This window comes from Companilactobacillus miaonis, assembly GCF_036913615.1.
GTDB lineage: Bacteria > Bacillota > Bacilli > Lactobacillales > Lactobacillaceae > Companilactobacillus.
In genome coordinates this window covers 54810-112480 of the sequence record NZ_JAYKTX010000002.1, presented here as the reverse complement: position 1 = coordinate 112480, position 57671 = coordinate 54810, and the positions used below count along the sequence as shown (strand labels likewise).

Here is a 57671-nt window from a genome sequence, read left to right as displayed (position 1 = left end):
ATCGCAGGTCCTTCTTGTGTAGGACGCTTAACCGTACCACCGGCACCGATGTAGCGGTAAACTCCAGAAAGTTCTGCATCAGGATCTACTTCAACATCAGTTTCATGATATTGACCAGGTGCTTGTTTTAATTCATCAATAACTCTTCTTAAATCATATGGTTGTTCAGACATTGTTTGCCCTCCTCTTTCCTATCAGTGATCATTATAGGGGCGGCAACGTTGTTGAAACAATTCAAGTTAACCAAAAAAGCATTCCATAATGGAATGCTTTTTATTTAGCACAAATTTTATCGATCCAACTAAACAGATCACGTAAATCATAATCTCCACTGTGCGGTGTATTCCAAGGCATTGCAAAATCAACTTGGTAACCAGCATTTTTCAGCGTCGTCGCCAAAATGACCGGAATAGCGAACGAAGTATCACGATCACTAGCACCATGACGAATCCGCCAATATTTGGCCGTTTTGGCTTTTCCAATGTAAGTCAATGGATTAATTGCCGTAACCGTTTTTTCATCAGCCAGTTGTGAAGCAACCTTCGAGTGTTTTTGTGAGAAAGTAGTGAAGTGCTTGCTGGCAATTGTCCCATCACCGAACAAGTTAGGCTCAGGATTCTTCATTTCCAAATCATCAAAAGCCGGAACACTCTTCATTCTAGTAATAAAGCGCAAATACTTTGACCAATCTAAATCAGTCACAATGCCATTTTCTACCTTAACACCAGAATCTTTTGAAACATCCTTTCCTTCATCAAGCGCTTTTTGAGCGGATTGTTTAAGAAAGTTTTTAACGTAATTTAGAAATGAACCCTTACCATCACTGTCCAAAGTGAGTTTTGTTTGATCTGCTGTTAAATGTAAAGAGTTCAAATAAGTAATAAACTCCTGTTTCAATTCATCAGACATCTTCACTTCTTCAGCAGTAAAGGTTCCCGTTGCATCTTCAAAAACTGGTGGTTGTCCTGGTCCGCCATCTTTAATAAAAATCTTGCGTTGCCAAGTATTGACGCCACTGAATTCCCATTCATATGCCGCATCCGCGTGTTCCAAATTGTGGATTGGACAATAAACACTCGCCGCAAAAATTTTATCTGATTCGTCTGCCGCACCAAGATCTTTTAAGAATGGTTCAAAATACTCGGCATCACCAGAAGTTCCAATAGCAGCTGAAGTAGCACCACCGGCACTCGTACCATTAGTAATAATTTTTTCAACATCACCTGGAATTACATCTCGATTATGTCTGACATAACGAATCGCTGCCTTCATATCGACCAAAAATGCTGGAGCCTTGCCAATATTCTTTCCATCAGCCGTCAAAGTCCGTCCACGTAAACCAGCTGAAACTACCACATAACCGTGATTCAAAGCTGCAATGATGGTCTTTTGACTACTTGGATAAGTTTTATTTCCCGGATAATCCCGTGGACCTGGCATATAGCCGCCAACCGTATTGGGCATAAAAATTGGTGCACTATTTTTATCGTAACCATTAACTATTCCATCATGGAAATAAGCCAATGGAACAAAAATATTTAACTTTTGAATAGCTGAAACTGGCTTTTCAACATAAGTTACATCTCTGAATTCTCGATATAACAAACCTGTTGCCAATTTTTTATCTTGAAAATTATTCTGATCTAGTTTTAACATTTTTATCCTCCAATTGACTTCAGTCTACTGAAGTTTTCCAGAGATAAAAATGCCTTTAAGGCTTAGAAAATGTCAAATCCTGCTTTTTGTTGCTCCAATTTATACTGATACGGAGTCATTCCGAAATTCTTTTTAAAAGCCGTATTCATCGCTTTAACATTACTAAAGCCAGTTTTTAAGGCAATTTGGGTCATGGTCAAATCTGTGTTTTGAATAGTTTGACGAGCATGTGCCAATCGAATGCCCGTCAAATAAGTTTGCGGAGTTTGACCAGTTATTTGTTTAAAAAGATGGCTAAAATAGCTATTTGACAATTTTACTTGTTTAGCTAAATCATCAATTCTTATTTGATACATGTAGTTTTCCCCTAGCCACTCGAGTGACTGTTTAATGTAGTCGAGACGGTTATTTGCAAAATTATCAAAAACTAATTTATCAGTTTTAGAAAAATCTTTGAACAAAATGCCCAAAATAGCATAGACTAAACCAATTTTTTCTGTCCGCAAAAAAGTATCATCCGCACATCGCAGAATTCTAGTCAATTCGTCAAAGAGGCTGACTAAAAATAAATAACGTTGATTACTAGGTTCAAAGATTCGATTCTGAATCCGAAAATCCAGTTTATTAATGTTCAACTTATCTAACAATGCCAAAGGAATCATCAGAGTTATCGCAACACGATTTTCATCTTTAGGTAAAGTCAGTCCGTGAATCTGATAAGGATTGACACAGACAATTTCGCCTTTTTTCTGATTAAAAGTCTTCCCATCCAAATAAAAATTTTGGTTTTGACTATTTACAACGTAGTCGATCTCATACGTATCATGCCAGTGGGGCAAAATAATTTGTTTATTAGGATTAGTTTGTAGACGACAGCCAAACGGCAAGCGCTGGTCATTGGGGACGACCATTTCAAATTTTTCTTTTGTCATTTTTTCTTCTTTTTAGGCAATTCCAAATCAAATACTAACGGGTTGGAATCTGGTGCGATTCTTAAATTCAACTCTTTTTGAGCTCGCGTGACACCAACATACAAGAGTCTTCTCTCTTCTTCAATAAAAGCCGAGTAGTTTTCGATCTCTTGATAGAGATTATAAAACATCTGAAATTCCTGATTTTTCTTCAAGGTCTTGTCCAAATTAATCGGATTGAAGGCATTATTATTTGTGATATCACGGTATTTTTCAACGTGGGCCGACTTTAAGGCGTTCTCCAAAAATTGGAAATTGTGATTGTAAACTAATTTCCATTTAGCTATGAATTTATCCATCGTCATTTCCGGTGGGAACCAAGAATTCAACACTTTGCTGGAACGGTCGACTTCTTTATCGGTCAAACCATACAAGTAAACGTATTTAAATTCCAGTCCCTTAGCTTGATGCAGGGAAAGAAATTGAATGCGATTATCTGGTTGGCCTTGTCTAGTTCGAGTAGTCAGAATCGTCTTCTTGTCTTCTTCTGCGACAAAAAATTCATCGATATTTTGGTACTTTTCTAGCTCTTCTTCAAGATACTTTTTAATATCATTGACTTCATTTTTCGACATGAAATTCTTTTCTTCCATGTAATCAAAATAACGGTCAGTCAATTTATTCGCAGCCTTGTATAAATCCTTGATCAGACTCTTGCCTAATTTTACCTTTCTCTCTGAATCAGTCGCTTCTAACATATTCTTTTTGAAACGTTGGACACTGTTAAAATAAACTTTGATTCGCTCATCAGTTCGTTTGTAAGGCGTGTTGGTGGTGGCATTGTAGTCATTAGCTAGTTGGAAAAATTGACTGAGTTTTTCAGGAGTTTGCTGCTTGATGACTTTTTGGGTGTGATCTTTATAAGCTCGAAAGCCAATTCGGTTCGCTTGATTGCTGAAATATTGATAATTATCATCCCATAGTGATTTCATCAATTCAGTAATAATTTTATAGACGATATTATTTTGTAAAATTGCTCCGATATTGTTGATGTCGGCATAAATATTTTGATTAGCCAGCCAATCGGCTAAAAGCATTCGTGAAGAATTGTAACGAACCAAAATAGCAATATCATCGTTGTTAATTTTCGGGTCATTGATCTGTTTAACCAAGCGACGTAACATCTTTGAATCACCACTGAAACCAGATTTTTTCGTACTATAAAGAATGAATTTACCCATATCTTTTTTGCCCGACAATAATTCTTTATCAAGACGGACGTGATTCTTTTTGATTAAGGGAATAACTCGCTTTAAGATTTTTTCACCAGTTCGATAGTTGGTCGAGAGGTTGTGCTTCTGGGCATCCGGTAAGAGCTTCTTGTAGTTGAGGATGAACTTGGGGTTACTACCTCGGAAAGAATAAATACTTTGGTCATCATCACCGATTACGATCAAACGTTTCAAAGTTTCTGGACTCAACAATTGAGAAATAATTTTCCACTGCAGGTTGTCGATATCTTGATACTCATCAATCACCGCAATTTTGAAGCGTGACATGATTTGTTGATAATACTGCAAATACTGCTTGTTTTGCATGCTCTCTAGCAACAGTAATTTCATATCATTGAAGTCAATGTAGCCATTTTCCCGCTTCAAAGTTTGGTACTTTTTGATAACGTCGACATAATCGGAAAAGAAATCCTCGCTGTGATTTTGACGTGAATACTGTCCCATAACTTTGACTGCTTCTGTCAGATTTTTTGCACCTTTTGGTAAAACTCCGTCAGTCGTCAAGTCTTGATTGATCATGTAGTCGTTTAAATCAAACATTTCTGCTAGCATTTCATCTTTAGTGATGATGTTACTAGGATGCTTGATAGCATCGGATAGATCACGGATAAAGAGTCGATAGGAGGTCAAAACCTTGGCACTACGATACTCAGGATTCTGCAATAATAGTTGATAAAACAAGGCATGAAAGGTTGTGAATTTTGGATGACCAACGTTAAGATTCAATCCTGAATCAGACAACCGTCTGACAAAATTTTGATAGCGTTCCCCCATATCGATCTTTGATTTGTGAGAAAAAGTTATCCCCAGGATCTCTTCTGGTGCAACTTTTTCTTCAGCAATTGCAATCAATGCCATCAAAATAAAAATTGTCGTCTTACCAGACCCAGCGCAGGCGTTGACCAATAGTGGCTTGGTAAAGTCGTTCTTCAAGATGGCGATTTGTTCATCGGAAAATTGCATCTTCAAACCAGATTCCATCAAATCGATTATTTGTTTTGTAGTTAATTGGATTTTTGAATCCCCCAATCTAGATTTTTTTGAACATATCTCCAAAACATCTCATTTGCGCTCGAATGTTGACCACGAACTCTAATAAAACTGAGATTATTTTTGATATTTTCAGTTAACGGCACCATGACAAAATTACTACTGTCAAAGTTTTCGGCCGTTTTTTTCATCATCAGCGAAACGCCGAGATTATTTTGGACCATCTGCATAATTAAATCGACTCGAGTACCTTCGTAAGTGATTTTAGGTTTGAAACCAGCTTTTTGACAAAGTTTAATAACTGGTTGGTATAAGTTGGTGCTGGGCCCCAAAATCATGAACCGGTCATTTTTTAATTGTGCTAGATTCAATTTCTTTTCATTGGCTAGTGGGTGTTGTTTAGGTAACACTGCCACAAAGTCATCAGCTTCCATGACGATTCGCTCTAAATCTGGATCATCAAAGTCAAAAGTTCGCGCAAAAATGAGTTCACACTTACCTGCCTTTAAGGAAGTCACTAAATTGTAGCTTTCCTCCTCCTGCAGTTGCATGTGAACTTCGGGATGTTTTTGTAAAAATTTAGTTATCAAGCTAAAACTTTCGTAACTGGGCATCGTTGGAATCGTGTGCATTTCAATTGTTAAATTTTTAGCAGCTTGAAACTCGTTGAGTGAATTCTGTAAATCAGTATACTCAGAAATTATTTTCACCGCGTACGGCAACGTAATTTCGCCTTGTGGAGTCAATTCAATTTTGCGATGAGCACGCTTGAACAATGATACACCAAGTTCTTTTTCCAACGCTATAACCTGTTTAGAAATATTACCTTGAGTTGTGAAGAGATTCTCGGCTGTGTCGGTATAATTGAGCGTTTTCGACAAATCGACAAAAATTTTTAACTTGTGTAAATCCATGACTGCCACCTCATATTCCATTTTAGAATACTATATCATAGTTTTTGAATTGTTAATCTCATGAGTCAATCCTAAAGTAGGATGCATTGAGTATTGAAAGGGGTATTACATTATGCCAACAGGCGTTATTATCAATGCGGCCTCCGTTTTATTTGGAGGTCTCTTAGGTGGATTTATGGGCAATAAATTTACCGAACAATTCAAAAATGACATCACGCTGATCTTTGGTGTCTGTTCCATGGGAATGGGTATTTATTCCATCGCTCCGATGAAATATATGCCAGCTGTTATCTTTGCACTCGTTATCGGAACCGGAATCGGCCTCTGGATGCACTTAGGTCAATGGATCAACAAAGGTGCCGTTGAAATGCAAAAACCAATTTCTAAACTTTTCCCAAATGCTAAATCCGATATGTCACACGAAGATTTCGTTAACACTTTAGTTACCGTTATCGTACTCTTCTGCGCTAGTGGAACGGGTATTTACGGAAGTTTGGACAATGGGATGACTGGCGATACAACTATTCTGATTTCAAAATCTGTTTTGGACTTCTTTACCGCCGCAATCTTTGCCTGCAACTTAGGTTACGTGGTTTCTATCATTGCGATTCCACAATTTATTCTCTTTTACATTTTGTTCTTATTAGCACGTTTTATTTTCCCACTAACAACACCAAATATGATCTTAGATTTCAAAGCCTGTGGTGGATTCTTAATGCTAGCAACCGGCTTTAGAATGGTCAAACTCAAAATGTTCCCAATTGCTGACATGATACCAGCAATGGTTATCATCATGCCACTCAGTTGGATCTGGGCAAACTGGTTCTTACCCTTGCTCTAGAGTTTTAAATAACAATTAGTTTATAATGATATATAAATATATATTAGGAGAACTAATTTGAATAATATTAAACTTATTGCAACTGATATTGATGGAACCTTGTTTGATTCCAATCACGCATACAATGTTAAGCGATTGAATGAATATATCACTAAATTACATAAAAAAAACATTAAATTTGCCGTTGCTAGTGGCAACAACTACAGCCACATGCAAGAAGTCTTTGCCAAAGCCAAGGGGATCGATGCCTTAGTAGCTGAAAATGGTGCTCAAATTTTAGTCAACGGTAAAACTATTTTCGAAGATACTTTAGACCTTGACCAATTGATTGAGATCAACAAAGAATTCAATCAACAATTGGACTTGACCAGCCTTTGTTTCTCCGGTGTCAACGGTACTTACGTCGAACGCGATTCACCACAAACTAACGATTATTACATTAATAATTTGGTTCGAGTTGATAAAATTAATGATATTGATGATAAAATCTTCAAAATGAACATTCGTATCGCCGATGACCAATTAGATCCAGCTGTTGATTTTATCAATCAAAAATTTGGTGACCAAATTCATGCCGCTGTCAGCGGTTTTGGCAGCATCGATATCATTGCCCAACACATTTCAAAAGCTACCGGTTTAAAAAAATTGTGTGATTTCTATGACATATCCTTAGACAATGTTGTTTCCTTTGGTGATAACGGAAATGACTTAGAAATGCTTGAGGAATCTGGCATCGGCGTCGCAATGAAGAACAGTGGCGACCACATTAAACAATCAGCCGACATGATTTCAGTTACTGATAACGATGACGATGGTGTTTTGAATACTATCGCTGAACTAGTTAAATTATAGACAACAAAGAGTTCGGGACATAACTCCCGATTCCCGTACTTGTCGTGTCTTACGCTGTATCTTAAAAATTTAAATTCGATTCCATCTAAATCTGTAGAAGTGTCATTAGATTCGTCATAGTTCCAATTAGCAATCTTACGTTTATTTTTATGATATGAGCGTATCATTTCTTTCTCATACATTCCGTAAGGGATAAGATAATTAAACCTCTAGTTCATCAATAATAAATTGGTAATTCATTTCACTGCCGTGCCCAGCATCCGCCACGATGTAGTCGGCGACGTGTAACGTTTCTTTACTAGTATATAGAAATAAGGTCCAGAAATCATTACGATTTCTGGACCTTATTTTTGTCATTTAGGACTTTTGTCCCAAACTCTTTTTATTTTCTTTGAAATGCCTCTGGATATAATCTCACAATTATAAGTGTTCTAACCGTAAAATAAACAAAGAAATATGCAATCATATGCCATATAGGTATATTTAAATTAAATACGGTACCCAATACCAAAGTGAATAAGACTTTCCCAACAAAGAAAGCCGACCATAATATAATATATTCTTTTTCGTGCCATATATAATAACTATTATCAATCATTTTGACCTGCTTTTTATTCCCTAATGTAATACCTTTTACCACCGCTATAATAAGCACCACAATTAAATCTACATTATTCCAAAATGAACCTAGTCCACTATAGGTCTTAGTTAAAGCCCAGAATAATATAATTATCATTAAAATAAAATGAATTGGTTTAATTCTCTTTTTCCGAAGACCTCCAAACATGACAAATCCTAAATAACAAACATAAATAATGACTCCTACAATTAATTGATAAATTGGGAGCGACAAACTTGCAATATTCATATATTCTCTCCTACTTTTACGACAATGTTTGAAAGTATATGATATATATATTGGATACACAATAAACAATAAGAATGTTGTGTTGTTTTCAGCAACATTTTCTTAAATATGATGCAAAAGAGGGATGCCATCAATGGATATTAGAAGAAAATATACGAAAAAGATAATCAATCAAACCTTTTTCTCACTCTTAAAACAGCGAAGTATAGACAAAATTACAGTATCCGAAATTTGTAAAGAATGTAATATAAATCGTTCTACTTTCTACCGTAACTATCACGATGTTTACGACATTGTAGATCAATTTTTTAAAAAGATAACAACCGAAATATTGGAATCATTTTCGTCAGATAATTTGTCCATGGATGAACGATTCAATTTGGTTTTTTCAAATCTTTATGAACATAAAAATACTTTTATGATTTTGAAGAAAAAAGATCTATTAAAAAGATTCCACTCACCAGTATTCAATGCCACTAATAGTACCTTTGGAAGTGATTTCTCTTCTTCAGAATGGTACTTTTTATTCTATGGTTTCTCCGGTCTAATTAGATATTGGCTTGATCAAGAAATGAATATTTCTGTCTCTGAAATGTCCCAAATATCAATGAATCTTCTTTCTAAATTCATTTCAAATTAACAAAAAAGAAGGTTGTCTGAAATCAGACAATCTTCCTAGGGTAAATCATTTAACTAGCCTACCTATACCTCGACGAAGATATAAATGTTCTTCTATATCTTTTTATACCTACATTATAGGCCGCCTAAGACAAACTACAATAGAAATGAGGTCCAGAAATCATTACGATTTCTGGGCCTCATTTTTATCATTTAGGACTTTTGTCCCAAACTATTTTTATTGTGATTATCACTTATAATTCAATTTTATACTTGATCTGGTTTTTCCATCAATAACCAAAGAACTAAATAAACTAAAATTCCTGGGAATATTGGTGTAAATGATAAAACTACGTACAAGACGCGGCCGATGGCGGGATTCCAGTCAAAGTGTTCACAGAGTCCTGCGATTACACCGCCTAAAATTTGATTATCTTTTGATCTTTTTACGGGAATGTGCATTTTTCTTACCTCCACTTTTAACTAGTCAGGATTTTCCATTAACATCCAAAGGATTAAATAAACGATGATACCAGGAACCGGTGTTAATGAGAGAATTACCCACAATACACGGGCGATAGTTGGATTCCATTGGAAATGTTGTGCTAATCCTCCGATTACCCCTGCAAAAACTTTGTCGCTATTGGAACGTTTAATTGGAATATGCATAATTTACTTCCCCCTCTTTTATTGTTAATTACATAATAATTTATTTATAGATATAAGTACATCTAATTTACTTACATAAATCTTACATTAATGTCACATGAAGTATTGCAGTTGTGATAATGCAAAAAATTTCGAAGTATGTATAATGGTTAGTATATTGATAATCGGGGGATTAGATGAATAAACGAGGGATTTATACAACTATTTTGGTAGCTCTAACTGTCATTGTGCTAGGTGCCGGGGGGATTTATTTAGCAACTAACAATAATCAAAATACTAAAGTCGAAGCTCGAGGTCAAAAACCTAAGCCAAAGAAAAAGGTTTCTAAGAAGAAATCTTCAAAGGCGATTGATGATGATAAAGACATGGTGCCATTAAAGAAATTTAAATATACTATGGCATCTGAAAAAAAAGATTATCCAAACTTACAAGAACATCCTAATGCATGGATTGACGTCGACATTGCAACACAACGGGTCCATATTATGGATGGCAAAACAAAACTCTACGAAATGTACGCTTCAACTGGAAAAGATGACGCTACTCCAAAGGGAACTTTCCACATCGAACCGGAACGTGGTGAATTTTTCTATACTAAACCTTTAAAACTTGGGGCTTTCTATTGGGTATCATTCAAAGACCACGGCGTATACTTATTCCACACTTCACCAACTGATGTTCAAGGCAATTATGTCGAATCGATTGCTAAAACACTTGGAAAAGAACCATCATCACACGGCTGTATTCACTTGTCCACACCAGATTGCAAGTGGATCTACGAAAATGTTCCAACTGAAATGACCGTCAAAATTCACGGAACTTTCAAAGCGTAATCTCACCTCAGGGTGGGATTTTTTGTTTGGCTTATTTTTAGAAATCTTCAAAGACGCTTTCGCCATACAATTCTGTGAACAAATCTTTTCTTTGGTTAGCAGCTAAACGTTCATCATCATTGTGAGCAACTTGAGCCAAACGGGCCAAAAGAAAATAACAGTTTGCCAACATGTAATGAGAATTGTGACGAGCAATGAATTCAATTCCGTCAGCCAAATAGGCGGTCGAATTTTGATAGTCATTCATTTTGAAATAAATCAAAGCTGCCAAGTAATAAAGGATATTTTGATTCTCTTCATAACTGAAGGCATCCCACTTCTGAAATGCCAAATCGATGTGCTTGGCAGCAAGCATCTTTTGATTTTGTAACGCAAAAATATAAGCCATCCCCATATATGCCAGACGGGCCAAAGTGTTAGGGTGCCGTGGATTAATTTGTGCCAGTGACAATTTGAACGACTGCATTGCTTCAAAAAGTGCATTAGTCTGTAATTGGGCGACGCCTAAATAATAATAGTAAGATTGAATCTGCAAATTTGTTTTAAGGTTATTAAGTACCTTTTCTTGGTTCAAAAATGAATTCAGTTCTTGATATTGGTGACTGTTACACAAATCATCTACTTGATCATTGAAGTTAGCTTTTGAACTGATTGAAAAATTAGTTGCCAGGCTGATTTCGTCTAGATTTACTTTTAGTTTATCGGCTAAATTAATTAACAAAACTGAATTTGGTACATAGACATTGTTTTCAATTGCGGACAACATCGATTGTGCGCAAACTCCTTCTGCTAATTCTTTTTGGGTCAAGTGTTTTTCTTTTCTTAACTCTCTGATTACCGTCCCTAAGTCTTTCATATTTATCCCTGCTTTTTCTTATCACTACTTTAATTTTAAATGATAATTGGAAAAATGTGTTGTTTTAGATGCAAAAAACGTCGGGAATTTTCTTCCTGACGTTTTTTTGTGGTAGATTTTACTCTTTTAGGGGTTGGTTTGGTTTTTTTTGAATAACCATTGTTCTTGGCGGTATAGCTAAAACGCGTTCCGCAGGCCAGGACTTGGACATATAGCTACGCTTCCCAAATCGCCCGCAAGTGCGGCGGGCAATTCGTGAAGCTAGGCTATCTGCCAAGTCCTAAGCGGGCCTGCTCCACGCTCTCTAATTTAATACTTTATAATTCCAAGCTGGTTTTTCATATCCATGGAATTCTTGTTCAATAACTTTAGCAATATCTTTTGATTGATATGCTTTGACGATCTTCTTATATGTAGGATTGTCTTTGTCTTTCTTATTAGCTGAGATGACATTTACATATGGTTTTGACTTAGCTGTGATTTTTTCTCTATAAACTGCGGTCTTTGGATCTAGTTTTGAATCGTTGGCAACTCCACTATTAACTACTGAAGCGGTAACGTCTTCCATTGATTTAGCTGTTTGAGCGGCATCTAGTGGTGTGATCTTTAAATTCAATTTATTTTCAGTGATATCTTTCAAACCTGGAACTTTGGCATCATCCAATTTGATCAAACCGGCACTTTCTAATAATGCTAATCCACGAGCTTCGTTTGTGGCATCGTTGGCAACGGCAATCTTGTCGCCTTCTTTGATTTGGCTAAGTTTAGTGATCTTCTTAGAATACAAAGCCATTGGTGCGATTACGGTTGAACCGATTGAAACGATATTTGTGTGGTGTTTCTTGTTCCAATCATTTTGGAAAATAACAGTTTGAAAAGCGTTCAAATCAATTTCGCCTTGATCTAGTGCGGCATTTGGTTGACTATAATCTGAGAATTCAACAATTTTAATGTTGATTCCTTCTTTTTTAACCTTTTTAGCAACGGCCTTGAGAACTCGATCATCAGATCCAGTGATCCCAATTTTTACAGTCTTTTCTTTGTTGGAACTTGCTTGGCTGCTCCCACAACCTACTAGTGCAAACAAACTTAATGTGGTAATAACTAATAAAAATAAAGCCTTTAACTTATTCTTCTTCATAGTACTCCTCCTCGGGCCTAGCCCTTTTCCCATATATATATAAACAAAAAGCGCTCCTATCAAAACGAATCAACTCGTTTAAGATAGAAGCGCTTCTTGCGCGGTACCATTCTATTTTAAAAACAAGTTCACACTTGTTTTCCTCTAAAACATGCAATTGCATGTGTGTACGATAATGGATACCGGCCATCATCCCCTGTTCCTAAGAATTCGGAGATGCCAATCACGAATCATTTTCATCTATCAATTCATGCCTTCTTCTCATCTAATCGAAAGTTCTCTGTAATGAATTTGATAAATTACTTTTTCGCTCAATTTGTTCTCTAATGTTCTAATTTTCTAACGGCAAAGTCACCTAAACCTTGAATTACGAAAACCAATACTAAAATCAACAACATGGAAACAATTGTTACATCATTTTCAAATCTTTGATAACCAACGGAAATGGCCATGTTACCAAGACCACCACCACCAACAGCACCGGCCATGGCAGTTAATCCTATCAAACTAATGATTGTTAGAGTACCAGAACGAATCAGTTCGGGTAAACCTTCACGTAAATATACTCTAAAAATAATTTTCATAGGAGAAAGACCGATAGCTTCAGCGGCTTCAATAACTCCGTGATCTACTTCAACTAGTGCTAACTGAACCTGTCTAGCAAAGAATGGAGCAGTTCCGATAACTAGTGGTACGAGGGCACCAGTAGGTCCAATTGTTTGTCCAACAATCAAACGAGTAAAGGGTCCAATAACCGCTAGTAAAATGATAAATGGAATTGATCTGAATAGATTGACCAACTTATCCAAGAATGTGTACAAAGCTTTATGAGGTGTAATACCATCTTCAGCCGTGACAACTAACAAAATTCCTAAGATGATTCCGATTATTCCGGCAAAGAACGCACTGACAAAAGTCATATAGAGTGTTTGCCAAATTGCTGTCACGAAACCATTATCACCTTCCCAGTTAGCAACAACATTGGGAAGAAATTTATTAACTAAATCAGCCATGAACTATTCACCCTCCTTTTTCAACGAAATTTCTTTAACATTAACGTTTAAACTATTTAAATATTTGATTGCTGCTTCAACTTTGTCGTCTTCACCTGTCAAAGCAAAGAGCATGATTCCGACGGTGGTATTTTGTAATCTTTCAATATTACTGAATAAAATATTGGCTTCAACTTCAAAACGTTTATACAATTCAACAACAATCGGTTCATTGGTAGAGTCACCGATGTAATTCAATTCAATCAAGCGTCCAGATAATTTATCCACGATACCACTATCACGAATTTCATCTAAGACTGACCCGATATGGGTTGAAGTATTAACAAAGTCTTTTGTCAATTGTTTCTTAGGATTACCGAAAATAGTTAAGAGACTGCCTTCCTCAATCAATTGACCATTTTCCATTACTGCAACGCGATTACATACTTGTTTGATAGCATCCATCTCGTGAGTAATGATAACAATTGTAATTCCTAATTCTTTATTCAAGCGTCCTAATAAATCCAAGATTTCAGTGGTAGTTTTTGGATCAAGAGCACTTGTCGCTTCATCAGAAATAAGTATCTCTGGATCATTGGCTAAAGCTCTTGCAATAGCAACACGTTGTTTTTGACCACCTGACAATTGTGAAGGATAATTCTTCGCACGATCAGCTAGGCCAACAATATCAAGTAATTTATCAATTTTTTGTTTGCGTTCTGCTTTGCTCAACCCAGAATCGCGTAACGGAAAGTCAACATTTCCATAAACTGTCAATGAGTTCATCAAATTAAAGTGTTGAAAAATCATCCCGATATTACGACGAGCTTTTCGTAAATCTTTGGCGCTCAGTTTAGTTAGATTTTGGTCGTTAACGATAACTGTACCGGAAGTTGGTTTTTGTAATAAATTGATCACACGAACCAAGGTACTCTTACCAGCACCGGAATAACCGATAACTCCAAATACGTCGCCTTTATTCACATTGATGGAAACATCCTTGACAGCTTCGATCGTCTTACCTTCACTGTGAAAGGTTACATCAATATCTTTTAGCTGAATTATCCCATTTTGTTCTACCATTAAAAATTACTCCCTTAATTTACCTAAGAATTGGTCGAAGAAATCAATAAAGTCGAGGTAATCTTGAATTCTAATATTTTCATTTGGAGCATGATTACCAGCCTTTGAATAACTAACACCACAAGAAATGATTGAGGCATGAGTGTATTCATTCAACAAGTACATTGGACCAGTACCAGGACTTGATGGTAAGGCTTCGACTTTGTCCTCTCCACCAAAGAAGTCTTTGGCGGTACCAATTAATTTATTAACGATTGGACTATCTAGATCCCAACGATATCCTTTTTCACCAAGTAGATATTTAACTTTAATATCTTTAAATCCTTGATCATTCAAATATTTAGTCAACTTATCGAACAAGTCGTGTGGATCTTGATTTGGAACCAATCTAAACTCTAACTTAGCTGTGGCAGCTTTAGGAGTAACAGTTTTTACACCTTCACCTTCCCAGCCACTGCTAATTCCTTCTATATTAATAGTTGGATTGAAAGTTAAATTGTAGTTAACTGACTTATTCTTCAACAAAGGAACTTGCAAGTCCCATTTTGACTTTAAGTCAGGTGTAATTGCTTTATTAACTAAATCGATTTCTTTTTGAGTAGGTTCTACTACGTCATCATAGAATCCAGGAATCTTAATATCACCTTCTGGAGTTCTCAAAGCATCTAGTGCTTGAGCCAATCTCCAAGTAGCTGAATCAACTACAGCAGCAAAAGATGAATGTAGATCAATATCAGCAGAAGTAGCTTCTAATTCAAAACACAAGACACCTTTGTTACCACCAGTGAAATTGAACTGTTCATGTTCATTCTTGTATCCTGATTCCCAAATAATCAAATCAGCAGCTAACTTGTCAGAATACTTCTTTAAATAATCTTCCAAGTGACGGCTGGCAACTTCTTCTTGGCCTTCGACTAAGAATTTGATGTTACAAGGAAGATCTCCGTGCTCTTGACGATAAATCTTCAAGGCTGTGATTCGGCTGATCAAATCAGCTTTACAATCGGAAACTCCTCGACCGATGAATTTGTCATCAGTGATTTTCAATTTAAATGGATCTGAATTCCAAAGATCTAGTGGTTCTTCAGGTTGAACATCGTAGTGATTATAAATCAAAATGGTAGTATCACTAGGTTGTTTTGGTTTGATTTCGGCAAAAACAACTGGATATTCGAATTCATCCCAAACGGTGGCATCGGCTCCAAAATCCGTTAGTAAATTTTTAAGGAATTCGGCTGTCTCAGTAATAGATTGATTCTTTGCTGAAACGGATGGTAGTGCAATGTAGTTCTTTAAATCTTCAATCGACTTCTGAATTAATGGATCTGATAATTTTGACATATGAAAACCTCCTCAAATTTTTAAAACGATTTATTACTTATTCCAAGCAGGTACAGCACTTTCGCCATAAACCTTCTTGATTTCTTTAGCAACAGATTTAGTTTGGAAAGCTTTTACAACTTTCTTATAAGTCTTATTGTTCTTGTTCTTCTTTTGCGTAACGATGATGTTGATCCAAGGTTGTGACTTCTTATTAACTTTTTCAGTTACAACAGCCTTTGAAGGATCAAGCTTAGCATCACTAGCGACGTTTCCGTTAACGATAGCTGCATCGACATCATCAAGTGATCTAGCAGTTTGTGCAGCATCAAGAGTTGTGAACTTCAAGTTCAACTTATTTTCCTTAATGTTCTTAGTTGATGGTAACTTAACACCACTATCAAGTTTCAATAAACCATTGGCTTCTAGTAATTGTAATGCACGAGCTTCATTTGAAGCGTCATTTGGAATAGCAATTTTAGCGCCATTCTTTAATTGACTAAGCTTTGTGATCTTATGTGAATACAAAGACATTGGTTGAATAACTGTTTTACCAATTGATACAAGGTCCGTATGATGTGCTTTATTCCAAGAGTTTAAGAAGAATGTATGTTGATAAGCATTAATATCAACTTCCCCTTGCGCTAAGGCTGTGTTGGGTTGATTGTAATCATTGAACTCAACGACCTTTAAGTTGATACCCTCACTCTTCACATTTTTCTTAACGACTTTCCATATTGCAGCATCGGAAGGATTGATTCCGACCTTAACTGTTTGTGTCTTGTCTTGGCTACCACAACCAGCTAATACAAAAATAAACAATGCTGTAAAAGCTAATAAGATAACCTTACCTATTTTCTTAAATCTACTCATTTCTTTCTCCCACCTTACATGTTTCTTAACGAAAAAATCTCTATATAAACAAAAAAGCCACTTCTAAATTGAACATAATCTGTTCATATTTAGAAGCGGCTATTGCGCGGTACCATTCTAATTCGGAATAAATTTACACTTATCCCCTTAACAACGTACAGAAAAACTATACGCGTGTACTGTAAAGGGTACCAACCATTGCATCTTTATCCGAAGATTCAGCGCACCAATCACGGGTCATTTTCATTCAAGTCGTTGTCCTCATCTCAGCAAATAGAGGCTTTCTGTACAAACGAGGTTGAATTACTTCCCCCGATCACTTTGTTTAATAAATCTCTTTTGTTAATCGTTGGTTAGATAATACAATCTAATTTTTGAAATGTCAATCAATAAAAATAAGTTTTTTCAGAAGTTTTTCTAATTTTTATTTTTTATGCCAAACGTCATTTATAGCATGATATTGATTCAATTACTGGCATTCAAGGCTTTTACAGGTCGCGTGATAGCCACTCTTATGCTACTTGAAAAAATATTTTTTGGAAATAAAAAATATATTAATTTAATTTTCAAGAATATTTTACATTAGAGAAAATTAATTTTTAATTAGAATCAGAGCTAGTGTCACGCAATTATGAATCGAGTGAATTTTATTATAGAAGTAAAGTTTTCAAAGGTATTCTTTGCTAAAATTGGAAGTAATAATAAATCATAATTCTGGAGTAGAAAATGAGTTTAATTAGTTTTAAAGATGTTACAAAACAAGTTGGGAATCAAAATATCTTCACCAATCTTTCACTAGACATAGTTGAACATGAACAAATCGGTCTAAAATTAATGCGTAGTGAAACCGATACATTTTTTAGTTTATTGGAAGAAAGTACTCTACCCAGTAGCGGTACAATTGAAAATAACGTTCAAAGCATTTCGATTAAGCGTTATAACGATGGTATTTATCAAAAAATGACTGTAAAAGGCTACTTAGAGTTCTTCAATCACTTGACTACCGATCGCCAAGACATTAAACAACTCGCCCCTGAATTTTCCCTGGGCGATAATTTGAACATGAAGACAGACGCTTTGACAATCGATCAAATTGAGCGGTTGCATCTCTTTAGAATCTACCTAACTGCGCCTGATTTAGTATTCTTAGAAAGTCCCTTACGTGATCTATCCAATGACGGCATCAAGTTTTACCTCAAAGCCCTCGAGGTCGTCCGACAGAAGTCAACCGTGGTCGTTATATCTTCTTTTATGGAAGAACTTTTACAACTGAGTTCAACTATTTATCAATCCGTCGATCACAAATTGGAGAAAGTTTCCTTAGAAACTAGTCAAAATTCACTCAAACCACAAAACATTTTCCGACTCTCCAGTCACCTCGATGATAAAACAATTTTCTTCAGTCCCAACGAAATCGACTTCATCGAAAGCATCAACGGTGTTAGTAATTTCTCAGTAAACTCCGAATACTTTCCTTCCTCACTAACAATGGAAGAACTCGAAAAGAAGTTAGTTCACTTCGGCTTTTTCAGATGTCACCGATCATATTTAGTCAATCTCCAACGAATATCTGAATTGATCAGCTATTCCAAGAACAGTTACACCTTGATTTTAAAAAATAGTCAAGAGACTCTCCCCTTGTCTCGTGCTAAATTAGATCAACTCAAGGACTTACTCCAATAACGTGGGTACAATTCAAACCATTATTTCCACCGTTCACTGATTTTTGCGTACTTATGCAAGCTTTCTTTGTATTCTGTAATTGTAAAAAGCAAGGAGGAGTACAAAATGACCAACAAACCAATCATTGAAGTGAAACAACTTTATAAGAGTTTCAGCAATGAACACGCATTGAACAATCTTAATTTTTCCGTTGAAAAAGGCGAAATTTTTGGATTTCTTGGCCCTTCGGGAGCTGGGAAAACTACCACAATCAAGATTCTTACCGGACAACTCAATCAAGATTCAGGAGTCGCCACAGTTTTAGGCAATAACAGTCAACACTTTAAAGAGAATATTTACGAGCATATCGGTGTCGTAACGCATGATAGTGGTTTGTATGAGAATCTATCCGCCTACAACAACCTAGTTACCTTCGCAAGAATCTTCAATAGCGACAAAAAAGCAATTGAGCCGTTATTAAAACGCGTCGGCCTTTATAACGATAGAAACAAATTAATTAAAAAATTCTCACAAGGAATGAAACAACGTCTAATTTTAGCTCGAGCAATCCTCAATCGCCCCGAAACCCTTTTTCTCGATGAACCAACCAATGGAATTGATCCAGGAACGACTAAGGAAATTCATAAATTAATTTTTGAGCTAAAGGATTCTGGGACAACTATTTTCTTGACGACTCATAATATGACTGAAGCCACCAAATTGTGTGATCGAGTGGCATTATTAAACGATGGTAAAATTGCAGAAATCGGTTCGCCACAAGACTTGAGTTTGAAATATAATACAAAAATTCAATTCAAAGTTCTTTTAAAAGATAACAAATCATTAAAGTTAAACGACTCTGAAGAAACCAGAGGAAAAATCAATTGGTGGCTGGAAAATGGTGAATTACAGACCATCCATTCTTGCGAACCAACTTTAGAAGACGTCTTTTTACAAGTTACGGGGAGGAAATTGAAATGAACATCTCATTGCGAAAAATAAATGCAATCTTTATTTTGAAATTACAACTATTTTTAGGAAATCTTTCCTTACTAATGATTCCGGCCATGGCAATTGGCTACGTGGTAATTTTTAAAAATTTTTTCCCTGCTAATACAGTTGCTTTTAAAGCACTGACACTAAACATGGGTATCCTCTTGAATATAATTATGGGCGGTATAATGTTTGGCGCTTATCCTATCGCCGAAGAAAAAGAACATCATACTTTAGGAGTCTTGATGACCTCTTCAATCAATGCAACTGAATATTTCATTGGCAGTTTACTCCCAGCATTGTTGATTTTGACCGTAACCAATATCATTTTGGTACCGCTAAATGGCACTTCCTGGAACCAAGTGTCAATTGTCAATTATTTGTTTATCACAGTAATCTGTTCAACCATCAGTATTTTGATTGGTTTTACCTTGGGACTTTTTTCCAAAAATCAAACTAATGCGGGCGTCGTAAGCTTATTACCAGCGGCTATTTTTACACTAGTTCCCCTCTTTAAAGGTTTCTCAAATAAAATTTCACACACTTCTGACTTCCTGTATTCAGGAGTAATCCCTAGATTCATCAATCAAAGTCTCTTCAAACACAGCTATTCTTGGAGCCTATTCGAAGTCAGCGTTTTAATAGCTTGGTTCATTATTTTCTCAATTGTCTTATTTTATGCTTATAGATATAAACATTTTGACTAGTCAGGAGGAATTAATTATGTTGGTAGATGTAAGTAACATTTTAACGAATAGTTCTGATCAGGATATTGCGAAACAATTAGGAATTTCAGCGACTGAAATTGAATTGATTAAAAATAAACAACTTTATCCACCACGGACTTTAACCAAAAAAATTATCCAGCTCGCAAAACAGCCAATAACTGTCACGCAACCAGCTTTAGAAAAGAATTTTCAATTTGGTCAAACTATCAAACTTAGACGGGTAATTATTTCTATCATCTTCATTATTTTTGTTAGTCTCTTGTTCACTGGTTTTGGTTATCAACCTTTCTGGATATTTCTATTAGTTGTTTTGATTGGTTTATTCGTAACTTTACCAAGTTGCTTTAACGATTATTGGCTGATCAATGAAAAAAATATTAAAGCGATTGAATTTAATAATCTAGGAATAATCAAATTAGCACAGTTATTACATTTGGCACCCATGCCTCAAAGAGTGATTTCTTATTCGGAAATTGACCACATTAATATTTTTTACCATAAAAGAATTCGAACTAGCCCGTTTGACATCAATCCTGATGTTTTTCAACTAACATGTACGTTGAAGAACAACCAAGAATTAACTATTAATGTTAATGCCAAGCTTGAAGAAGAATTGATCGACTTAGTCGACGAATTGAATTATCAAAACATTGCGGTTTATGATCAACAAAAAATTATTCTAGCTTTATCCAAAAGCAAAAATCTCTTTCAAAATTTCAATCCAACCTATCCATAAAAAAATCCCCTCATCTGGACTTCACCATCCAAAATGAGGGGATTTATTTTTACTTTAAATTATCCAACGACTTCAACTGTGGCAGTTGTTACACCATATGAAGGAATTGATGAACTAGGCATTGCGACATCCAATTGTTGAGAATTGCTGTTAGCAAATGTACCTGTATCATTAACTGTTCTGTACATTACTGTTCCATCAGCCAAAGTAATCTTCAATTGTGTTCCTTTAGGGAAGACTGAAAGGTTGGCAGCAACACCACTATAACCCATATTTGAACCTAATACGGCTGGATCATAGAAACTAATCTTGAAAGTACCACTAGCAGTTGTGCTTGTTGTGCTTGTATTATTAGTTGTATTTGATGTACTTACAGCACTTGTATCTGCAGTATTTGTAGTGCTTGCTGCTTGAGTATTTGCTGTATTTGTATCAATTGTTTGTGTTGCACTTGTTTGTTGTGCTTGGCTTGTTGTATTTGTATCTGTTGTTGGCAAAATATTTTGATTGTCTGTATTTGTTTGTGTTGTATCGGTTGAGGCTGTGTTAGTTGAACCTGGCAAAGTAATAAGATCACCAGGGAAAATCAAATCGAATCCACCAACTTCACGACCATTAGCTTGTTCTAGTTCGGAAATACTAATTCCGTTAGCTTCAGCGATGCTCTTATAAGTATCACCTTTTTCAACCTTAACTTGGTTATTACCAGTTGAAACTGCGGCTTGAGCAGTATTGGTTGAAGTGAATACTCCCATTAATGCTACTGTACTTAATAAAGCGATTGATAAAACTTTTTTCATGAATTAATTACATCCTTATTTTTTATTGTTTAGCTCTTGTTTATGGTGCTTATATTAGCAGGCCAGTGTTACGTGACAACGACCACAAAGTTACAATTTCAGAATAGAATGTAATTTTAGTAACACTTATGAAATATGTTGAAAAATATTTTTATAAAAGTATTAAATACTTTTATTGTGCTGAAAATATATTCATGATATAGTTATATATATGAAGAATAAGAAAAAGAGAATTTCCACAAAACTACTAATGATGTTAGTTGCTTTGGAACTTATCGCATTCAGTCTTAATATGTTCTTCGAACCGCATAGTATAGCGGCTGGTGGTGCCACAGGTATCGCTATCTTGCTACAGGCAGGATGGAAAATCCCAACATTCATCTCGGTTCTTGTCATAAATATTGTGATGTTAGTACTGGCTTATATACATTTAGATCGACAAACCACCATTAAATTAGCTATCGGAAGTTTTGTACTTCCACTACTTCTTTATATCACTCCAGTTTATAATTTAATTCCGAATAGTAGATTTATTTCTATTATAGTAGGAAGTATTATTTTTGGAATTGGTCTTGCAATACTCTATACCCTCAACATGTCTAGTGGAGGGACCACGGTACCACCAATGATTATTCACAAAAATTTTGGTATCGAGAAATATATTAGTTTATTCATAATTGATGGTTTCGTTTGTCTAGGAAATTTCGTTTTAAGCGACGTGATTTCATTTCTACTGGCAGTCATGTCAGTTGCCATTTCTAGCTTAGCAATTAAAGGTTTCGGTATTTTCCATCAACGACACATTACACAATAAAAGACGCCCATATCAAAGCATTTAGTGTTTTGACATAGGCATCTTTTTTTATTTTAAGTTAGTTTGTGACTTAGCAACAATCTGATTGTGGGACAATTTAATTTGAATCGACGCATTTTGGGTTGGATCTAATTCTGATAAGTCTGACACATATGTTAAAGTTCTGACGCCATTGATATCAGAATAATCATCTGGATCACCCAATAAATTAACGACTCGATTATAACTATCACCAATATTTAGTTTTTGATAATCAGCTAAAGTCAAAGTTTTCTCACGATCAATATCCAATCCTTGAATTGATTTAGAAACAGCGTGACCATTTTCAAAAGTAATTTGAATTGTGACCGTACTTTCATCCGCTCTACCTTTCCAAGTTACGTTTGAAATTTCATTGTTCTGAACTTGTGTTTCAACAGGATTTCCTAATAATTTGTAAATAACTTTTTTTGAATATCCCTTGTTACCAGTTTTAATTGAATTATATTTAGTAATTAATGAAGGCGACTTCTCAGCCTTTTCCTGACTCTTCAAATTTTTTCTTTGCTCAGAAGAAATTTGATCAGCTTTATCTGAATAAAAAGAATAATTAGCCACATAAGTTGTCGCAGATACTACAACGATAATTGAAATAATCGTGATCCAGAACCAATTTCTCTTATAAAATGGTTTCTTTTCATTTTCTGTCAAATTTACTTACCTCCATCTGCACCCCGTATTTTACCAATGTTTACTGAAAGTAGCACCAAAAAAGCACTATTATTTTCATGTAATAAATAGCTCAATTATTTGCTTAATTATCTTAAATTCGATATTATAGTATGTGGACACCATGGGGGTGTTCTGGATTCGACATGTGTAGTAGCGTGCAGGCTGCACTTAGGGCCTTGCGTCCCTTTAAAACGCACAGTTTATTATAACTGCAAAAAATAATAATAACTACGCATTAGCTGCCTAAAAACAGTCTAAGCGTGATCCATTCTAACTTCGCCCAAGGGTTGGAAATGGGTCTCAAATTAATTGGGCTACGTTTAACTGTGCATCCTGAATAGTTAAAAAGAGATCATCGGGATAGTCATTGTGGTTAGCCGGGTCGTATGGCGTTCATGATGGCGAAACTTCAAATGATACGACTATGAGTGTAGAGGCTTGCATAGCATTATGCTTGGACAGGGGTTCAATTCCCCTCACCTCCATTTTGCACAATTCAGCCAGCTGTATTGAGGTTCAAAAGCCTTGGTATTACTGGCTTTTTGTTTTTCTTGATTTCAAATGATTTCATATTATTTCACAAATATGTCAATCAAAATAGCATTCACTTTTTAAAAATCACAAATAACAAAATACAAAACGTGGAATCATTTTTTTAGGGAAATTAGTAATAAAATAAGCCATCAGTATATTACAGCTGATGGCTTATTAGTTTTTAACAGCATATCTTGTAAACAATGCACTAGATTCTCTCCGCCACCAAACGTTTACGGGCAACTCTGAAAATCCCCAATGACAATATTAATAATATGATTGCGGATAAAAATAAGACATTGTAAGAGCTATTCTCTATCAAAACGCCACCTAAAAATGGTCCGATGGCTTTGGCAAAGTTACCGGTCATGCTGACTAAACTTTGATAACGACCAGATTCATTTCTGGGGGTCGACTCACTTACCAAAGCTGGAATTGCTGGATTAACCAACATTTCACCCAGAGTCAAAATTACCATCCCAATAGCATATGCCGAATACTCTTTAGCATTGATCAGTGATATTAGTGCCGTGATGAAGAACAAAACTCCTACCGGAATCTGAATTTTCTTAAACCAACCGCGATTTTCAGCAAAATGGTTGATCAGTGGCATCAACACGATTACAATCATTGAATTCATCGTCCAGAGAAAACTATACTTACCGATTGGAATGCCGATGTCAGTCAAATGTGCGGAAATATTGCTGCCCCACTGAGAATTTACTATCCAGGTCATTCCTAAAAACAAAGCGATTAAACCAATTCCCGGGTACAACTTGAGTGTAAACAAGCGAGTTTTTTGCTCAACTTTTTTAATGAATTCTGGTCGATTACCGTACAAAAAGACAGCCATGATTAAAAAAATTGTCAAACAGATACAATTGGCGACAAAAACTAAGCTGATTTGGACGCTGACAACGAAACCGCAAAGTGCTGTACCGATCATGCTGCCGATTTTACTACCAACATAAATATTATTGAAAACTTTGTATCGATCTGCTTCCTCAATGTGCGCGACGAATGAATTAACGACGGTATACGAACCACCAACGCCGAAACCTAACATCGGCAAAAGGATTGGAAAAGCAGGCCAATTGTGATTGAAGATTAGACCCACCAAGGCAAAGATTGCTATCAGTGCATTAATGATAGCGGTTTTATGGCCACCGAAATGATCAAACATTTTTCCACCAACATAATTACCAAAAAAGCTAAATAACGAATTAAAAAACAATACGATTCCCGCCACCGTTAAAGACTTGTGCAAATATGTGTGGATAAAAATGGTATTGATCGGCCACATAAAACTCGCCCCTGTTGAAAGTAATACTGCTCCCAGAACCAATACTTTGGCTGTTACCTTTTTCATAAAAATCCCCCCGTTATAAAAAATCCCCATTATAAAATCAAAAATAAGATTATTATTTTAATAAACAATTATATTTTAGCTAATCCCACATAGCTTATTATTATTAATACCATTAAGAAATTCTAAATAGTTGGTCAAAAAACAGAACTATTTTAAAAATAAAAATGAATTCACAATTATTTTCATAAATCCACTTGCAACATTTTCCTCTTAATCTATAATCAAGTTGTGCATCATAAAACACATCGAAAAAAGAGGAAACAAACGTGAAAAAAAGAAATATTTTTATCACATCAGCTTTAGTTTTATTAGCACCAACAGTACTTTCATTAACAAGTCAAAATTCACAGGCCGCTACTAAATTAGTTGGTCGCACAAATACTTTGACACACTTAGTCGATGAAAACGGAAAAGCACTTGAAAACTTATCACTTGCCGCAAATACTGATTGGCAATTAGGTCAAATCAAGAACGTTGATGGCAACACATACTACGAAGTTGCTACTAACGAGTATGCACTTTCAACTAATATGACAGTTAAAGAAACTGGTTCAACAACTACACCTGCAGTTAAAACTGGTACTCTATCATATGCCGCTAAAGTAGTTGATCCTGATGGCAATCCAATTGGAACAGTTCTTCCAGCTGGTTCATCTTGGAAACTTGGTTCTACAAAGACTATCGATGGTAACAACTATTACGAAGTTGGTACTAACGAATACGTCATCGCTTTAGCAGTGAAAATCAATTCCAACACCACAACAAGTACAACTAATAATACTACTTCAAAAATTCCAATGACTGGCAATGGTTTAATCGCTAGAACAAATGTTGCAACAAAGACTTACAGCTACAACAACAATACTTACGTTCAAACACTTCCAGCCGGAACTTCATGGAAAGTTTCCAAATTAGTAGTCAACAAATACGGCTCATATTGGGGCCAAGTAGCATCTGACCAATACGTTTGGTTAGGCGACGTCACAATCAACAGCGGTTTGAATTTGAAGAACAACTCCGAATACATCGCTGACTTTGCTACAAGAATCAATAAATAAACTTTAATTTACTTAATACCTTCAGAGAAATCACGCTTTGAAGGTATTTTTTTGTCCATTTAATAACTCTCGATGTCCAACTCGCAAGATAAATAGCGAAACTACTAAGACAAAAATTGCTACAAAGTAAAGTGAATTATAAGAACTATTTTCCACAACTAATCCACCAAGTAAAGGTCCAATTGCTCGCGCAAAAGTCGATGACATACTGAGTAAACTTTGATAACGTCCGGCTTCTTGTTTTGGTGTCGACTCACTGACCATTGCCGGAATACCAGGATAAACTAACGTCTCACCCAAAGTTAAAACGACCATTCCAATCACAAAGTAAATGTAAGTTTTTGCATTAATAATTGCCGCAAAAGCCACGATAAATAAAATTACTCCCAGTGGAATTTGAATCCGTTTAAACCATTCCTTATTCTCGACTAAACGATTGATAATTGGCAAAACAATTACAATTACTACTGCATTGATTGTCCACAATAAACTATACTTGCTAACAGGAATTCCCAAGTTCGTCAAATGAGCTGAAATGTTACTGCTCCATTGAGAATAGGAGAACCAAGAAGCACCGAGAAAGAGTGCCATTAAGCCTACACCAGGATGTAACTTCGTTTTTTCTACCTTAATCCTTTCGGATTTAGCTTTCGGAGCCTCTCGATTGTTGTACCAAAAAATGGCAATCAAGAAAAAGAGCGTCAAAAAGAAGAAATTGGCAACAAAGACCAAAGTCATTTGAATACCGGCAATATAACCACCTAAGGCCGTACCAATTGCATTACCTAAGTTAGTTCCAACATAGATGGCGTTAAAAAGTTTGTAACGGTCGACTTCATCGATCTGAGCAGCAAACGAATTGATAACCGTAAACGCGCTTCCGACGCCAAAACCCAAAATCGGCAGCAAAATAGGATAAGCTGGCCAACCGTGATTAAAAATCAAGCCGATTAAAGCCAGCAAACCGATTGCCGTGCTGAAAATAACCGTTTTATGACCGCCCCACCGATCAAATAGCTTTCCACCTGCAAAATTTCCCACAAAAGTCAAAATGGAATTAAAAAACAAGACCATCCCGGCGACTGCCAATGATTTATGCAAATAATCGTGAATAAAAATCGTGTTGATTGGCCAAATAAAACTCGACCCAACCGATTCTAAAAATGCTCCAAAAATCAAAGTTTTTGCTGATACCTTTTTCATAATTGCCCCTATAAAAAAAACTACTAGAATCCCTAGCAGTTAAAAATAAATTAATATAAAAATTTTAGCATTGAAATCACGCTTGTCAATTGACCCTTGAATTATGATATCCTAAAAAATATAAGGGGGATTAATTATGACTGATAACAATCCATATTGTCATCAAGGAATGACTTGCCACTCCGGCTGCAAATGTGCCAGTTCAGATGGGATTTGTCATTGTAGAATGATTGACGATCAGAAATGTGCCTGCAACGGACACTGTGGACCAAAGATTCCTAGTGCAATCTAGAGAGTGGAACAAGAGCGTTCAGCTCCCGGAGGATAGCGGAACTTCACAAATTGCTCGCGCACTTTGCGGGCAGTTTGAGAAGTTTTGCTATCTTGTAGGGAGTTGCTCTTGTGTAACTCGTTTCAGATAGAAAGCAGCGGGACCATTAAAACAAAGCTTATGTCACAAACTTATTTTACAACCGTTAATTCATGCAAAGTCTTGCCTTCGGGAGATTTCAATTGTAACCAACTATTGGTTCCAGCAAAATAAAGAAAGGTTCCTACTTCATTGACGCTTTGTAAAGTAACATCCTTGATTAAAGTATTACCATCGATGGCATCTGCATGCTCCTGGCGAAGTCGCAAACCAAAACGTCCTGCGAAGCCTATTACACCAGCCTTGGTTAGTGGAGCGTTTTCTAACAACGTCGCACCTTTTTTAACTACTAACTCACTACGTTTTCGCCAATAAACGGTCGCTTGACTGCCTAAATAATCAACTGTAAACGGTATATCCGCCAACTCTTTTGAATAACGATGACGTGCTTTGACCCTTCTAGGACGTTTTTGAATTTTTAAGCCCAACACTCGTAACAAGGGCTCGATTTCTTGCCAGTAATTTTCAAAAACAGCCAACGACTCATTAGAAATCTTCATATTATAATCAAAACTCAATTCATAACCATCGCTGACCAACCTTTTGGTTAAGAAATAGAAAAAATCTGTTTCAATCATATTTTCAGGTACGTCCAATTCGATAAACCCAGTTGCTGCATCAAGTCCATCAACGTTGCCTAAACTAACACCACTCAATAGATGTTGTTGCATAATCAAGAAAATAGCTTCGTCAGGAAAATTAGTTGGTTTATTAAAATGATAAATAACTTTGCCTAAATCACCTAAATCAAACAAAACTTGTGTCGTTGAAAAATTTCCTTTAAAATCTGTCATCCTACTCCTCCATTGCTTTTGGCTAAAGCTTACCACAACAATTCCAAAATTAATTAAGTTAAACGTAATAATAATTAAGTTTCCTTAAGAAAAAGATCACTTATTGAATAATTTGTTATTCTATGAGCGTAGGAATTAGTTGTTTTTAACAAAAAAGCGACACTCACGATGTGAGTGCCGCTTTTATTTTTAGATAGGTCTTGATAAAACCCAATCCTTAACATCCCCATGACTCAAGTTAACACGTTTAACCGAACGAACGGAGAAATGATTTTTCTTATAGAATTTAACATTCTTTTGCGTATTAGTTTCCAAAATAATATTTCGATAACCAATCTTTTTTACGTAAGGAGTGATATGATTGTTCAACATTTTACTGCCGATACCTTGACCACGTAATTTCTTATCGACTGCCAAATATTCAACCGCACACTTCTTCTTCCCTTTTACTAAATCAAAGAGATCTTCGAATTTAAAGATATCGAATGCATTGAAGCCATTGAATCCACTCTTAATAATTTCAGGAATCAACTTTAAACCATCTAATGTTAAGTAATCCCAATTACTGATCTGATTACCAGAAGAGAATTCAATTAAAGCTACCGCTCTAGGTTTGCCCTTTCCGTCAGCTCCAACATAGACCAGACCTTTTTTCATGAATACGTTGACTTGAAGTTCAAAATATTTTCGTAGCAATTTGTCAAATTTAGCACTTGAACGATATTGCGGTTGAAACATATTCTTTGTTGTCGTGTATTCCTTAAATGAATCTACTAGTAAGTTTATTATCTGAGGCTTATCACTGTTTAAGCCACTTCGAAAATCCAAAAATATGACCTCCTTATTTACAGCCATATCTATATCATAGACACAAATATACCAGTTGTCCATCTTTAGGTACTATTTTAAAATTATTTATATGCCAAACGTCAAATTAGTAATATAAATTTAATATTTTTGTTAGCTTAAACTATTAGACAATCATATAAAATGAGAGTAAGCTTTTCAATAATGAAATTTGAGGTTCATCTAACCGATATCTAAGTCTTCTTAGAAATCGGTTTTCTTATTTTTTCAGCAAAAACATATTTATAAGGAGGGGAATATGGGGAAAAATAAAAGATCTATTTACATTTTAGTTTTTAGTAACTTCTTAATCTGTTTGGGGATCGGTTTAGTTATACCAGTTACACCTTTTATTAAAAATGAGTATCATTTTACTACGTCACAGATGGGAGTTATGACTTCTTTATTTGCTTTCGCTCAATTTGTGGCTTCACCGATAGTTGGAAAAATGTCTGATAAACTCGGCCGTAAGCCAGTTATTGTCTTCGGATTATTCACTTACATGATTTCTGAATTCATCTTTGCCGTCGCAACTACACTTCCAATCTTTAACATTTCACGGATCATCGGTGGATTGTCAGCCGCAATGGTTATCCCAACTTCAATGGCTTTAGGGTCTGATCTAACTAGTTTAAAAGATCGAGCCAAAGTTATTGGTTGGCTATCAGCAGCTTTTAGTGGTGGTTTGATCCTGGGACCCGGTCTTGGAGGAATGCTAGCCAATATCACTTACAAAACGCCGTTCTGGGTCGCTGGAGTTTTGAGTATCACCAGTTGTATTTTCACGCAAATCTTCTTAAAGGAAAATAAAGAAGTTCTTGAATTAGAAGAACAAGAGGCCGAAGAAAAAGCTAAGAAGAAAGGTTCAATTCGAGCAATTTTAACTTTGCCAATGGTTATGCTCTTTGGGATGATTCTCGTGTCATCGTTTGGTCTACAAGGATTTGAAAGTATTTACAGTATTTATGTCAATCAGGTTTTTGATTTTGGCTTAGGAACGATTGCCCTAGTTTTAACACTGAATGGAATAATTTCTTTGATCTTACAAGTTGCAGCTTTTAACTGGATCATTGAAAAAATTGGTGAGATGCGCCTGATCAGTATTGCCTTTTTACTCAGTGCCGTCTGTGTCTTTTGGATTACTCAAGCCCATACGCACGTTGAAGTAATAGTGGCAACTTTAGTAATTTTCTCATCGTTTGACCTATTACGCCCTGCCATCACGACCCTTTTAACTAAGTCTAGTAAATCAAATCAAGGTTTGATCAACGGCATGAACATGTCATTAACTAGTGTCGGCAATGTTATCGGGCCATTGATGTCAGGAGCTTTGATGGATTGGAACACTCACTATCCATATTTAGTCGTAACTGTAATTTTAGCAGCCTCATATCTATTAACATTTGTCGTTCGAAAATATCCAATTGTACCAGCTGAATAAAAAAAGAGCAATCGAAATCGATTGCTCTTTTTTGCTGCTTTTAAACTAATCCCTGTGCTAGCATTGCTTTAGCGACTTTTTCAAATCCAGCAATATTAGCTCCAGCTTGATAATCTTTGCCTAAATCATATTCCTTGTCAGCTGCGGATGATTTTTGATAAATATCTTCCATGATATCTTTTAATTGACTGTCAACGTCATCAAAGCTCCATGAAAGTCGTTCACTATTTTGACTCATTTCAAGTGCTGAAACTGCCACACCTCCAGCATTAGCAGCTTTAGCCGGTCCATAAATAACTTTATTTTCTTTATAAACTGCAATTGCTTTCGAAGTACTTGGCATATTAGCACCTTCAGCGAGATACTTCACACCATCTTTGACGATCAATTTAGCTTGTTTTTTATTGATTTCATTTTGGGTTGCACATGGCAAAGCAATGTCATAATCAATATCCAAATCCCAAACTGAACCTTCATGATACTTAGCTGACTTAACTTTTTGAGCGTATTCTTTGATACGTCCACGTTCAACTTCCTTGATTTGTTTAACAACTGCTAAATCGATTCCCTCTGGATCGTAAACATAGCCATTTGAGTCAGAAACTGTTACTACTTTAGCACCATTTTCCTGAGCTTTTTGTAAGGCATAAATGGCAACATTTCCAGCTCCAGAAATTTTAACAGTCTTACCTTTCAGTGTGTCACCTTGATCTTTTAACAAGGCATTCAAGTAATAAATCAAACCAAAACCGGTAGCCTCGGTTCTAGCTAAAGAACCACCATATTGCAATCCTTTACCAGTTAAAATGCCACCTTGGAAGCCATTGAGACGCTTATATTGACCAAACAAATAACCAATTTCACGTCCGCCGACACCAATATCGCCAGCTGGCACATCCAAATCTGGGCCAATGAATTTTTGTAATTCAGTCATAAAACTTTGGCAAAAACGCATGATTTCTGAATCTGACTTACCTTTCGGATCAAAATCAGAACCACCTTTGCCGCCGCCAATTGGTAGCCCAGTCAAACTGTTTTTTAAAATTTGTTCGAACCCTAAGAACTTAACAATACTCAAGTTAACACTAGGATGCAGTCTCAATCCACCCTTGTAAGGTCCAATAGCAGAGTTGAATTGAACTCTAAATCCACGATTTACGTGAAATTTGCCGGCATCATCTTGCCAAGGAACACGAAATTGAATGACACGTTCTGGTTCAACCAATAGACCCAAAATGTTTGCTTCAATGTATTCTGGATGCTTTTTTAATACCGGTTTTAAACTATCTAAAACTGTAAATACAGCTTCTTGAAATTCTGATTGATTAGGATCTCTAGTCGTAATAGTTTTCTTTAAATCTTTAATATAAATTTCAACATCTGCCATAAAAATACCACCTTTTAAAAATTGAGATTGATATTATTATAGCTCATTATTAGAAATAATTACATTTTATTAGAGTAATACTAAAGTTAATCCATAGCCTTCTTGATCATCATCAACGTGACTAATTGACAGCAGCTAATAAATACAAACAAGACAAATAAGACTGTCCATGACATATACTTCAAAGGCATTGTTTGAACAATGCCATCCCCATCGACTTGTCTGACTCCTATTAAGATTGCGGTAACGGTAAATAAGACCATCCAAATACCGTTAATTATCCACCATACTTTCATTTTTAATCCCCCTCCAGATCATGTGAAACTCTTTTTCCTCATTTTCATCAAAACCAATTTTTGATTCAGTAAAACCATTCCTCAAATAAAATCTAAGTGCTGATTGATTTTTTTCATAAACATCTAGTTCAAGTTTTTGATGATACTTCTTTAAATAATCTAATAATTGCTGACCAATGTGTTGACCTTGGTACTGTTTCAACACAAAAAGTCCAGCAATGTAATCACCTTGAAGGCCGACAAAACCAACCAGATCAGGATTGGCATATACATAAATTTCTGCTTTTAAAAACTGTTGTTTCACTGCTGCTTGATTATCAATCCAAAAATTTGAATCAATAAAATCATGTGCTTCCAAGTTTCCTCGTAACCAAATGTTGCCAACGCGGTCCACTTCTTTTAAATTCATTTTTCGAATCATGTTTGACAAATTATCCTCTCATTTGCTAAACTACTTTTTATCAAAACACCGCCGGGTGTCATTTTCTAAGCATGCTTATTAATTCCGTTAGGCCAAAGAAGGAATTAATAGGGATGCTATTTTTTTGGAGGAATTTATATGAACTGGATCTATTTAATAATCGCTGGATTTTTAGAAGTTGCTTGGTCAACAACAATGAAACTCAGTCACGGATTTTCAAAAATCAGTTACACCATCTATACAATTATCGGACTTTGCCTTAGCATGCTATTTCTATCCCTCGCAATAAAGAAGCTTCCGATGAGTTTAGCTTATCCCATTTGGACTGGTATCGGTGCCGTCGGTTCCGTGATTGCTGGTGTGATCCTATTTGGAGATAAGTTGTCCCCTTTGACTTGGGTCTTTGTAGTTCTTCTACTAGTTAGCATTATTGGTATCAAAGTTTCCTCAGGTAGTTAAGCATCTCTTTGACGTAGTAGTAACACATAGTAAATAGCTACTATAAAAATCAAAATTGCCGCTATAAAGATGGTTCTTAAGCCAAAAAAGTTTTGTAGTAAGGCTGACGAAACTGCCCCCATCGCAAAACCAAATACTAACCCAAAGTAAATTTTAGCGGCAGTAATATCACCCTTTCGATGATGATATAAATATTCAGCAGTTTGAATAACCGCGTTTTTCAAATTTCCTGTAGCAAAGACGTTATTATATCCATGACCCTCGATTTGAGCAAAAGTAACGTTTTGCATAGCCATTACCAAAGCTAACGGTGGCGCAACAAATAAATTTGAAACCGTTTTTGGCAAAAAACCAACTACAATACAAACTATTAATTCGGCTAACAAACTGTTCACTCGCCAATTATGTTTACGATTATTTTTATGCTTCATAATTTCAACTATAATGATACCTAAACAGAAAAAAATCATCGTGAAGAGTTTCGTCAAAACTCCTGGCAAATTATTTTGTGCCACATCAACACTTAAGAAAATAACGTTACCAGTTTGACCGGCCGCCAAAACACCACCACGCTGAACAAAGGTATAGGCATCGATAAAACCACCAATAAAGGTTAAAGCAATCGCGATTTCTCGTAATTGGAATAATCTAAAATTGTTTACTATTCGTTCTCTTTTTTCCATACTGCATACCATTGTAACAAAAAAACAAATATTTTTAAGTCTTGGTAACTCATTAATTTAATGACAGCGTTTCCATAATGCTATATGATTTAGATATTATAGAAAGGATGCGATCATTATGTTACCAAAAGAAATTCGTGAAGAAATCAATAAGTATGATGAAGAATCTTTTAAAGTAATTGAAAAAAATCCTTGGCTGATTCCAGCAACCTTAGCCTGGATCACTATTCCGACTGCCATTTGTTTGCATGGTTTCTGGAAAAACCGTCAGCTTAAAAAGCAGCTCAAAATTGAGCGCGAAAAAACTAAACAATTAACTCTTACTAATTATCATGAAAGACATTCACACTAATAAGTTCGTGCCATCGTTTATCACGGTGGCACTTTTTTTGTTTTTCTACTATTATGTAATTAAACAATTGAGGGGGAAATTATGTTAAAAAAGCAACAAATCTTAATTTTGCTAGCGACAATTCTATTATTCGTTCCTTCAACCATTACTAATGTTGAGGCCGCCGCTGTTCCGAAGGCAAAAAATTTAACCAGTGTAACTCAAAGTGTGAATCACGCTTCGCCAAATTCACCATTAATTTTTTCTCATCGTGGAAGTCCTTATAATTACCCAGATCACTCATTCAGTGGCTACAATCGTGCTATCAAAGATGGTTCGCAATACATTGAACAAGACGTTTGGATCAGTAAAGATAATAAATTGTATGTTTCACACGACGATAATTTGAAGAAAACCACCGGTAAAAAAATCACCATTTCAAAATCGACTTCTAAACAACTCAGTAAAGTAAAGCTTCATAATGGCGAAAAATTGCATCAGTTAAAGGATGTCTTCAAAAGATATGGCAAAAATGTTCACTATATAATAGAAACTAAAAAAAATGCCGGCGACAATACAGACACCGAAAAGGCTTTAGTTAAAGAAGTTAAGAAATATAAAATGACTGACAATATCATCATGCAAGATGAATCAATTCCTGGTATTAAAGCTTTCCACAAATCACTAAAGAACGTACCGATTCTTTGGTTACTCGATTCCGTCACAGAACGTCAGTATAAGGAAGAAATTGAAAATGCTCCACGTTATATTAAATTCATCTCAATTCGGCTAGAACAATGGACGCCAAAACTTGTTAAATTGGCCCATAAGAATGGTTTTAAAACTAATGCTTGGATTCTCAACACTTACAACGATAACTACACAGCCCTCAATACTTTAAAAATGGACAGTGTCTTTACGAACAACAGTAAAGAAACCGTTCATTTAGTTGATCGTTGGAAATAAAAAATTTTAAAAAAAGAGCAGTATTTAATGAATAATTTTTCATTAATACCGCTCTTTTTTAATCTTTCGATAATTTTGGCAGGATTGCAAAGATCACTAAACCAACTAGGAACAAGACGCTCAACGAAGCCGCTCCAATTGTTGATTTGCCTGTCATTTGTGTCACGATGGCGACGATAAATGGCCCCATTACCGCTGAAAATTTTCCTAAAATGTTTAAAAAGCCGTAAAACTCACTACCAGATTCTTTAGGAATTATCTGTCCAAAATATGAACGACTCAACGCTTGCAAACCACCCTGACTTGTTCCTACTAAAATAGCTAAAACCCAAAAGTCAAAACTAGTTTGCAACCTTAAGGCATAAACACAGATCAACAAGTAAACGATGATCCCAAGCAGGATGCCCTTTCTAGTTGAAGTTTTATCAGCTAACCAACCGAACAAAATTGAAAATGGTACAGCAATCAATTGTACGACCAGCATAACGATCATCAATTCAGTCGTCTTGATTCCAATATCCAAGCCGATTGCAGTTGCCATCGTAAAAATCGTATCAACTCCATCAATATAGAAAAAATAGGCTACTAGAAACCAAGCAACTTGTTTATATTGTTTAATGTGTTTAATTGTTTGGAAAACTCTCTTAAAACTCCCTTTAAATGGGGCTTTAGTAGGTTCCACCGAATACTTTTGGGTAACATTTTTTTGTAATGGTAGGTAAAAAACCAACCACCAGGCTGCAGCAATAATAAAGCTCCAACGAGCTATTCCCGTTCCATCCAATTGACCAAAACCGCTTGTTAATTGTAAAACTAGGAATAATATGAATGCTAACACTCCACCTAGATAGCCGAAGGCATACCCATGAGTCGATATTTTATTCATTTGCGAATCATTTGCGACGTCAGTTAAAAAACTATCGTAGAATAAATTACTAACTGAGTAACCAATGGCTGAAAAAATGTAAACAAGTAATAATAATTGCCACTGAGCTTCTGGAACAAAGGCTAATCCTACCGTCATCACAATTCCTAACCAACAAAATAAACTTAATAATCTTTTTTTGAAATTAGGATAATCGGCTAAGGCGCCTAAAAATGGAGCTAATAGAGATACTAATAACGTACTGAAACTATTGGCATATCCCCAAAAAGCTGTTGAACTTGCTGCCGAAACACCACTATTTGCAGCCACAGATTTAAAGTAAACTGGCAAAACAGCCGTCGTAACGATAATCCCATAAGCAGAATTGGCCCAATCATACATAATCCAACTCCACTGTTCTTTATTGATTCTACTTTTATTGATTTTCGAATTGATATTTCTCTTTAACGAAATCATCAAAGGTACCCCCGTCAATTGGTTCAGTTGAATTCAACTAAACCGATTCAGGTAATCAATTTCCCCACAAATAGACTACTTGCACTATGCAAAAAAAGTATAACCAACTTACGAATTTTGTTACATCCCAAAAACAGTATAAAAAAAGATAGGCAAAATATTTTTTACCTATCAAAAATCTTATATTAATTATTTTTCAATTTCTTTACCATCGTACATATTCTCTAGAACTTGTTTCAATTCAGAAATCAATGGTTCCTTAGGATTTGTAAATGAGAATTGATCACCGAAAGCTTCTTCTGACAATGAATCAAGCTTTTGGTCAAAGTCTTTCTTATCAATATAGTTATCCTTTAAGCTTAACTTGATGCCAAGATTATGAGCTAGATCAACAATCTTTTGTACTAACGCATCTTTCAAAGCACGATCATCTTTACCAGACAAACCAATATATCTAGCAATCATAGCGTAATCAGAATCAGCTCTGAAGCTTTCATACTTAGGCCACATGGTGATCTTTGTTGGTTGTTCGAAGTTATAGTTGATAACTTGTGGCAAGGCAATAATTGAGGCTAGACCATGTCTGATACCGTAAGCGTTAGTTAAAACATCAGTAATTGAATGAGCCACACCAGCAAAAGCATTGCCGAATGACATACCAGCTAATGTTGAAGCGTTGTGCATTTCAGCTTGAGCATCTTTATCACCAGCAGCGGCTTTTTCAAGGTTATCAAAGACTAACTTAATAGCTTGCAAAGCATATGGTCTCGTGTAATCAGAAGCCATATTAGCAACGTATGATTCAACCGCATTGTTCAAAACATCCATTCCGGACTCAGCAATGATGTCTTTTGGCATTGTTTCTACAAATTGTGAATCAATGATAGCAACATCAGGAGTCAATGCATAATCAGCGATAGGATATTTTGTGCCAGTCTTAGTATCAATGATAGAGCTGAATGGTGTGACTTCTGCACCGGTTCCATATGTTGTTGGAATTGCTACAAATTGAGCTTTTTCGGGCTTAGGGAACTTGTAGGCACGTTTTCTGATATCAATGAAGCCTTGCTTAGCACCGAACAAATCAACATCTGGATGCTCATAGAACAACCACATATCTTTGGCAGTGTCCATTGTCGTACCACCACCGAGGGCAATAATTGTATCCGGTTTAAATAGATTCATTTGTGTCACACCACGTTGAACAACATCTGTCGTGACGATATTGTCGACGTCTGAGAACATTGAATATTCAACGTGAACTTTACTACGTTTTAATTCATCAGTAATTGTATCAACGAAACCAAGTTGAACCATAACTGGATCACAAACGATAAAGGCTCTCTTCATTCCTTCAAGGTCCTCTAAGTAACGAACTGAAGTCTTTTCAAAGTAAACTCTAGGTTGTTTAATCCATTGCATGTTATTTCTCCGTTTTGCGATTGTCTTGATGTTAAGCAAATCAAATGATGAAACGTTATGAGAAATAGAATTCTTACCCCATGAACCAGTACCAAGAGTTAATGATGGAATCATTTCGTTATAAAGATTACCAATACCACCGATAGCAGCAGGAGTATTGACTAGTACACGACTAGCTTTCATCTTGATACCAAATTCAGTAGCTAAATCTTCATCCATTGTGTGAATACCAACTGTGTGACCAAGACCACCAAAGTGTAACAACTCTTCAGCTTTTTCAAAGCCTTCCTTGTGACCACTAACTTTATAAACTGACAAAACAGGTGAAAGTTTTTCGGCTGAAAGTGGTTCACTTGGTCCAACCTTAGACAATTCAACACCTAAAACCTTGGTGTCACTAGGAACTTTGATACCAGCAAGTTTGGCAATTTCAACTGCAGACTTACCAGCGATAGGACCCTTAACACCGCCTTCTGGTCTAAACATCGTCTCAGCTAATTTCTTGTAATCAGCTTTCTTAAGGAAGAAAATCTTGTTCTTTTCAAACAATGATTTAACTTCACTATAAATATCAGCATCAACAATAGCACTATTTTCAGAAGCACAAACCATACCATTATCAAATGTCTTTGACAAAACGATATCGTTAACAGCACGCTTAATGTTAGCTGTCTTTTCAATATAAGCTGGACCATTACCAGGACCAACGCCTAGAGCAGGTTTACCAGTTGAATAAGCAGCTTTGACCATACCAGGACCGCCAGTAGCAAGCACTGAAGCAACGCCATCATTATTCATTAAGTAAGAAGTAGCTTCAATACTTGGTTTTTCGATCCATTGGATGACACCTTCAGGAGCACCAGCTGCAATAGCAGCTTTTAACATAACTTTAGCAGCAGCAACTGAGGACTTTTGAGCTTGGGGATGGAAACCAAAAATAATTGGATTACGAGTCTTCAAAGCAATCAATGACTTGAACATTGCAGTTGAAGTTGGATTAGTAACTGGTGTAACACCAGCTAGAACACCAAGTGGTTCAGCAACTTTGATCAAACGATGTTCCTTGTCGTTTTCAATAATACCAACGGTCTTATCACGTTTGATTGAATGCCAAATTTCTTCAGTAGCGTACATATTCTTAATAACTTTATCTTCTAAAACACCACGGCCTGTTTCTTCGTAGGCCAATTTAGCTAATTCAAAACTAGCATTTAAACCAGCAATAGCCATTTGATGAACGATATGATCGACTTTTTCTTGAGTGAAACTATCCATGATCTCTAAAGCTTTTTGAGCTTTATTAACCATTTTATCAATCATGGGTTTAACGTCTTCTTTTTCATCCGGCTTTGCAGAAACCTTTGTATCTTTGGAACCTTTCAACATCTGATTACCTCCAAGGTTTAAAAACATATTTGTTAACTAATTCACGTTTTATCTTATCACTGTGGACTCATTGTTCAAGCATTTTAGTTCAAAAAAATGATGTAAACGTATTCACGTTGATATATCAACACGTGTCACACTTTGATAATTGTATCAGTAGTTTTCACAGATTGTTTTCAGTAATTTTATTGTGAATATTTATTCACAAAGTCCTCTTTTGAGGTAAATATAGCAACTTTTTAATTCACAAAAAAAGAGCTGAAACTTAATTCAGCTCTTGCTTGTGAATTATTTTTTATTGTTTGACAATTTTGTCTTGAGCGTAATCTGAGTTCGCTCCAACTCTTGTTTGATGATGTTTGTGTTTTTTGCGTTTTTTGTGTTTTTTTATATTTTTTTGATTGCTCTGATCGGGAGCTTTTTTGTTTGTGTTTGGTATTTTTTGAATCCGTTATTGGGTTCTTTTTACTTTTGCTTGTTCTGACTGCTGCTTAAACGGGTTCCGCAAGGGCAACCTCTTCCGGTTTACAAAATATTGAATCTCGCCCACTTCGTGGTCAATCTCCAATATTCCGTAAATCCTCGAAGGCTGGGCGCCCTTGCTCCACCCTCTCTTTATCTAAACATAGTCTTAGTAGCTCTTGCCATTACTTTTGGATCTTTCTCATAGTGATGCATTGGTGTCATTTCTGATAATGGAATGTTCAACAATGTATATACGGCTCTCTGGGCTGCTCTGAATGAGTACTGTTCTGTAAAGACCATGTCAAATGGTTGTTCACAGAATTGACTGATGAAGGCTAAGTTCTTGCTGTGTTCTGGAACTACGTCTGGACGGTCGCCGACGGCTCTTTGATTAAACATTGCACTTGCATATGGTAAGTGAACTGGAATTACGTTGACAATACTGTCCATAATTTCTTGGGTATGGTTCTTGATATTGTCTTTGCTTGGATCTACTTCTGCCAAATGACCTAAGAGTTCTTCTAGCATTTCTTTACCAGTCATTTCCATAACTGGTTTTTGAACGTAGTCACCATTTCTTCTTGGATACATGAAGTAGCCCCAGAAGGTGGATTCATTAGGCTTTTGTGCTTTGAAGTGTGGTTGATGATGTACAACGATAGATAGCAATGGTGTACTGTGAATCCATGTGTTCAAAGCATTACCGGGTTCTTGTTGAGTAATTCTTGAAATTTCATTGACTAAGAAGTGGCTATTAGTTGTAACAGTGAAACTTACCCACTCACTTTGTGTTCTATCTCCAAAGAATTTGTCAGGATTACCAAGTGAATAGAACTTCTCACTAGCTTTCTTCCAAAGCATAGCACTTGGAGCGTAGTCCATATTTTCTTTGAATGGTGTATTGAAATCACCAATTGCTGAACTATCAGTGATTGAACCATTAGTATCAAAGACTAAATCATTTTCAGCAATGTCGATGTGACCCTCTTTATTGTCATTGTCGACTTCTTCATACTTGAGTCCGGTGACGATAATATCATCTTGAAGTGGTGTATCTTTGAATTCCAAATCAGTAACTTTACGGTTATTGATAAAGGTTACGCCACGGTCTTCCAAATATTTGCGCATTGGCAAGATAATACTTTCAAATTGATTGTAAGGACTTCTTGTGACACCTTCCAAAGTATTGATACGACTGAATTCAAGAATCATACGATTCATGTAACGACGCAATTCAACGGCTGAACTAGCACGTTTGAAAGCAAAGGTTGTTTGCCACATATACCAGAAGTTAGTTGTGAAGAAATGAGGACTGCTTGCAAACCATTCAGCAATACTGATGTTGTTGAGTTTTTCCTCATCCTTTTCTGGCATCAACATTAACTTCGACAATAGATAACGATCCTTATTGTCAAACTGCATATGTCTGTAATTGTCTTTATTTGGTTTGATACGTGGACCATCTTCATCGATTAAACGGCCAACATCGTGTGTTGGATGTGCGTGATCGAAATTCAAAATATCATCAGTAACTGTTTGTCCGGGATTGTCCAGTGATGGGACTGAACGTAATACATCCCAAAGGTTTTCGAAAGTTTCTTCGTTGAGCATTCTGCCACCCTTGGCTAAGAAACCTTTGTTGTTGGACAAAGCTTGATTACCATATTCGGTTTCATAATCCTTAACTGCGGCACCATCGTTAGCACCGTGGTCTTCAAGACCCATCATTGTAATTTGATCGCCCTTGAAACCACCATCACGAATCAGATAAATACCGGCAGCTAAGTTACCGACACCGGTACCAATCATATAGGCTTTTCTTGTCATAACTAATGAACCTCCATTCCAAATCTTACACCTTTAATATAGCAGTTAAAAAATAAAAGTAAAGGCTTACATTGCATTTATATCAACATTTTTAATCTATTTTTTAAGTACAAAAAAAGAATCAAAACAAGTTAAATTTGTTTTGATTCTCTGATATTATTCACTCAAATTTGTTAGACGAACTACATCACGAACGATCATTAACTCTTCATCAGTAGGTACAACTAAGACAGTTGTCGTTGAATCATCAGTACTGATTTTGCGAAGACCTTTACCATGTTCGTTGGCATCTTTATCAAGCTTAATCCCGCGATAACTGAATCTATCAACGATTTCTTTTCTAATTTCAGCACTGCCTGCACCAACACCAGCAGTAAAGATCAAGACATCAGCACCACCTAAAAGTGTAATGTATGAACCAATATATTTAATGATTCGATTGACAAAAATTTTGATTGCTAGATCTGAACGATGGTTCTCTTTTCTAGTTGCTAAAAGATCACGCATATCTGGTGAAACTCCAGAAATACCCAATAAACCAGATTTTGTGTTCAAGATTTTGACCATTTCATTAGGGTCAGCAATCTTCATCTTTTGCATCAAATAAGCAACAAGTGAAGGATCAATATCACCTGAGCGAGTGCTCATTGTGATACCAGAAAGTGGTGTGAATCCCATTGAAGTATCAACTGATTTGCCATCTTTGATAGCATCAATTGATGAACCACTACCTAAGTGACAAGAAATAACTTTCAAATCGGTTAATGGCTTCTGTAGAAAATTGGCTGCGGCTTTAGCTACATAACGGTGACTAGTACCGTGTGCTCCGAATTTACGCACACCATATTTTTCAAAATATTCATAAGGAATACTATATAAATAATTTACTGGGTCCATCGTTTGATGGAATGATGTATCAAAGACTGCAACCTGTGGAATATCAGGTAAGATTTTTTCAAAAGCATCGATACCTGCCGCCTGTCCAGGGTTGTGCAATGGGGCATACTCAGCCAAATTTTTGATCTGTTCAACTACTCGAGGTGTAACTAGTGCAGAATCTTTAAAGATACTTCCACCAGCAACTACACGATGTCCAACACCTTTGATTTCATGATAATTATCAATAATTTTCAATTCAATCAATTTATGAAGCATCTTGTTTACAGCGGTTGTGTGATCGGGAATATCGCCCATTTCACTAATTTTCTTTCCAGCATATTGAACTTCAAAAACTGAGTCTGATAAACCTAAACGATCTACCATTCCCTGTGCAACAACTTTTTCCTCAGGTACTGTGTATAGTTTCCACTTCAATGTAGAGCTACCAGAATTTACGGCCATGATTTTAGACATTAATCTCACCTAACCTTTAAAATTTTTTGCCCAGTCTTGTAACTGGTCCTTAAAGCCCTCGAATAACTTAGGGTTATTGGTATCTGGTATTGTGCCCATCAAAACATTTCCAATTTGCTTGGCATCTTTGCCGTGTTTTTGTAAAACAACCACTGCCTTTTGCGCTTCTTTTGATGCAAATAGACTTGCTGGTAAATCAAGAACTGCTTGCAAATAAACACTAGAAACCATCCATTCTGATAGTTTCTTAGCTTGGTCAGTTTGGAAAATTTGAGAAGGTACGATAAATATACCGATTCCACCGTCATTTAAATTATTCATTGTCTGTTCAATTAAAAGATGGTGCGCATAGGAATGTCCCTTATCTGAACTTGTTTTAAAGTTCTTTGCATTGTCGTCAATTGGATAGTATCCGACTGGTAAATCAGCCACTGCTATATCAATATCGGTAATATCCCAATCAGCAACGCTATCTTGATGATAGGCGTCAATGTTGAGATTCATTACTTCACTAAATGATTTTGTTAAAGAAACTAACGCATCATCATTATCAAGTGCAGCTGCATTGATATTGAATTTGCCGGTCATATTCAATTGTTCAATAACTTCGATCAATAAGTTACCCGTTCCAACAGTTGGATCGACTATGTTCACGTCTTTCTTATTTTGAACATTTAGTATTTCATAAGCAATTAAGCTAGTTATCAAGCCGATTGCATCCGGAGTCATCAATTTGTTTACTTCAGTTTGATCATCTTTTTGAGCTTTAATAATTGAAACTGTAATAGCTTGTTTTAATTGTTGTGGTGTCATATTCAACTGTTTCATCTCACGATAAAGTGCCTCTAATTTTTCAACAGTTGCAGTATCTGGAACACCATTTTCAACATAAACTCGGCCATCAGAAATATTAGTTAAAGTCTCAGCCAGTGAATCAATGTTTGCGACCCTCAATGTCTCCTTCAATACAGTATTTGCTTGATTCATCTTCTCAAAATATGTTTGCATATCTTTTTCTGACATGGTTAACCTCTTTGCCTAATAATAAAATTTTAACGTTGAAAACGATTTTATTCAAGGACTCCTCAAATTACGAATTTACAATTTATATCTTTTATGAATATTTTCATTGATTTGTTTTAAGTACATCTCGTCCAATTGCCGGTATTGAGCGATTTGTTCACCAATCAAATTTGTACTATAGCCAATAATCAAAATTGCAACCGATAACATTAATATACAATTTAACATCATCATTCCGCCACGTTTTTGATTTTGCTTATTTTTTATCATTCAACGTTAAAATCATTTCAGATTTTTCACCGGCTTTATTCACTGTTGTAATGATAACTAAATTTGAGATTTTTTCAATATTAATTTCTTGTTGACCTGTCAAAATCGGTTCATGGCCTCCTTTAGTCGCAGTTGTTTTTCTTAACATGTAGTCATTTGTATTTCCTTGATAGACCTCAAAAACAAACCCAGGATGTTCCCCCTTCTCTAATTTTTTCCCAGAATAAATAATCTTATCTTTAGTAACATCCCTAATCTCAAAAGCATCATCCAAAGTTTTCTGAATTTTATCTTGAGTGATGTGCCAACGCAGTTGATCATTAAAAGTTGTATTTTGAATTGTCTTCATTAGCTGTAAAGCTTGTTGCAAGATTCCCAATGTCAAAATCGTCACCATCAACGCGACAATTGCCTCATAAAGAACGAACCCATGACGTTTATTTGTTGACCTGATAAACATGCTGATTTACCGTCACTTGATATTTATTTGAATCCTCTTGAAAGTAATAAATTTTATTTTTGACCATGACCTGTTTTGGAAAATTTTGAAAGCGCAAATGTTGCAATATAAATTGATGTGCTGTTACTCTCATCTCCCAATCATTGATCAATTTAAATTGTTCTGATATACAAATCGTCAAAGTCAAAATAATGATTAATGAAATTGTTAATGACGTTAGAGCCTCAAACAAAATAAATCCGTCATGTTTTTTCAACAATTTCACCCCATCCCATTTGAATCGTATATTCGTATTTCTTACCAGTTAATGTAGATCGAAAAATCACTGTTCTGGGTGATGTTTCACCCGATTTAGAAATTCTAAACACCTGATGTCCTGTTGTAATAGTTAAAGTCTTTGGCAAATGTTTCTGTACTTGAAATTTTCCATTACTAATTTGTAAATACACAGGATCAACAATAACCTTGGCATCTTCATGATTTAAATAAGCATAATTCATAGCATTTTTGAATTTACCTTTGAACCATTGCAAAGTCTGACGTTCCTCAATCTGAGCTTGATAATCTTTTAGATTCCAAACAGAAATAGCAACTAAACTACAGACAATCATTAATCCAATGGTAGTTTCTATGATTGTGAAGCCTTCTTTTCTAGTACCCATTTCCCATCACCATCTTTTTGCAAGATATAATGAAGATCATCCAATTTTTTCTTTTGATTATCCGTTATATATTTATCTTTTTGTAAACTCTCCAAGTCAAACTTGTCTGAATGCGTTTCAGCATACATTTCTGCCTGATTGGTAACTGTCGTTACCAAAGCCTGTTCTGATTTTTCATTAGCATTCTGACGTTGAGCTGCCAAATTTGGAATCATCAACAGCAACAACAGTGAAATAATAAATAACACGATCACCATTTCAATCAAAGTGAAACCTTTTCTCTTCTTCATCACGAAATCCCCTTCATCATGCCGTAGATAGGCAACAAAATTATCAAATAGGTCGTCACGATAATTACCGCAATGATGGCAAATAAGAATGGTTGAATCATTCCCATCACTCTTCTTAAATCTCGTTGTGTTTCCTCAAATTTCAATTCCGACATCACCAATAGATCTTGGGCTAAAGCACTACCACTTTCGCCAGCTTGCAAAATAACTTGTAATTGATTCGGTAATAATGGTTCAGTTTGAATTAATTTCAATAAGTTATTTCCATTAGTTAACCCCTTTAAAAACTCATCTGCTAAATGACTTTGAATAGAACCTTTTTCAAAATGATGATTCAATTCACAAATATCGAAGAAATTCATCCCATTAGCCAATTGCATTCCTAGTCCTTGCAAAATTAGAAATTGAAAAAAATTCAGATAAATTTTTCCTAGAATCGGCAATTTCACAAGGACCAAAGCTCGATGATATTCATCTTGGCGTTGTAAACACAAGTGAAATATCAAACTAAATAAAATTATTAAAGCAATCACACCTAAAATTATCTCTAAAAATAAATCGATCAAATTACCATTGGCCATTGCCAGTTGTGGAATTATATAGAGCTTCATCCCCACTAACATCGTGATCAGAAACATTAAAATAAAACAAGGATAAACTAAGACCTCTTTCAACTTATTCTTTTGTTTGGCCTGATTGTTTAAAAGCGTTCCGGTTTGCGCCATGGCTTGAGCTAATTTACCGTGGTTTTGAGCGATAACTAATTGGTTATAAATAACCATTGGTAAATGCAAATGCTGCAAGGCTTGTGAAATCATTTTACCGTGACACAAATCTTGATAAATTAACTCAAAAATTTTTTCTTGGTCATTTAATAGTCGTAAACAGTTAATCGTTTCACTTAGTGAAAATCCATTTTGTAAGAGCTTACTAATCGTCAATAAATATTCAGATTTTTTTGTAATTGGAACCTTTTTAGTAAAGATATTCTTGGTAAGTTTCTTCATCTAGGTATCCCCGTTGATAAGCATTTTCTAATAGTTGTTGCCATTTATTATCTATCGTTTCGTTTTCTAAAAATTCCTTAATAGCAGGATTTTCTAAATAATCCAAAAATAACTCAACATCTTTGTTGGTTGGCACTAATCGTTGATAGGAAATAAAATTAACCGCATTAGTGATTTCTACATCATCGATACCGAATTGCTTTAAACGTTGAATTACCGAAAATTTTGATTTTCCATGTATTGTCGACATGACCGTATAACCACAAAGTGCTGCCTGAATCGCCTGTTGGGCCGTATTTTTATCACGGATTTCACCAATGATCAAAACTTCTGGACGATGTCGCAAACTAGTTTTGATCAACTCTTCATAAGTCATCCCAGCCTCTTCATTAACTTGCAATTGTAAGAAATTCTCCTCCACGATTTCAATTGGATCTTCAATACACATGATTTTCTTCTGCCCACTCAAACGCCGTCCTAAAGCATACATTAATGAGGTTTTACCTGAGCCCATCGGACCAGCAAATAGCATCATCCCTTTACGCTTAGAAATTGGCAACAGGGTTTTGACCAATTCCTCATCTATTTGTTCGTGATATTCTTGAGGATAAATCAGCCGTACAACCATCGATTCACGGTTCTTAAAATCACCAACGGATGAAATTCGAATGAAGATATTTTTATTTTGATAAGTAAAGTTGAAAGCACCTTTTTGAGCTCGACGCCTCTCCGAAACATCCAATCCACCATTAAATTTCAAGAAGTTCATGATGGCAAAACTTTCATCGTTCGACAAATCTGCCACGGTGTAATTTTGTAATGAGTTACTAGCTTGAATGCGGTAGAAATTATCTCGTGGAAAAAAATAAATATCCGAAACTTGATTGATACACGCTTCCGTCAATAAATTGTTGACCATACTTTCTGCAGTCATAAAAATTCCTCCTTTCATTCAAAATTACGCAAAAAAAATTGGCCAATCACTTGACCAGTTAATTTACCCTAATTTAATTTTTGAATCAGCCAGAGCAGCATCGACTACTCCCATCACGGTTAAACTGTGTTCCATTCGTTTGGCTGCCTCGCGTAAATCATGTTCAGTTATCATCTGATTAAAAAATTTAAACTCTTGAAACATCCGATGTTGATGTACTTTCTTATCTATCCTAGTAGCAGCTTGACCATTCAAAGTTTCTGTATAGTCACTCAACACATTGACTGGACCATCGACCGTAATTGAACCTTCATCACCTTGAATAGTTGAAGTAACTTTGGCAGCACAATCTTTGGCGGCAATGCAGACGACTTTGGTGCCTGGATAATCCAAAACTAAAATTCCAGACGTATCGATTCCTCGTTCAACGTTGGCATAATAGTGGACCGCTTGTGGTTTCCCCATGATTCCGACTACGAAATGAATGTTATAAATATTCAAATCCATCAAGGCACCGCCACCTTTTTTCGGATCAAAGACAGGTAGGATTTTTCCCGCTTTGAAGGCGTCATAACGGTGTGAATATTGTGAATAATTACATTCGATCACCTTGATTTTGCCTAATTGTGGCAAATCATCCTTAACACTTTGATAGTTTGATAAATATTGATTAGTAATTGCTTCAACTAAAATCAACTGCTTTTCTTCAGCCAATTGCTTCAATTCGAGTAATTGTTCACTATCCAAAGTAAAGGGCTTTTCACAGATGACATTTTTTCCCGCTTGTAAAGCCAATTTGGCAAAACGAAAGTGCAAGAAATTAGGCAAAGCAACATATACTGTATCAATTTCAGGATCTTTTAGACATTCATTAACATCAGTATAGATTTTTTTGATTTTGTGCTCTTTTTGAAATTCTTTCATCGTTGATAAATCATTTTCAACACCCATAATGGCTGTCAATTCAATTTCTGGTAAATCATCGATCATTGTCAAGAAATCTTTGACAATCATACCTGCTCCAAATATTGCTAGTTTCATCTATTCGTCCACACTTTCAGTTATTTGTTTAATTCCCGTTTCCAACATATGAATTTGATAAATTGTTTCCTCGTCTTTAACTGCTTTGGGCTTGCCTTCAATAATTGTTTCATACAAACCGTGGTAAACTCGACTATAATCACCAATTTCAGAAACGACTTTTTCTTGATGATATTGATTATTCTCATCCATATAAGTCAAGGTTCCATAATCCTCTGGTTTATCAATTCCAAAGTCTTCATGATTTGGCATATAAAAGTGCTTCAAATCGACTTCTTGACGATCCATATTTTGTTTCACGAAGACTCCTTTTTTCCCATAAACAGTAAAGCTAGGACGAGGAACTAATCTAAAATAACTCGACTTAACTGAGACTTTCATCACGCCGTAATACATATCAATATCAAAATAATCATTCATTCTATTTTTACCTAAAAGCTGTCTGACATCATAGTGAACTTTATCAGCCTTACCAAAATAAGAAATGATTTGATCCAAAGTATGGCAAGCGTGACCGTACAAATAACTATGCCCAACCGTAAAACTCTGTTCATGTTCCGGCACATATGGACGGAAGTAATCATAAGTTGATTCAAGCTCCAAAATATCACCTAATCTACCGCTCTCAATTACCTTTTGAACTGTCAAAAAGTCTGAATCAAAACGACGATTTTGGTAACATTGAATCAACAAACCTTTTTCCTTTGCTAAAGCAAATAATTCTTTAGCCTGAGCTTCAGTTTGCGTAAAAGGCTTTTCAACTAAAACATTTTTGCCATGATTCAAAACTTCTTTAGCCATCGAATAATGAATCTCAGCTGGAACTGACAGGACAACCAATTGAATTTCTTCATCGTCATAAATATCAGCGATATTGGTTGTATAATTAATTCCTGGAATTGCTGGCCAAATATCATGGCTAATTTTTGGTGCATAAATCGTTTTAACCTTGATTTCATCTTTTAATTTCAACGAGAATGGTAAATGATAACGATTAGCGCTTTTACCATTTCCAATATAAGCAATAGTTAATTTTTTCATATGATTAACTCCCTTCGATAAATTCACTTTAACGAATTTTTTCAGAGTAAAGAAGTTAATCACTGCAAACTGGTAATTACTAACGTAAAAAATAAAGATTCAATAGAAAACTCTGAACATTTTGTTCAAACAATGGGGGATTTTTGATGTTATTCACTGACCGTTTAGCACACACGACTGATTTCACAGACAACGAAAAAAGAATTGCTAATTTTATTGAACAGAACCTTAAAGCGGTTTCAACAATGTCCATTCAAACTTTAGCTTCGAAAACTTATACTTCCCACTCGGCACTAGTTCGTTTTGCCAAAAAATTAAATTACGATGGATTTAAATCCATGCGACAAGATATTAATAACGATGTCCAAAAAAATATTCTCCAATTAAATGACGTTGACGCTAACTTTCCTTTTTCACCAGAAAATTCAGCTTTAGAAATCGCTAAAAACATTTCTGACTTAAATATCAATGCTATCAAACGGACATTAGCTCAACTCGATGAAGAGTCATTAACTCAGGCCGCACAAAAAATCATCGACAGTCAAAGATTAGTTCTCTTTGCCATCGGTGATACTCAAATTAGGGCTCGTGGTTTTCAAAGTAAGTTAGTGAAAATAAATAAATTTGCTATTATTGCTGAAGAATACAGTGATGAATCTTGGACTGCTAGCAATCTAACTGAACACGATCTTGCAATTTTTCTATCTTATACGGGTAATAGCAATAATTATCTCAAGCAAATCAAATTTTTGAAAAAGCAAAAGGTTCCAACTCTTTTAATAACTGGCAATCCAGAAAGTAAAATGATTCAAGAAGCTGACCAAGTTATCACGATCGTTCAAAATGAATTCGACGTCTTCAAAGTCAGCACTTTTGCCTCACAAATTACTTTCGAATATCTCTTAGACACTTTGTTTGCCATCATCTACTCGAAATCTTATAAAGAAAATCTCATCAAAATGCAATCCAATTACAAAAAACTCACTCAAAATAAAATATTGTAAAAAAAAAGCTTGTAAACATTATGTTTACAGGCTTTTAAATTATTCGTCGTCGTCATCTGCAGCTGCAGTATAAACTTCGGAAACATCATCGTTATCTTCAAGTTGATCAACTAGATGTTCAAATTGTTCTTTTTTATCTTCTGGAACTGGAGTTGTGTTTTGAGGAATCATTGTTAACTCTGAGTTAGCAAGTTCATATCCCTTTTCAATCAATCCATCACGTACAGCAGCAAATTCTTTTGCGTCTGTGTAGATTTCATAAGCATCGTCTGATGTTTGAAGATCATCGGCACCAAGGTCCATGATGTCCATCAATACAGTATCTTCGTCTTGACTGTTCTTTGTACGGTCTAAAACGATGTAACCTTTACGATCAAACATGTAAGCAACTGAACCACTTGAGCCCATGCTACCTCCGTTACGGGTAAATGCAACACGTACGGCAGAAGCAGTTCTGTTCTTGTTATCTGTCAAAGTTTCAACTAAGACTGCAACCCCACCTGGAGCGTAACCTTCGTATGTAACTTCATCATAATGTTCATCACTGTCGCCATCAGCCTTATCCAAAGCACGCTTGATGTTATCCTTTGGCATATTAGCTGCACGAGCTTTATCTACGATTAAACGAAGGGCAGCATTATCGTTAGGATCGGAGCCACCCGCCTTAGCTGCCATAAATAATTCACGAGACAGCTTTTGGAAGATTTTACCACGCTTTGCATCTTGGGCACTTTTTCTACCTTGGATGTTATGCCATTTTGAATGTCCTGACATTTCTGTTTCCTTCTTTCATGATTATTGTAAACCGCATATCATTTTATCAAAATAAACGTGCTATTTCAATATTTCTTCAGCAAATAAACCATTAAAGAAGGTATGTTTTTTTTAAATTAATGAAACTTTTTGAGATCGATTCCAACCAGTGTACTGAAGCCAATCACAATTCCAATCATTTTCGGGATAAATCCTGATTTATTCCCTGCTTGAGGCAAATAAATCATGTGCCCATTAGACCGAGTTGTTTGGGGAGCTTGATTATTTTTTTTGACCGAATTAACCGGGGCGCAATAAACCGTTCCATACATTACGCTACCACTATTATTAGCCACCACTTGGGTTTTAGGTTCAACTTTCTCAGTTTCATCTGTTACTTTTGGTTCGTCAGTTTTATTATTTTTTACTGATTCGGTCTGCGAAGGAGCTGGCTCTACTTCTTGTTCAGTTGAATCATTTTTTAAAACCGTTAAAAAGACTGTTTTAGTCTGCCCATCGGGTGTGCTCAATTTAACTTGATATTTACCAGGCTTATTTAAATCGGCCTGATTCAAATCAACCGTCACCTGCTGGTCTTTTCCAGCTGAATCTTTACAAGTGGCTTGAAATTCTTTTGCCGTTGGTACTGGATCACCGACTTTCATCGTAAAATCTTCACCTGATAAATCATCATCAGTAATCACTTTTTGATTCTTTTGAGAATCATCAGTTGTTGTTTGATCAATGAGAGTATTAGGCACTGGAGTATCCTTTTGGCTATCAGAAGTATTTTGGGTAGTATCAAGTAAATCCGCATTGACAAGACTAGTTTGACTCACAAATATAAATCCAAATAATACTGCAAAGCAAAGTACAATTTTGTATTTTATTCTCATAATATCCACCGCCTAATAAATTAAATAGAATATGTTTAAACATCTACTTCAGATAATACAATCCTTTTTGTATTTGTTAAACAATTCGCTTATGGATATATAAAAAAGTTATAAATAATTTATAAAAAATGCCTTATCAAAACCACACTCCATATGTGATTTCAATAAGGCTTATAAAGCTATAGTGCTTTCTTTCGTTCAATCAAGAAAAGTATCAAGACAACGATCAAACTGCCGACAAAAGCACCTGCACTGTCCAAAATTACATCTTGAACCATTGGTGATCTGCCGCCGGTAAGTCCCTGATGAAATTCATCAAAGGCAGCTAAACCAGTAGCCGTCATCCAAGGTATGAAAACTCTTAAAAACCAGTTTTGTTGAAAGCACCAGTAAAGTGCTAAACACAAAAATGCTCCTAATAGTAAATAAATACTGAAATGAGCCCCTTTACGAATGATGAACTCAACAAATTTGAAATAACCATCGTTTGCGACTGACTGATACTTGCCGCCATAATAAAAACCGATTGACGACAAGCTATCTTTAAAAGGTTCGTTCCCAAGATATTTTTCTAGAAATGGTACTGAGGTTTGTTCTTTATAAGTCATTGAGGAACTGTAGAACAAAACTAATTCTACGGCAATAACTAATCCCCATGACCAATGAATTATTTTCTTACGCATCAATTTTCATCTAGCTTGACCGTCGCATTAAGTTCCTTAGCATCATCGAAATAACCTGAGTAATACAATGAATGAATTGCCCAGAAATACATTACAGTTGAGAAAATCAAAATCAAAACGAAATCAAGTGGATACTTAATCAAATTCAACCCACCAAAGGCTGAACCACCTAGCCAAGATATCAATGATAAACCGATCAAATGAACGATCAACCATAAACTGGCATATAACTTTTGCTTGAATTCTCTAAAACCACGACGATAATCGTAAACAAAATAGATTGGCAAACCAACGATAATAATCACAATAACTTCAACCGTTGTTGGGAACATAGCCCAATAAATTGCTAAACTAATTAAATCAAATACAACTGGGGCTAGATACTTCATCCCCTTAATCTTTGTTGGTCGACGCATTTTCGGCCCCATCTTCCGCAAACTACCCGCAACAACTGGTCCTGAAAGTAATGAGATCAAAGTTGATGCAGCTACCACTCGAGATAGTAACGACCAATTTTTAAACAGCAAAATCAAAATAAAACTAACTAATAAATCAACGAATAAAGCAATTCTTGGTGAATTGTATTTATTGTTTGAATTACTTAAAAATAATGGTAAGTGCTTATTTTTTGGCATTGAAGACAACGATTTACTTGCGGAACTTGCAAAAGCAATCCCACTACCAACTGGTGAAATAAAGGCCGTAAAGTAAACTAATGTTGATAGCCAGGTAATATTCAATAGAATTGCTAAATCCGCAAATGGTGAATTGAAATCAATATTCGACCAGCCACCACTAATAATAGACTGTGGTAAGGCTCCAATAAACACGATCTGTAATGCAATGTAAATTAATGCACTGATCAACAGTGACAATATAATTCCTCGTCTAATGTTAACTGATGGTTTCTTAATATCATTACTCAAATTAATAACCGTTTGAAAGGCAACGTAAGAATAAATAATTCCGGCGCTACCAATAGCTACGAAAATTGAAGATGTCCCATTCGGCATAAATTCACCAAAGGAACTTCCCATATTACCAAAATCAAAATGAGCCGAAACTAAAACAACCATGGTAATTATCGGCACAATTACTTTTAAAACAGAAATAAAATTGTTGAATTTGGCCATAATGGTAACCGACCAATAATTAATAAATGTAAAAATTATTAACATGACAGCTGCCATTAAAATACCTTGAAAACTTAATTGGTCACCCTTCATAAATCCATGCGTCCAATTAGCCCACTCCCAAGGCCAAGTACTCATGTATTGAACTGAAGCGACCGCTTCAATTGGTAAAATTGCTAAAAGCGATATCCAATTAGCCCAAGAGAAAATATGTCCTAGTAACGATCCATGAGTATACATCGTGAATCGGCTCATCGCCCCCTCTTCAGGAAACATCGTTCCTATTTCAACATATACCATCGCAATCATTGCTACTAAAATTGCCCCTATGATCCAGGCAACAATTGCTGCCGGTCCAGCTATTTGGGCAGCCTGGCTAGAACCAAACATCCACCCTGACCCAATGATTGCACTGAGTCCAAACATAACTGTTGAGAACAAATTTAATTTTTTATTTCTCATAAAACCACCAATCTGAAATTTTTTGTATAAAAAAATAGCCTTCATTCCGAAGACTATTATACTTCATATATACAATACGTCCATTTAGATTACTCCACTGTAACACTTTTTGCAAGATTACGAGGTTTATCAACATCATTACCACGAGCCAAACTTGCATAGTAAGCAATCAATTGAGCTGGGACAATACTAATGATTGGTGATATCAATTCATCTACTTCAGGGATAATGATTTCGTCCCCAGGTTGTGCGTACTTTTTATTAGCAATTACTAAAACGTGTGCACCACGTGCTTCGACTTCTTGGATATTACCACGAGTATGACTGGCACCAACACCATCATTTACGTAGGCAATGACTGGAGTATCTTTTTCAATCAAAGCAATTGTTCCGTGCTTCAATTCACCTGCTGCAAAGCCTTCAGCGTGGATGTAAGAAATTTCCTTCAATTTCAAGGCTGCTTCAAGGGATAAGGCATAATCGACACCACGGCCGATATAAAAGGCATCTGATTTATCAGTTAAATAATCAGCAGTTAATTGTTTGATACGATCTTTTTCGTCAACAATCGTTTGAATACCATTAGCAGCTAATGCCAATTGCTCTTTCAAATTGAAATCTTTAGCAACTTGCAATCCTTTGGCTTCTCCAAGAGCTTTTGCTAACACGGCTTCAACAGCAATTTGTGCCGTATAGGCTTTAGTTGAAGCAACAGCAATTTCTGGCCCAGCAAGTAATTCCATAGTGAACGTTGCCTCTCTAGAAAGAGTTGAATTAGGTACATTAGTCATTGTCAAACTTGGTAAATTCAATTCATTAACTTTAACGAGTACTTGACGGCTGTCGGCTGTTTCTCCACTTTGTGAAAGGAAAATGAAGAATGGATGCTTGGAAAGTTTTGGCATGTGATAACCAAATTCACTACCAAGTTCAACGTCAACCGGAATATCTGCGATATTTTCAAAAATGTTTCTACCGACTAGACCCGCGTGATAACTAGTACCTGCAGCGACAATGTATAGACGATCAGCCTTTTGCAATTCAGTTAATAAAGCTGGTTCAACATTGAGTGAATTGTCATCATTAATGTAATTCTTAGAAATTTTTCTCATGACATTAGGTTGTTCGTCGATTTCTTTCAACATGTAATGTGCATAAGTTCCCTTAGAAATATCGTTAGCATCAAGGTTTACAGTGTAAGGATCTCTTTGGATCTTTGTACCATCGATTTTGCTGATAGATACAGAATTCTTTTCGAGAATAACGACTTCGCCATCATGAATTTCAACAAATTTATGTGTTTGATCAAGCATAGCCATCGCATCGGAACAGATAACGTTGAATCCATCACCCAAACCAATCAATAACGGACTCTTGTTTTTAGCAACAAAGATGCGGTCAGGTTGTTCTTTGTCAACCATGGCAAAGGCATATGAACCTTGAATCAAGCTCAAAGCTTTTCTAAAGGCACTTTCGCCATCCATACCTTGTTTAGCAAAGTAATCAACTAATTGCACAGCGACTTCAGTATCAGTTTGACTCTTAAAAGTAAAATCGGACAAATATTTATTTTTCAATTCTTCATAGTTAGTAATCACGCCATTATGTACGAGGTAGAAACGATTATCCTCGGAGAAATGAGGATGAGCATTTTCGACAGTTGGCTTACCATGAGTAGCCCATCTAGTATGTCCAATTCCGACAACACCTTGAACATCGCTAGTAACAGCATCTTCAAGTTTGGAAATCTTACCAACTTCTTTGACTAAGAAATCCTTACCTTTTTGATTATTAACGTAAATCCCGGCTGAATCGTAGCCACGATATTCAAGTTTTTCCAATCCATTTAATAAGATATCAGTTGCGTTTTTATTTCCAATTACTCCAACAATTCCACACATATTAATTAAAGCCTTTCTTAATTGGTATAGTTTAATATTTTCATAATGGTATAGTTCATTCGAATTAACTTTATCATCTTGCGACAATGAATAGAATACTAATTGATTCTATTCATGTCAAGAATTGTTTAATATTTTTTATAAATGGTATAGGTGGTATACACCATTTTAATTAATTGGTATATATCATTAATTGTGGTAATTCTTTTTTTGTGTGGTGGTAGTATGCCGTCCTCCATGGCAAAGCCGATTTTGGCTGGAACGATGTGGGCACAACTTTGAGCTTTTGCAAAGTGCGCAAAATCTCAAAGCTTGGCCTTCTACATAAGCGCTAAAGCGCTAAGTAGAATTTCACATCTGAGCCAAATCGGCTTTGCCATTCCGGACTGAGTAACAGATCTATTTTATATTTGCTTTCCACTTCAACAGGGTTTCTAGTTCTATTTTGAATAGAAATGGAAATTTAAATAGTACGAATAGTATGGTGCTCTTTTGGAATATTGTGCTTATATTCCAAAGTAAATCAACTTGTCCTGCCCTATTTCTTAATTAGTTTTGTAAAAATTATTTCAAATAGACGATGTATTCCACCAAACTAACAATCAAAACTACCAAAAAATAGAATCAACTATCTCACAATAGAAATTGCAAAATTCACAAAAATACAGCATAGATCCACAATCCAGTCTGGAGCAACAGCTCTGGGAATTGGCTTCAAGTTGCGTCCACAGCGTTCCAGCGTTTCCCAGAGCTGTTGCGGAAGACGGCATCCAATCAACAACAACCAAAAAGAACCACACCACCAAAACAAAAGAAAAGTACAAAAAAAGAGAGATTGAGTTTTTACCCTCAATCCCTCTTATTTAAATTCTATTATATTAGCTTAATTCACTTTTAACAACTTCAACGATTTGGTCACAGTATTCGTTGACTTTTTCTTCTGTT

61 protein-coding genes, 1 other RNA gene and 1 other annotated feature (2 of these 63 cut by a window edge) are annotated in these 57671 nt (G+C 35.7%); of the genes, 17 read left to right on the top strand and 45 right to left on the bottom strand.

Features of this window, described 5'->3' with window-relative positions; translation table 11 throughout:
• From U8521_RS02150 to U8521_RS02130, 5 genes are all read right to left on the bottom strand, one after another.
• Positions 1-173, bottom strand: partial view of a UbiD family decarboxylase gene (locus tag U8521_RS02150; protein WP_334351714.1) — the 5' end (the start) only. Its footprint begins 1303 nt before the window's first position; 173 of the gene's 1476 nt are visible here — the first part of the coding sequence; its start codon is at positions 171-173; its stop codon lies off the left edge, out of view.
• Positions 174-273: 100 nt separating this feature from the next.
• The gene (locus tag U8521_RS02145; protein ID WP_334351713.1) at positions 274-1656 is read right to left on the bottom strand and encodes a subtype B tannase; all 1383 of its coding nucleotides are present in this window, start codon (positions 1654-1656) and stop codon (positions 274-276) included.
• A 62-nt stretch (positions 1657-1718) separates the two neighbouring features.
• A complete protein-coding gene (locus U8521_RS02140) occupies positions 1719-2588 on the bottom strand; it encodes an AraC family transcriptional regulator (protein WP_334351712.1) in 870 nt (289 codons plus the stop codon).
• Entirely contained in the window at positions 2585-4888 is a 2304-nt protein-coding gene (locus tag U8521_RS02135) for a UvrD-helicase domain-containing protein (RefSeq protein WP_334351711.1), read from the bottom strand. Before U8521_RS02135 ends, U8521_RS02140 begins: the two co-directional genes overlap by 4 nt.
• Positions 4864-5763 carry a LysR family transcriptional regulator gene (locus U8521_RS02130; RefSeq protein ID WP_334351710.1) on the bottom strand — a complete coding sequence of 300 codons (900 nt, stop codon included), beginning with the start codon at positions 5761-5763 and terminating at the stop codon, positions 4864-4866. Before U8521_RS02130 ends, U8521_RS02135 begins: the two co-directional genes overlap by 25 nt.
• Positions 5764-5875: 112 nt before the next feature.
• On the opposite strand from U8521_RS02130, the gene U8521_RS02125 reads away from it, so the two are divergent.
• Together U8521_RS02125 and U8521_RS02120 are read left to right on the top strand one after the other, a co-directional pair.
• Positions 5876-6604, top strand: a complete 729-nt coding sequence (locus U8521_RS02125; protein ID WP_135373054.1) for a DUF554 domain-containing protein — start codon at positions 5876-5878, stop codon at positions 6602-6604.
• A 57-nt stretch (positions 6605-6661) separates the two neighbouring features.
• The gene (locus U8521_RS02120; protein ID WP_334351709.1) at positions 6662-7456 is read left to right on the top strand and encodes an HAD family hydrolase; all 795 of its coding nucleotides are present in this window, start codon (positions 6662-6664) and stop codon (positions 7454-7456) included.
• A 201-nt stretch (positions 7457-7657) separates the two neighbouring features.
• On the opposite strand, the gene U8521_RS02115 is transcribed toward U8521_RS02120, so the two are convergent.
• Positions 7658-7813, bottom strand: a complete 156-nt coding sequence (locus U8521_RS02115) for a hypothetical protein (protein WP_334351814.1) — start codon at positions 7811-7813, stop codon at positions 7658-7660.
• Positions 7814-7838: 25 nt separating this feature from the next.
• Complete coding sequence (locus tag U8521_RS02110) at positions 7839-8324, bottom strand: hypothetical protein (protein ID WP_334333348.1); 486 nt, start codon at positions 8322-8324, stop codon at positions 7839-7841.
• A 133-nt stretch (positions 8325-8457) separates the two neighbouring features.
• Here U8521_RS02110 and U8521_RS02105 point away from each other — a divergent pair, with 133 nt between their 5' ends.
• Positions 8458-8964, top strand: a complete 507-nt coding sequence (locus tag U8521_RS02105) for a TetR/AcrR family transcriptional regulator (protein WP_334333349.1) — start codon at positions 8458-8460, stop codon at positions 8962-8964.
• 245 nt (positions 8965-9209) lie between these two features.
• Here the strand turns inward: U8521_RS02105 and U8521_RS02100 are convergent, their stop codons facing one another.
• Positions 9210-9404 (bottom strand): PspC domain-containing protein, encoded by a 195-nt coding sequence (locus tag U8521_RS02100; protein ID WP_334333350.1) that lies wholly within the window; start codon positions 9402-9404, stop codon positions 9210-9212.
• A 21-nt stretch (positions 9405-9425) separates the two neighbouring features.
• A complete protein-coding gene (locus tag U8521_RS02095; protein ID WP_334333351.1) occupies positions 9426-9611 on the bottom strand; it encodes a PspC domain-containing protein in 186 nt (61 codons plus the stop codon).
• Positions 9612-9787: 176 nt separating this feature from the next.
• Between U8521_RS02095 and U8521_RS02090 the strand changes: the two genes are divergently transcribed.
• On the top strand, positions 9788-10444 hold the full coding sequence (locus tag U8521_RS02090) for a L,D-transpeptidase (protein WP_334351708.1): 657 nt from the start codon (positions 9788-9790) through the stop codon (positions 10442-10444).
• A 37-nt stretch (positions 10445-10481) separates the two neighbouring features.
• Here U8521_RS02090 and U8521_RS02085 read toward each other — a convergent pair whose 3' ends face one another.
• From U8521_RS02085 to U8521_RS02060, 6 genes are all read right to left on the bottom strand, one after another.
• A complete protein-coding gene (locus U8521_RS02085) occupies positions 10482-11300 on the bottom strand; it encodes a helix-turn-helix domain-containing protein (RefSeq protein ID WP_334333353.1) in 819 nt (272 codons plus the stop codon).
• A gap of 304 nt (positions 11301-11604) precedes the next feature.
• Positions 11605-12441 (bottom strand): MetQ/NlpA family ABC transporter substrate-binding protein, encoded by an 837-nt coding sequence (locus U8521_RS02080; protein ID WP_334333354.1) that lies wholly within the window; start codon positions 12439-12441, stop codon positions 11605-11607.
• Positions 12442-12523: 82 nt separating this feature from the next.
• Positions 12524-12765, bottom strand: a binding site (T-box leader).
• Positions 12765-13454 carry a methionine ABC transporter permease gene (locus tag U8521_RS02075; RefSeq protein WP_334333355.1) on the bottom strand — a complete coding sequence of 230 codons (690 nt, stop codon included), beginning with the start codon at positions 13452-13454 and terminating at the stop codon, positions 12765-12767. It overlaps the preceding feature by 1 nt.
• 3 nt (positions 13455-13457) lie before the next feature.
• Complete coding sequence (locus U8521_RS02070; RefSeq protein ID WP_334351707.1) at positions 13458-14516, bottom strand: methionine ABC transporter ATP-binding protein; 1059 nt, start codon at positions 14514-14516, stop codon at positions 13458-13460.
• A 6-nt stretch (positions 14517-14522) separates the two neighbouring features.
• On the bottom strand, positions 14523-15857 hold the full coding sequence (locus tag U8521_RS02065) for a M20/M25/M40 family metallo-hydrolase (protein WP_334333357.1): 1335 nt from the start codon (positions 15855-15857) through the stop codon (positions 14523-14525).
• A gap of 33 nt (positions 15858-15890) precedes the next feature.
• Positions 15891-16709 carry a MetQ/NlpA family ABC transporter substrate-binding protein gene (locus tag U8521_RS02060; RefSeq protein WP_334333358.1) on the bottom strand — a complete coding sequence of 273 codons (819 nt, stop codon included), beginning with the start codon at positions 16707-16709 and terminating at the stop codon, positions 15891-15893.
• A gap of 726 nt (positions 16710-17435) precedes the next feature.
• Between U8521_RS02060 and U8521_RS02055 the strand changes: the two genes are divergently transcribed.
• The 4 genes from U8521_RS02055 to U8521_RS02040 all read left to right on the top strand — a co-directional run bounded on the left by U8521_RS02055 (position 17436) and on the right by U8521_RS02040 (position 20828).
• Positions 17436-18392, top strand: a complete 957-nt coding sequence (locus U8521_RS02055) for a LytTR family transcriptional regulator DNA-binding domain-containing protein (RefSeq protein WP_334351706.1) — start codon at positions 17436-17438, stop codon at positions 18390-18392.
• Between the two features lie 105 nt (positions 18393-18497).
• On the top strand, positions 18498-19352 hold the full coding sequence (locus U8521_RS02050; protein ID WP_334351705.1) for an ABC transporter ATP-binding protein: 855 nt from the start codon (positions 18498-18500) through the stop codon (positions 19350-19352).
• Positions 19349-20071 carry an ABC transporter permease gene (locus U8521_RS02045; protein ID WP_334351703.1) on the top strand — a complete coding sequence of 241 codons (723 nt, stop codon included), beginning with the start codon at positions 19349-19351 and terminating at the stop codon, positions 20069-20071. The genes U8521_RS02050 and U8521_RS02045 overlap by 4 nt, the downstream gene beginning before the upstream one ends.
• A 16-nt stretch (positions 20072-20087) precedes the next feature.
• On the top strand, positions 20088-20828 hold the full coding sequence (locus U8521_RS02040; RefSeq protein ID WP_334351702.1) for a hypothetical protein: 741 nt from the start codon (positions 20088-20090) through the stop codon (positions 20826-20828).
• A gap of 59 nt (positions 20829-20887) precedes the next feature.
• Here the strand turns inward: U8521_RS02040 and U8521_RS02035 are convergent, their stop codons facing one another.
• Positions 20888-21628 (bottom strand): LysM peptidoglycan-binding domain-containing protein, encoded by a 741-nt coding sequence (locus U8521_RS02035; protein WP_334351701.1) that lies wholly within the window; start codon positions 21626-21628, stop codon positions 20888-20890.
• A 211-nt stretch (positions 21629-21839) separates the two neighbouring features.
• On the opposite strand from U8521_RS02035, the gene U8521_RS02030 reads away from it, so the two are divergent.
• Complete coding sequence (locus U8521_RS02030) at positions 21840-22442, top strand: YitT family protein (protein WP_334351700.1); 603 nt, start codon at positions 21840-21842, stop codon at positions 22440-22442.
• Positions 22443-22490: 48 nt separating this feature from the next.
• Here the strand turns inward: U8521_RS02030 and U8521_RS02025 are convergent, their stop codons facing one another.
• On the bottom strand, positions 22491-23132 hold the full coding sequence (locus U8521_RS02025) for a DUF3862 domain-containing protein (protein WP_334351699.1): 642 nt from the start codon (positions 23130-23132) through the stop codon (positions 22491-22493).
• Between the two features lie 144 nt (positions 23133-23276).
• On the opposite strand from U8521_RS02025, the gene ssrA reads away from it, so the two are divergent.
• Positions 23277-23641: a transfer-messenger RNA gene (gene ssrA / locus U8521_RS02020) on the top strand.
• 254 nt (positions 23642-23895) lie between these two features.
• Here ssrA and U8521_RS02015 read toward each other — a convergent pair.
• The gene (locus U8521_RS02015) at positions 23896-25056 is read right to left on the bottom strand and encodes an MFS transporter (RefSeq protein ID WP_334351698.1); all 1161 of its coding nucleotides are present in this window, start codon (positions 25054-25056) and stop codon (positions 23896-23898) included.
• A 266-nt stretch (positions 25057-25322) separates the two neighbouring features.
• Between U8521_RS02015 and U8521_RS02010 the strand changes: the two genes are divergently transcribed.
• The gene (locus U8521_RS02010; RefSeq protein WP_334351697.1) at positions 25323-26114 is read left to right on the top strand and encodes an SLAP domain-containing protein; all 792 of its coding nucleotides are present in this window, start codon (positions 25323-25325) and stop codon (positions 26112-26114) included.
• 30 nt (positions 26115-26144) lie between these two features.
• Here U8521_RS02010 and U8521_RS02005 read toward each other — a convergent pair whose 3' ends face one another.
• Entirely contained in the window at positions 26145-27317 is a 1173-nt protein-coding gene (locus U8521_RS02005; protein WP_334351696.1) for an MDR family MFS transporter, read from the bottom strand.
• A 136-nt stretch (positions 27318-27453) separates the two neighbouring features.
• Here U8521_RS02005 and U8521_RS02000 point away from each other — a divergent pair, with 136 nt between their 5' ends.
• Positions 27454-27609 carry a hypothetical protein gene (locus U8521_RS02000; RefSeq protein WP_334333369.1) on the top strand — a complete coding sequence of 52 codons (156 nt, stop codon included), beginning with the start codon at positions 27454-27456 and terminating at the stop codon, positions 27607-27609.
• A gap of 170 nt (positions 27610-27779) precedes the next feature.
• Here the strand turns inward: U8521_RS02000 and U8521_RS01995 are convergent, their stop codons facing one another.
• Complete coding sequence (locus tag U8521_RS01995; RefSeq protein ID WP_334351695.1) at positions 27780-28541, bottom strand: hypothetical protein; 762 nt, start codon at positions 28539-28541, stop codon at positions 27780-27782.
• Between the two features lie 189 nt (positions 28542-28730).
• The gene (locus tag U8521_RS01990) at positions 28731-29369 is read right to left on the bottom strand and encodes a GNAT family N-acetyltransferase (RefSeq protein WP_334333371.1); all 639 of its coding nucleotides are present in this window, start codon (positions 29367-29369) and stop codon (positions 28731-28733) included.
• A gap of 277 nt (positions 29370-29646) precedes the next feature.
• On the opposite strand from U8521_RS01990, the gene U8521_RS01985 reads away from it, so the two are divergent.
• Positions 29647-30828, top strand: a complete 1182-nt coding sequence (locus U8521_RS01985; RefSeq protein ID WP_334333372.1) for an MFS transporter — start codon at positions 29647-29649, stop codon at positions 30826-30828.
• Positions 30829-30868: 40 nt separating this feature from the next.
• Here the strand turns inward: U8521_RS01985 and gdhA are convergent, their stop codons facing one another.
• The 3 genes from gdhA to U8521_RS01970 all read right to left on the bottom strand — a co-directional run bounded on the left by gdhA (position 30869) and on the right by U8521_RS01970 (position 32920).
• Positions 30869-32215 (bottom strand): NADP-specific glutamate dehydrogenase, encoded by a 1347-nt coding sequence (gene gdhA / locus U8521_RS01980; RefSeq protein ID WP_334351694.1) that lies wholly within the window; start codon positions 32213-32215, stop codon positions 30869-30871.
• 86 nt (positions 32216-32301) lie between these two features.
• Positions 32302-32511, bottom strand: coding sequence for a DUF3923 family protein (locus U8521_RS01975; RefSeq protein ID WP_334333374.1), 210 nt, complete (start codon positions 32509-32511; stop codon positions 32302-32304).
• Entirely contained in the window at positions 32489-32920 is a 432-nt protein-coding gene (locus U8521_RS01970) for a GNAT family N-acetyltransferase (protein WP_334351693.1), read from the bottom strand. Before U8521_RS01970 ends, U8521_RS01975 begins: the two co-directional genes overlap by 23 nt.
• Before the next feature lie 150 nt (positions 32921-33070).
• Between U8521_RS01970 and U8521_RS01965 the strand changes: the two genes are divergently transcribed.
• Entirely contained in the window at positions 33071-33391 is a 321-nt protein-coding gene (locus U8521_RS01965; protein ID WP_334351692.1) for a DMT family transporter, read from the top strand.
• On the opposite strand, the gene U8521_RS01960 is transcribed toward U8521_RS01965, so the two are convergent.
• On the bottom strand, positions 33388-34074 hold the full coding sequence (locus tag U8521_RS01960) for a YoaK family protein (RefSeq protein WP_334351691.1): 687 nt from the start codon (positions 34072-34074) through the stop codon (positions 33388-33390). The two genes, U8521_RS01965 and U8521_RS01960, sit on opposite strands and share 4 nt — an antisense overlap.
• Positions 34075-34192: 118 nt before the next feature.
• Between U8521_RS01960 and U8521_RS01955 the strand changes: the two genes are divergently transcribed.
• Positions 34193-34426 (top strand): transposase, encoded by a 234-nt coding sequence (locus U8521_RS01955; RefSeq protein WP_334333379.1) that lies wholly within the window; start codon positions 34193-34195, stop codon positions 34424-34426.
• Between the two features lie 81 nt (positions 34427-34507).
• Entirely contained in the window at positions 34508-35371 is an 864-nt protein-coding gene (locus tag U8521_RS01950; RefSeq protein ID WP_334351690.1) for a glycerophosphodiester phosphodiesterase, read from the top strand.
• A 58-nt stretch (positions 35372-35429) separates the two neighbouring features.
• Here U8521_RS01950 and U8521_RS01945 read toward each other — a convergent pair whose 3' ends face one another.
• The 14 genes from U8521_RS01945 to U8521_RS01880 all read right to left on the bottom strand — a co-directional run bounded on the left by U8521_RS01945 (position 35430) and on the right by U8521_RS01880 (position 49894).
• A complete protein-coding gene (locus tag U8521_RS01945; protein WP_334351689.1) occupies positions 35430-36713 on the bottom strand; it encodes an MFS transporter in 1284 nt (427 codons plus the stop codon).
• Between the two features lie 189 nt (positions 36714-36902).
• Positions 36903-39521 carry a bifunctional acetaldehyde-CoA/alcohol dehydrogenase gene (gene adhE, locus U8521_RS01940; RefSeq protein ID WP_334351688.1) on the bottom strand — a complete coding sequence of 873 codons (2619 nt, stop codon included), beginning with the start codon at positions 39519-39521 and terminating at the stop codon, positions 36903-36905.
• A gap of 615 nt (positions 39522-40136) precedes the next feature.
• Positions 40137-41813: an oleate hydratase gene (locus tag U8521_RS01935; RefSeq protein WP_334351687.1), complete on the bottom strand. Its 1677-nt coding sequence runs from the start codon at positions 41811-41813 to the stop codon at positions 40137-40139.
• A 156-nt stretch (positions 41814-41969) separates the two neighbouring features.
• Positions 41970-43166, bottom strand: coding sequence for an acetate/propionate family kinase (locus U8521_RS01930; RefSeq protein WP_334351686.1), 1197 nt, complete (start codon positions 43164-43166; stop codon positions 41970-41972).
• A 9-nt stretch (positions 43167-43175) separates the two neighbouring features.
• On the bottom strand, positions 43176-44189 hold the full coding sequence (locus U8521_RS01925) for a class I SAM-dependent methyltransferase (protein WP_334351685.1): 1014 nt from the start codon (positions 44187-44189) through the stop codon (positions 43176-43178).
• 75 nt (positions 44190-44264) lie between these two features.
• On the bottom strand, positions 44265-44459 hold the full coding sequence (locus U8521_RS01920) for a hypothetical protein (RefSeq protein ID WP_334333386.1): 195 nt from the start codon (positions 44457-44459) through the stop codon (positions 44265-44267).
• Positions 44446-44919 (bottom strand): competence type IV pilus minor pilin ComGF, encoded by a 474-nt coding sequence (locus tag U8521_RS01915; RefSeq protein WP_334351684.1) that lies wholly within the window; start codon positions 44917-44919, stop codon positions 44446-44448. The genes U8521_RS01920 and U8521_RS01915 overlap by 14 nt, the downstream gene beginning before the upstream one ends.
• Positions 44897-45175 (bottom strand): hypothetical protein, encoded by a 279-nt coding sequence (locus tag U8521_RS01910; protein WP_334333388.1) that lies wholly within the window; start codon positions 45173-45175, stop codon positions 44897-44899. Before U8521_RS01910 ends, U8521_RS01915 begins: the two co-directional genes overlap by 23 nt.
• Entirely contained in the window at positions 45162-45581 is a 420-nt protein-coding gene (locus U8521_RS01905) for a type II secretion system protein (protein ID WP_334351683.1), read from the bottom strand. Before U8521_RS01905 ends, U8521_RS01910 begins: the two co-directional genes overlap by 14 nt.
• A complete protein-coding gene (comGC, locus tag U8521_RS01900) occupies positions 45548-45871 on the bottom strand; it encodes a competence type IV pilus major pilin ComGC (RefSeq protein ID WP_334351682.1) in 324 nt (107 codons plus the stop codon). Before comGC ends, U8521_RS01905 begins: the two co-directional genes overlap by 34 nt.
• A complete protein-coding gene (locus U8521_RS01895; RefSeq protein ID WP_334351681.1) occupies positions 45871-46878 on the bottom strand; it encodes a type II secretion system F family protein in 1008 nt (335 codons plus the stop codon). Before U8521_RS01895 ends, comGC begins: the two co-directional genes overlap by 1 nt.
• Positions 46847-47812 (bottom strand): competence type IV pilus ATPase ComGA, encoded by a 966-nt coding sequence (gene comGA, locus U8521_RS01890; RefSeq protein ID WP_334351680.1) that lies wholly within the window; start codon positions 47810-47812, stop codon positions 46847-46849. The genes U8521_RS01895 and comGA overlap by 32 nt, the downstream gene beginning before the upstream one ends.
• Before the next feature lie 63 nt (positions 47813-47875).
• Complete coding sequence (locus tag U8521_RS01885) at positions 47876-48853, bottom strand: Gfo/Idh/MocA family protein (RefSeq protein WP_334351678.1); 978 nt, start codon at positions 48851-48853, stop codon at positions 47876-47878.
• Positions 48854-49894, bottom strand: coding sequence for a Gfo/Idh/MocA family oxidoreductase (locus U8521_RS01880; protein ID WP_334351677.1), 1041 nt, complete (start codon positions 49892-49894; stop codon positions 48854-48856).
• Positions 49895-50040: 146 nt separating this feature from the next.
• On the opposite strand from U8521_RS01880, the gene U8521_RS01875 reads away from it, so the two are divergent.
• Positions 50041-50898, top strand: coding sequence for a MurR/RpiR family transcriptional regulator (locus U8521_RS01875; RefSeq protein ID WP_334333395.1), 858 nt, complete (start codon positions 50041-50043; stop codon positions 50896-50898).
• Positions 50899-50937: 39 nt separating this feature from the next.
• Here the strand turns inward: U8521_RS01875 and U8521_RS01870 are convergent, their stop codons facing one another.
• The 6 genes from U8521_RS01870 to glmM form a co-directional block, all read right to left on the bottom strand.
• The gene (locus U8521_RS01870; protein ID WP_334333396.1) at positions 50938-51672 is read right to left on the bottom strand and encodes a YebC/PmpR family DNA-binding transcriptional regulator; all 735 of its coding nucleotides are present in this window, start codon (positions 51670-51672) and stop codon (positions 50938-50940) included.
• Between the two features lie 116 nt (positions 51673-51788).
• The gene (locus U8521_RS01865) at positions 51789-52547 is read right to left on the bottom strand and encodes a hypothetical protein (RefSeq protein ID WP_334333397.1); all 759 of its coding nucleotides are present in this window, start codon (positions 52545-52547) and stop codon (positions 51789-51791) included.
• Between the two features lie 179 nt (positions 52548-52726).
• Positions 52727-53230 carry a VanZ family protein gene (locus U8521_RS01860; RefSeq protein ID WP_334333398.1) on the bottom strand — a complete coding sequence of 168 codons (504 nt, stop codon included), beginning with the start codon at positions 53228-53230 and terminating at the stop codon, positions 52727-52729.
• Positions 53230-54825 carry an APC family permease gene (locus tag U8521_RS01855; RefSeq protein WP_334351676.1) on the bottom strand — a complete coding sequence of 532 codons (1596 nt, stop codon included), beginning with the start codon at positions 54823-54825 and terminating at the stop codon, positions 53230-53232. Before U8521_RS01855 ends, U8521_RS01860 begins: the two co-directional genes overlap by 1 nt.
• Before the next feature lie 89 nt (positions 54826-54914).
• Entirely contained in the window at positions 54915-56726 is a 1812-nt protein-coding gene (gene glmS / locus U8521_RS01850) for a glutamine--fructose-6-phosphate transaminase (isomerizing) (RefSeq protein ID WP_334351675.1), read from the bottom strand.
• Between the two features lie 878 nt (positions 56727-57604).
• On the bottom strand, positions 57605-57671 hold the final stretch of the coding sequence (gene glmM / locus U8521_RS01845) for a phosphoglucosamine mutase (RefSeq protein WP_135374475.1). It continues 1286 nt past the right edge of the window; 67 of the gene's 1353 nt are visible here — the last part of the coding sequence; its start codon lies off the right edge, out of view; its stop codon occupies positions 57605-57607.

Excerpts from the sequence above, each read along its gene's own strand:
- U8521_RS02145 (WP_334351713.1), bottom strand. The coding sequence starts at position 1,656 with ATGTTAAAACTAGATCAGAATAATTTTCAAGATAAAAAATTGGCAACA.
- U8521_RS02140 (WP_334351712.1), bottom strand. The coding sequence starts at position 2,588 with ATGACAAAAGAAAAATTTGAAATGGTCGTCCCCAATGACCAGCGCTTG.
- U8521_RS02130 (WP_334351710.1), bottom strand. The coding sequence starts at position 5,763 with ATGGATTTACACAAGTTAAAAATTTTTGTCGATTTGTCGAAAACGCTC.
- U8521_RS02125 (WP_135373054.1), top strand. The coding sequence starts at position 5,876 with ATGCCAACAGGCGTTATTATCAATGCGGCCTCCGTTTTATTTGGAGGT.
- U8521_RS02115 (WP_334351814.1), bottom strand. The coding sequence starts at position 7,813 with ATGACAAAAATAAGGTCCAGAAATCGTAATGATTTCTGGACCTTATTT.
- U8521_RS02110 (WP_334333348.1), bottom strand. The coding sequence starts at position 8,324 with ATGAATATTGCAAGTTTGTCGCTCCCAATTTATCAATTAATTGTAGGA.
- U8521_RS02105 (WP_334333349.1), top strand. The coding sequence starts at position 8,458 with ATGGATATTAGAAGAAAATATACGAAAAAGATAATCAATCAAACCTTT.
- U8521_RS02100 (WP_334333350.1), bottom strand. The coding sequence starts at position 9,404 with ATGCACATTCCCGTAAAAAGATCAAAAGATAATCAAATTTTAGGCGGT.
- U8521_RS02095 (WP_334333351.1), bottom strand. The coding sequence starts at position 9,611 with ATGCATATTCCAATTAAACGTTCCAATAGCGACAAAGTTTTTGCAGGG.
- U8521_RS02090 (WP_334351708.1), top strand. The coding sequence starts at position 9,788 with ATGAATAAACGAGGGATTTATACAACTATTTTGGTAGCTCTAACTGTC.
- U8521_RS02085 (WP_334333353.1), bottom strand. The coding sequence starts at position 11,300 with ATGAAAGACTTAGGGACGGTAATCAGAGAGTTAAGAAAAGAAAAACAC.
- U8521_RS02080 (WP_334333354.1), bottom strand. The coding sequence starts at position 12,441 with ATGAAGAAGAATAAGTTAAAGGCTTTATTTTTATTAGTTATTACCACA.
- U8521_RS02075 (WP_334333355.1), bottom strand. The coding sequence starts at position 13,454 with ATGGCTGATTTAGTTAATAAATTTCTTCCCAATGTTGTTGCTAACTGG.
- U8521_RS02070 (WP_334351707.1), bottom strand. The coding sequence starts at position 14,516 with ATGGTAGAACAAAATGGGATAATTCAGCTAAAAGATATTGATGTAACC.
- U8521_RS02065 (WP_334333357.1), bottom strand. The coding sequence starts at position 15,857 with ATGTCAAAATTATCAGATCCATTAATTCAGAAGTCGATTGAAGATTTA.
- U8521_RS02060 (WP_334333358.1), bottom strand. The coding sequence starts at position 16,709 with ATGAGTAGATTTAAGAAAATAGGTAAGGTTATCTTATTAGCTTTTACA.
- U8521_RS02055 (WP_334351706.1), top strand. The coding sequence starts at position 17,436 with ATGAGTTTAATTAGTTTTAAAGATGTTACAAAACAAGTTGGGAATCAA.
- U8521_RS02050 (WP_334351705.1), top strand. The coding sequence starts at position 18,498 with ATGACCAACAAACCAATCATTGAAGTGAAACAACTTTATAAGAGTTTC.
- U8521_RS02045 (WP_334351703.1), top strand. The coding sequence starts at position 19,349 with ATGAACATCTCATTGCGAAAAATAAATGCAATCTTTATTTTGAAATTA.
- U8521_RS02040 (WP_334351702.1), top strand. The coding sequence starts at position 20,088 with ATGTTGGTAGATGTAAGTAACATTTTAACGAATAGTTCTGATCAGGAT.
- U8521_RS02035 (WP_334351701.1), bottom strand. The coding sequence starts at position 21,628 with ATGAAAAAAGTTTTATCAATCGCTTTATTAAGTACAGTAGCATTAATG.
- U8521_RS02030 (WP_334351700.1), top strand. The coding sequence starts at position 21,840 with ATGAAGAATAAGAAAAAGAGAATTTCCACAAAACTACTAATGATGTTA.
- U8521_RS02015 (WP_334351698.1), bottom strand. The coding sequence starts at position 25,056 with ATGAAAAAGGTAACAGCCAAAGTATTGGTTCTGGGAGCAGTATTACTT.
- U8521_RS02005 (WP_334351696.1), bottom strand. The coding sequence starts at position 27,317 with ATGAAAAAGGTATCAGCAAAAACTTTGATTTTTGGAGCATTTTTAGAA.
- U8521_RS02000 (WP_334333369.1), top strand. The coding sequence starts at position 27,454 with ATGACTGATAACAATCCATATTGTCATCAAGGAATGACTTGCCACTCC.
- U8521_RS01995 (WP_334351695.1), bottom strand. The coding sequence starts at position 28,541 with ATGACAGATTTTAAAGGAAATTTTTCAACGACACAAGTTTTGTTTGAT.
- U8521_RS01985 (WP_334333372.1), top strand. The coding sequence starts at position 29,647 with ATGGGGAAAAATAAAAGATCTATTTACATTTTAGTTTTTAGTAACTTC.
- gdhA (WP_334351694.1), bottom strand. The coding sequence starts at position 32,215 with ATGGCAGATGTTGAAATTTATATTAAAGATTTAAAGAAAACTATTACG.
- U8521_RS01975 (WP_334333374.1), bottom strand. The coding sequence starts at position 32,511 with ATGAAAGTATGGTGGATAATTAACGGTATTTGGATGGTCTTATTTACC.
- U8521_RS01970 (WP_334351693.1), bottom strand. The coding sequence starts at position 32,920 with ATGAATTTAAAAGAAGTGGACCGCGTTGGCAACATTTGGTTACGAGGA.
- U8521_RS01965 (WP_334351692.1), top strand. The coding sequence starts at position 33,071 with ATGAACTGGATCTATTTAATAATCGCTGGATTTTTAGAAGTTGCTTGG.
- U8521_RS01960 (WP_334351691.1), bottom strand. The coding sequence starts at position 34,074 with ATGGAAAAAAGAGAACGAATAGTAAACAATTTTAGATTATTCCAATTA.
- U8521_RS01955 (WP_334333379.1), top strand. The coding sequence starts at position 34,193 with ATGTTACCAAAAGAAATTCGTGAAGAAATCAATAAGTATGATGAAGAA.
- U8521_RS01950 (WP_334351690.1), top strand. The coding sequence starts at position 34,508 with ATGTTAAAAAAGCAACAAATCTTAATTTTGCTAGCGACAATTCTATTA.
- U8521_RS01945 (WP_334351689.1), bottom strand. The coding sequence starts at position 36,713 with ATGATTTCGTTAAAGAGAAATATCAATTCGAAAATCAATAAAAGTAGA.
- adhE (WP_334351688.1), bottom strand. The coding sequence starts at position 39,521 with ATGTTGAAAGGTTCCAAAGATACAAAGGTTTCTGCAAAGCCGGATGAA.
- U8521_RS01935 (WP_334351687.1), bottom strand. The coding sequence starts at position 41,813 with ATGACAAGAAAAGCCTATATGATTGGTACCGGTGTCGGTAACTTAGCT.
- U8521_RS01930 (WP_334351686.1), bottom strand. The coding sequence starts at position 43,166 with ATGTCTAAAATCATGGCCGTAAATTCTGGTAGCTCTACATTGAAGTGG.
- U8521_RS01925 (WP_334351685.1), bottom strand. The coding sequence starts at position 44,189 with ATGTCAGAAAAAGATATGCAAACATATTTTGAGAAGATGAATCAAGCA.
- U8521_RS01920 (WP_334333386.1), bottom strand. The coding sequence starts at position 44,459 with ATGATAAAAAATAAGCAAAATCAAAAACGTGGCGGAATGATGATGTTA.
- U8521_RS01915 (WP_334351684.1), bottom strand. The coding sequence starts at position 44,919 with ATGTTTATCAGGTCAACAAATAAACGTCATGGGTTCGTTCTTTATGAG.
- U8521_RS01905 (WP_334351683.1), bottom strand. The coding sequence starts at position 45,581 with ATGGGTACTAGAAAAGAAGGCTTCACAATCATAGAAACTACCATTGGA.
- comGC (WP_334351682.1), bottom strand. The coding sequence starts at position 45,871 with ATGAAGAAGAGAAAAGGTTTCACTTTGATTGAAATGGTGATCGTGTTA.
- U8521_RS01895 (WP_334351681.1), bottom strand. The coding sequence starts at position 46,878 with ATGAAGAAACTTACCAAGAATATCTTTACTAAAAAGGTTCCAATTACA.
- comGA (WP_334351680.1), bottom strand. The coding sequence starts at position 47,812 with ATGACTGCAGAAAGTATGGTCAACAATTTATTGACGGAAGCGTGTATC.
- U8521_RS01885 (WP_334351678.1), bottom strand. The coding sequence starts at position 48,853 with ATGAAACTAGCAATATTTGGAGCAGGTATGATTGTCAAAGATTTCTTG.
- U8521_RS01880 (WP_334351677.1), bottom strand. The coding sequence starts at position 49,894 with ATGAAAAAATTAACTATTGCTTATATTGGAAATGGTAAAAGCGCTAAT.
- U8521_RS01875 (WP_334333395.1), top strand. The coding sequence starts at position 50,041 with ATGTTATTCACTGACCGTTTAGCACACACGACTGATTTCACAGACAAC.
- U8521_RS01870 (WP_334333396.1), bottom strand. The coding sequence starts at position 51,672 with ATGTCAGGACATTCAAAATGGCATAACATCCAAGGTAGAAAAAGTGCC.
- U8521_RS01865 (WP_334333397.1), bottom strand. The coding sequence starts at position 52,547 with ATGAGAATAAAATACAAAATTGTACTTTGCTTTGCAGTATTATTTGGA.
- U8521_RS01860 (WP_334333398.1), bottom strand. The coding sequence starts at position 53,230 with ATGCGTAAGAAAATAATTCATTGGTCATGGGGATTAGTTATTGCCGTA.
- U8521_RS01855 (WP_334351676.1), bottom strand. The coding sequence starts at position 54,825 with ATGAGAAATAAAAAATTAAATTTGTTCTCAACAGTTATGTTTGGACTC.
- glmS (WP_334351675.1), bottom strand. The coding sequence starts at position 56,726 with ATGTGTGGAATTGTTGGAGTAATTGGAAATAAAAACGCAACTGATATC.